At 54.2% G+C, this 46,423-nt stretch carries 37 protein-coding genes and 2 pseudogenes (1 of these 39 running past the window's edge); 21 read left to right on the top strand and 18 right to left on the bottom strand.

Going from position 1 to position 46,423, the window contains the following annotated elements; all coding sequences use genetic code 11:
• The 3 genes and pseudogenes from HMPREF0178_RS16495 to HMPREF0178_RS23115 all read left to right on the top strand — a co-directional run.
• On the top strand, nt 1-62 hold the 3' end of the coding sequence (locus HMPREF0178_RS16495) for an AbrB/MazE/SpoVT family DNA-binding domain-containing protein (RefSeq protein WP_009368929.1). 136 nt of this gene lie to the left of the window's left edge; the window shows 62 of its 198 coding nt (coding positions 137-198); its start codon lies beyond the left edge, outside the window; its stop codon occupies nt 60-62.
• A gap of 2,777 nt (nt 63-2,839) precedes the next feature.
• Nucleotides 2,840-3,517: pseudogene (locus HMPREF0178_RS23110) on the top strand (DEAD/DEAH box helicase family protein); the annotation flags it as partial.
• Between the two features lie 927 nt (nt 3,518-4,444).
• Nucleotides 4,445-5,713, top strand: a pseudogene (locus HMPREF0178_RS23115) (helicase-related protein); the annotation flags it as partial.
• A 59-nt stretch (nt 5,714-5,772) separates the two neighbouring features.
• Here the strand turns inward: HMPREF0178_RS23115 and HMPREF0178_RS16505 are convergent.
• The 5 genes from HMPREF0178_RS16505 to HMPREF0178_RS16525 form a co-directional block, all read right to left on the bottom strand.
• Nucleotides 5,773-6,945: a DUF4268 domain-containing protein gene (locus HMPREF0178_RS16505; RefSeq protein ID WP_009368932.1), complete on the bottom strand. Its 1,173-nt coding sequence runs from the start codon at nt 6,943-6,945 to the stop codon at nt 5,773-5,775.
• Nucleotides 6,946-7,015: 70 nt separating this feature from the next.
• Nucleotides 7,016-7,330 carry a DNA-binding transcriptional regulator gene (locus HMPREF0178_RS16510; RefSeq protein ID WP_009368933.1) on the bottom strand — a complete coding sequence of 105 codons (315 nt, stop codon included), beginning with the start codon at nt 7,328-7,330 and terminating at the stop codon, nt 7,016-7,018.
• A complete protein-coding gene (locus HMPREF0178_RS16515) occupies nt 7,317-7,697 on the bottom strand; it encodes a type II toxin-antitoxin system RelE/ParE family toxin (protein ID WP_009368934.1) in 381 nt (126 codons plus the stop codon). Before HMPREF0178_RS16515 ends, HMPREF0178_RS16510 begins: the two co-directional genes overlap by 14 nt.
• A gap of 62 nt (nt 7,698-7,759) precedes the next feature.
• On the bottom strand, nt 7,760-10,030 hold the full coding sequence (locus tag HMPREF0178_RS16520) for a DNA-primase RepB domain-containing protein (protein WP_009368935.1): 2,271 nt from the start codon (nt 10,028-10,030) through the stop codon (nt 7,760-7,762).
• Nucleotides 10,027-10,350: a hypothetical protein gene (locus tag HMPREF0178_RS16525; RefSeq protein ID WP_009368936.1), complete on the bottom strand. Its 324-nt coding sequence runs from the start codon at nt 10,348-10,350 to the stop codon at nt 10,027-10,029. The genes HMPREF0178_RS16520 and HMPREF0178_RS16525 overlap by 4 nt, the downstream gene beginning before the upstream one ends.
• A gap of 176 nt (nt 10,351-10,526) precedes the next feature.
• On the opposite strand from HMPREF0178_RS16525, the gene HMPREF0178_RS16530 reads away from it, so the two are divergent.
• Nucleotides 10,527-10,808, top strand: coding sequence for a hypothetical protein (locus HMPREF0178_RS16530; protein ID WP_157134964.1), 282 nt, complete (start codon nt 10,527-10,529; stop codon nt 10,806-10,808).
• A gap of 236 nt (nt 10,809-11,044) precedes the next feature.
• Here the strand turns inward: HMPREF0178_RS16530 and HMPREF0178_RS16535 are convergent, their stop codons facing one another.
• Genes HMPREF0178_RS16535 through HMPREF0178_RS16575 form a run of 10 tightly spaced genes read right to left on the bottom strand, consistent with a single transcriptional unit; the run spans nt 11,045 to nt 29,930 of the window.
• Nucleotides 11,045-14,164, bottom strand: a complete 3,120-nt coding sequence (locus HMPREF0178_RS16535) for a DEAD/DEAH box helicase (protein ID WP_009368938.1) — start codon at nt 14,162-14,164, stop codon at nt 11,045-11,047.
• Nucleotides 14,154-15,002 carry a Hachiman antiphage defense system protein HamA gene (locus HMPREF0178_RS16540; protein WP_009368939.1) on the bottom strand — a complete coding sequence of 283 codons (849 nt, stop codon included), beginning with the start codon at nt 15,000-15,002 and terminating at the stop codon, nt 14,154-14,156. Before HMPREF0178_RS16540 ends, HMPREF0178_RS16535 begins: the two co-directional genes overlap by 11 nt.
• A gap of 17 nt (nt 15,003-15,019) precedes the next feature.
• Entirely contained in the window at nt 15,020-15,775 is a 756-nt protein-coding gene (locus HMPREF0178_RS16545) for a hypothetical protein (RefSeq protein ID WP_009368940.1), read from the bottom strand.
• Nucleotides 15,775-17,769, bottom strand: a complete 1,995-nt coding sequence (pglZ, locus tag HMPREF0178_RS16550; protein ID WP_009368941.1) for a BREX-3 system phosphatase PglZ — start codon at nt 17,767-17,769, stop codon at nt 15,775-15,777. Before pglZ ends, HMPREF0178_RS16545 begins: the two co-directional genes overlap by 1 nt.
• Nucleotides 17,766-20,666 carry a DEAD/DEAH box helicase gene (locus HMPREF0178_RS16555; protein WP_009368942.1) on the bottom strand — a complete coding sequence of 967 codons (2,901 nt, stop codon included), beginning with the start codon at nt 20,664-20,666 and terminating at the stop codon, nt 17,766-17,768. The genes pglZ and HMPREF0178_RS16555 overlap by 4 nt, the downstream gene beginning before the upstream one ends.
• Nucleotides 20,666-22,504 carry an ATP-binding protein gene (locus HMPREF0178_RS16560; RefSeq protein WP_009368943.1) on the bottom strand — a complete coding sequence of 613 codons (1,839 nt, stop codon included), beginning with the start codon at nt 22,502-22,504 and terminating at the stop codon, nt 20,666-20,668. Before HMPREF0178_RS16560 ends, HMPREF0178_RS16555 begins: the two co-directional genes overlap by 1 nt.
• On the bottom strand, nt 22,504-25,419 hold the full coding sequence (locus tag HMPREF0178_RS16565) for a DNA methyltransferase (RefSeq protein ID WP_009368944.1): 2,916 nt from the start codon (nt 25,417-25,419) through the stop codon (nt 22,504-22,506). The genes HMPREF0178_RS16560 and HMPREF0178_RS16565 overlap by 1 nt, the downstream gene beginning before the upstream one ends.
• A 46-nt stretch (nt 25,420-25,465) precedes the next feature.
• Entirely contained in the window at nt 25,466-29,197 is a 3,732-nt protein-coding gene (locus tag HMPREF0178_RS16570; RefSeq protein WP_009368945.1) for a DUF6079 family protein, read from the bottom strand.
• A 44-nt stretch (nt 29,198-29,241) separates the two neighbouring features.
• Complete coding sequence (brxF, locus tag HMPREF0178_RS21165) at nt 29,242-29,709, bottom strand: BREX-3 system P-loop-containing protein BrxF (protein WP_083832537.1); 468 nt, start codon at nt 29,707-29,709, stop codon at nt 29,242-29,244.
• A gap of 2 nt (nt 29,710-29,711) precedes the next feature.
• Nucleotides 29,712-29,930: a helix-turn-helix domain-containing protein gene (locus HMPREF0178_RS16575; RefSeq protein WP_009368946.1), complete on the bottom strand. Its 219-nt coding sequence runs from the start codon at nt 29,928-29,930 to the stop codon at nt 29,712-29,714.
• A gap of 487 nt (nt 29,931-30,417) precedes the next feature.
• Here HMPREF0178_RS16575 and HMPREF0178_RS21645 point away from each other — a divergent pair, with 487 nt between their 5' ends.
• Nucleotides 30,418-30,720 (top strand): sigma factor-like helix-turn-helix DNA-binding protein, encoded by a 303-nt coding sequence (locus HMPREF0178_RS21645; protein WP_157134965.1) that lies wholly within the window; start codon nt 30,418-30,420, stop codon nt 30,718-30,720.
• 10 nt (nt 30,721-30,730) lie between these two features.
• Nucleotides 30,731-31,000, top strand: coding sequence for a hypothetical protein (locus HMPREF0178_RS21650; protein WP_157134966.1), 270 nt, complete (start codon nt 30,731-30,733; stop codon nt 30,998-31,000).
• Here the strand turns inward: HMPREF0178_RS21650 and HMPREF0178_RS16580 are convergent.
• Nucleotides 30,987-32,213 carry a site-specific integrase gene (locus HMPREF0178_RS16580; RefSeq protein WP_157134967.1) on the bottom strand — a complete coding sequence of 409 codons (1,227 nt, stop codon included), beginning with the start codon at nt 32,211-32,213 and terminating at the stop codon, nt 30,987-30,989. The genes HMPREF0178_RS21650 and HMPREF0178_RS16580 overlap by 14 nt on opposite strands.
• A 332-nt stretch (nt 32,214-32,545) precedes the next feature.
• Nucleotides 32,546-32,878, bottom strand: coding sequence for a helix-turn-helix domain-containing protein (locus HMPREF0178_RS20625; RefSeq protein WP_009380925.1), 333 nt, complete (start codon nt 32,876-32,878; stop codon nt 32,546-32,548).
• 232 nt (nt 32,879-33,110) lie between these two features.
• Between HMPREF0178_RS20625 and HMPREF0178_RS16590 the strand changes: the two genes are divergently transcribed.
• From HMPREF0178_RS16590 to phnN, 15 genes are all read left to right on the top strand, one after another.
• Nucleotides 33,111-33,554, top strand: a complete 444-nt coding sequence (locus HMPREF0178_RS16590; RefSeq protein ID WP_009380927.1) for a MarR family winged helix-turn-helix transcriptional regulator — start codon at nt 33,111-33,113, stop codon at nt 33,552-33,554.
• 52 nt (nt 33,555-33,606) lie between these two features.
• Nucleotides 33,607-34,227 carry a flavodoxin family protein gene (locus HMPREF0178_RS16595; RefSeq protein WP_009380929.1) on the top strand — a complete coding sequence of 207 codons (621 nt, stop codon included), beginning with the start codon at nt 33,607-33,609 and terminating at the stop codon, nt 34,225-34,227.
• Nucleotides 34,228-34,561: 334 nt separating this feature from the next.
• A complete protein-coding gene (locus tag HMPREF0178_RS16600; RefSeq protein WP_009380931.1) occupies nt 34,562-35,794 on the top strand; it encodes an MFS transporter in 1,233 nt (410 codons plus the stop codon).
• A gap of 320 nt (nt 35,795-36,114) precedes the next feature.
• A complete protein-coding gene (gene phnC, locus HMPREF0178_RS16605; protein WP_009380932.1) occupies nt 36,115-36,933 on the top strand; it encodes a phosphonate ABC transporter ATP-binding protein in 819 nt (272 codons plus the stop codon).
• A 22-nt stretch (nt 36,934-36,955) separates the two neighbouring features.
• On the top strand, nt 36,956-37,921 hold the full coding sequence (gene phnD, locus HMPREF0178_RS16610; protein WP_009380933.1) for a phosphonate ABC transporter substrate-binding protein: 966 nt from the start codon (nt 36,956-36,958) through the stop codon (nt 37,919-37,921).
• 78 nt (nt 37,922-37,999) lie between these two features.
• Nucleotides 38,000-38,791 carry a phosphonate ABC transporter, permease protein PhnE gene (gene phnE, locus HMPREF0178_RS16615; RefSeq protein ID WP_009380934.1) on the top strand — a complete coding sequence of 264 codons (792 nt, stop codon included), beginning with the start codon at nt 38,000-38,002 and terminating at the stop codon, nt 38,789-38,791.
• Nucleotides 38,791-39,516 carry a DUF1045 domain-containing protein gene (locus tag HMPREF0178_RS16620; protein WP_009380935.1) on the top strand — a complete coding sequence of 242 codons (726 nt, stop codon included), beginning with the start codon at nt 38,791-38,793 and terminating at the stop codon, nt 39,514-39,516. The genes phnE and HMPREF0178_RS16620 overlap by 1 nt, the downstream gene beginning before the upstream one ends.
• Entirely contained in the window at nt 39,513-39,956 is a 444-nt protein-coding gene (gene phnG / locus HMPREF0178_RS16625; RefSeq protein ID WP_009380936.1) for a phosphonate C-P lyase system protein PhnG, read from the top strand. The genes HMPREF0178_RS16620 and phnG overlap by 4 nt, the downstream gene beginning before the upstream one ends.
• Nucleotides 39,956-40,558 carry a phosphonate C-P lyase system protein PhnH gene (gene phnH, locus HMPREF0178_RS16630; RefSeq protein ID WP_009380937.1) on the top strand — a complete coding sequence of 201 codons (603 nt, stop codon included), beginning with the start codon at nt 39,956-39,958 and terminating at the stop codon, nt 40,556-40,558. The genes phnG and phnH overlap by 1 nt, the downstream gene beginning before the upstream one ends.
• A complete protein-coding gene (locus HMPREF0178_RS16635) occupies nt 40,549-41,658 on the top strand; it encodes a carbon-phosphorus lyase complex subunit PhnI (protein WP_009380938.1) in 1,110 nt (369 codons plus the stop codon). The genes phnH and HMPREF0178_RS16635 overlap by 10 nt, the downstream gene beginning before the upstream one ends.
• Nucleotides 41,659-42,543: an alpha-D-ribose 1-methylphosphonate 5-phosphate C-P-lyase PhnJ gene (locus HMPREF0178_RS16640; RefSeq protein WP_009380939.1), complete on the top strand. Its 885-nt coding sequence runs from the start codon at nt 41,659-41,661 to the stop codon at nt 42,541-42,543.
• Complete coding sequence (gene phnK / locus HMPREF0178_RS16645) at nt 42,540-43,325, top strand: phosphonate C-P lyase system protein PhnK (RefSeq protein ID WP_009380940.1); 786 nt, start codon at nt 42,540-42,542, stop codon at nt 43,323-43,325. Before HMPREF0178_RS16640 ends, phnK begins: the two co-directional genes overlap by 4 nt.
• Nucleotides 43,326-43,328: 3 nt before the next feature.
• Nucleotides 43,329-44,018 carry a phosphonate C-P lyase system protein PhnL gene (gene phnL / locus HMPREF0178_RS16650; RefSeq protein WP_009380941.1) on the top strand — a complete coding sequence of 230 codons (690 nt, stop codon included), beginning with the start codon at nt 43,329-43,331 and terminating at the stop codon, nt 44,016-44,018.
• A 25-nt stretch (nt 44,019-44,043) separates the two neighbouring features.
• On the top strand, nt 44,044-45,183 hold the full coding sequence (locus tag HMPREF0178_RS16655; RefSeq protein ID WP_009380942.1) for an alpha-D-ribose 1-methylphosphonate 5-triphosphate diphosphatase: 1,140 nt from the start codon (nt 44,044-44,046) through the stop codon (nt 45,181-45,183).
• Nucleotides 45,183-45,752 (top strand): phosphonate metabolism protein/1,5-bisphosphokinase (PRPP-forming) PhnN, encoded by a 570-nt coding sequence (gene phnN, locus HMPREF0178_RS16660; protein WP_009380943.1) that lies wholly within the window; start codon nt 45,183-45,185, stop codon nt 45,750-45,752. The genes HMPREF0178_RS16655 and phnN overlap by 1 nt, the downstream gene beginning before the upstream one ends.
• Nucleotides 45,753-45,939: 187 nt before the next feature.
• On the opposite strand, the gene HMPREF0178_RS16665 is transcribed toward phnN, so the two are convergent.
• The coding region (locus HMPREF0178_RS16665) for a methyltransferase (protein ID WP_039959272.1) at nt 45,940-46,423 on the bottom strand (484 nt) is incomplete at its 5' end.

The following is a 46,423-nucleotide window of genomic DNA, read 5'->3' on the forward strand; positions in this document are numbered from 1 at the left end:
TCCTGAACGCTGCGGCTTTGACCTTGAATCAAGGAGGTGTGGCTGTAGCCGATAAAAGGTAACACTCATGGCCCGTTCGCGCAAAAAGACCTATGACCCCAGACAGTTAACATTTAATTTTGACGTGACGGCAGATCAGATAGAACAACTGCGGCGTGAAAACACGCACGCTGACGCACAGGAGGCGCACAATGCTCGACAGACAAACAGCTCCGCTGGAAATAGCCCGCACAGTGCTGCGACCGGAAACCATTCGCGAGGTATGCAACGCGGGGTTCACCAATTCAGCTTATTTGATTTTGGACAGGTGGGCGCTGAATCAGCCGGACGAGCTGCGCCGCCTGGAAACGCTGAGCACCTTGGGATTAATAGTGACCCTGAGCCAGCAACAAACACGGGAAGCGAACGTGCTGAACAGCGATTCAGCGTGGGAAGCGAGTCGGCAAGGGATGAGCGACTGGGATATTTTGCAGAACGCCGGCATAGATACCAGCCTGAAAATTACCATATAGTTCCTGAAGACCGGCTCGGCCACGGCGGCGCAAAAAGCAAGTTTGCCGACAATATTGCCGCTATCCGCCTGCTTAAAGATTTGCAGGAACGCAAGGTGGATGTGGCCGGGCCGGATGAGAAAAAAATCTTAGTTCGCTATGTGGGCTGGGGCGGTCTGCCTCAAGCCTTTGACGCCCGCAACGAAAAATGGGCCGCAGAGTACCAGGAACTCCAAAACCTGCTTGCGCCAGACGAATATGCCAAAGCCCGCCGTTCAACGCAGGATGCCCATTTCACTTCTGAAACGGTCATTCGTGGCATTTATCAAGGGCTGAACACGCTGGGTTTGCGCGAAGGTGGGCCGCTGCGTGTTCTGGAACCCTCAGCAGGTATCGGCAATTTTATGGGCTTAATGCCAGAAGGCTATAACGCCCAATTTCTTGCGGTGGAACTTGATCCCACCACAGCGGCCATAGGCCGATACCTCTATCCGCATTCATGGCATATCAATAATGCCTTTCAGAACGCCGAACTCAAAGACGCATGTTTCGACCTTGTTGTCGGCAACCCGCCCTTTGGCAAGCAAACCCTCTACGATCCCAATTTCCCAGAACTGCGCAATTTTTCCATCCATAACTATTTTTTAGCAAAATCTTTGAGCCTGTTGCGCCCTGGCGGCATTGGGGCTTTCGTGGTCAGCCGCTTTTTTATGGATGCGGCAGACCCCACCGCGAGGGCGCACATTGCTGGATATGCCGACCTGTTAGGGGCCGTGCGTCTGCCAGAAACAGCTTTTCGGCAAAACGCCCTCACGGATGTGACCACCGACATTCTTTTCTTCCGCAGGCATGATGGGCCAGCACCCAGCCCCGAAGACGGACAACGTGCTATTGACTGGGTGCAGACCACCACGGTGGAAGCCGAAGACAAAAAGGAAGGCGGCACACGTCCGGCTGTCATTAACAACTATTTTGCGGAGCGGCCCGGCCAAATCATCGGAAGCATGGTGTATTCCGGCGGGATGTTTCAGGACTCGCTCAACTGCGTGGCCCCGTCATCTCCTGATTTCGACCTTGGGCAGGAAATTGGGAAGCGTCTGCGTGTGCTCCCGCCCATGCAGTATACGCCGCGCACTGAAATAGTAGAAAATTTGACCAGCGAAAAGCGTGATGAAGACTTCATTGCCTCTGAGTATTTCCAATCCCTGAAAATGGGCGCGTATTGCGTGGAGCCACAGAGCCGCAAAATCGTCTTCAAGGTGGCTGGGAGTTTTGGTGATGCCAGCTATACCGCGTTGCCGGTTAAAAATGACGGGGCGCGGCAACGGCTGACCTCCATGATTCAGATTCGGGACAGCTTGCGCGAACTGCTGAACGCCGAAAAAAATGATGCTGAAGAGCCGCGTATTGAGGCTGTCCGCAGGCAGCTCAACGTGCAGTATGATGCCTTTGTGCGGCGACACGGGCATCTCAATTCCCAGACGAATCGCTCACTCATGCGTGACGATCCAGAGCATTCCTTGCTGGAATCGTTGGAATTGGAATACGACAAGGGCCTTTCTAAAGAACTGGCCAAGCGCCAATGCCGGGAGTTCCGGCCAGCTTCAGCGCGGAAGGCGGCAATTTTTCGCCAGCGGGTGCTCAAGCCGACACAGACGGCGGAAAAGGCCGAAACTACCAAGGACGCTCTGGTCATCTCGCTACGCGAATCGGGCAAGGTGGATTTTGCCCGCATGATGGGTTTGCTACATCGGCCAGCGGAGGCCATCCAGAAAGAATTGCAGGATGAGGGCCTGATTTTTCGGAATCCAGCCAGTGAGGACTGGGAAATTCGTGATAAATATCTTACCGGCAATGTGCGTGAAAAACACCGTGCAGCGTTGGCGGCGGCTGCGGAAGACCCGCAGTACCGCGCCAATGTGGAAGCGCTTGCCGCTGCTATTCCGCCGGACATTGAAGCTGTGGATATTGGCGTCAAATTCGGCTCCACCTGGGTTCCCGGCAACGTGTTTTCAGATTTCATTGAAGAGCGCATTCATGGAGGCCGTGGCTACCAGACGATTAACTATGTCCCCATTTTGGGGCGTTGGGAAGCCAAGGTCAGTGTGTACGACCACGCGGTCAATACGGAAGTATGGGGCATTCCCGAATATCCGGCTGCCAAGATTTTGGAATCTTTGCTCACCAACCGGCCTATCAAAGTGGAAAAAGAAAGCGGCCAGTACGATGACCATGACCGGCCCATTATGGTGGTGGATCAAGAACTGACTGCCGCCGCCATGCAGAAGGCCGATGAGCTGAAGCAGGCTTTTCTTGACTGGGTATGGACAGACGATGAGCGCCGCACCATGCTCACTACCTTGTACAACGAGCGTTTCAATACCCATGTGCCGCCGCGTTATGATGGCTCCCATATTCAGCTTGTGGGGGCGTCTTCAGATATCTCGCTACGTCCACATCAAAAGGATGCCGTCTGGCGCAGTATTCAGGAAGGCACTGCATTGTTTGACCATGTGGTGGGCGCGGGCAAGACAATGGCCTGCATCGCCACCATCATGGAATCCAAGCGCATGGGCTTTTTGAACAAGCCAATGGTCGTTGTCCCCAACCATCTGCTGTACCAGTGGCGTGACGAGTTTTATAAACTTTATCCGGGGGCCAATATTCTTGTGGCCGACAAAAATGATTTTACCAAGCAAAACCGTGAACGCCTGTTCAGCCGTGTGGCCACCGGCGATTGGGATGCCGTGGTGGTGGCGCATTCCAGTTTCAAAAAAATAGATATGCCCCACGATATGCAGGCGGAAATCCTGCAAGAGCAGATCGATGCGGTAATCACGGCCATTGAGGAATCCCAACAGAATGACGGAGGCCGAGCCACCATCAAGCAACTCGAAAAGCAGCGGGAAAAAATGGAAACCCGCTACGAAAAGCTCATGGCCGGAAACGGAATCAAGGATCGCGCTGTGGATTTTGCAGATTTGGGCGTGGACGCGCTCTTTGTGGACGAGAGCCATGAATTTAAAAATTTGAGCTATACCACCACCATGAATGTATCGGGCCTCGGTAATATCACAGGTTCAGCCAAGGCACTGGATATGTTCATCAAGTGCCGCTATCTGCAAAAGCAGCATGAAGGGCGCGGAGTGTATTTCATGACCGGAACGCCCATCAGCAACACCATTGCTGAAGTCTATACCCTGCAACGCTATTTGCAGATGGATGAGCTGAAAGCCAAAAATATTGAGTATTTTGATGCTTGGGCTTCCACCTTTGGCCAAATCACCAATGGCTGGGAACTTGATGCCACGGGTGTGAATTACAAATTGAAGTCGCGCTTTGCCAGCTTCCAAAACGTGCCTGAACTGCTCTCCATGTATCGCTCATTCGCGGACGTGGTGACGAAAAACGATTTAGACGAACAGGCGCAAAAGGCAGGCATGCGCCCGCTCACTCCGCCCGTGGACGGCGGTAAGCCTTCCAATCATGTGGTGGAGCGGTCTTCTAGTCAGGCAGCCTACATGGAACAGATCATCAAACGCATGGAGCATCTGCCCAAAGACCCGCGCCTTGATAACCCGCTGAAAATCACCAATGATGCCCGTAAGGCTGGTCTTGACTACCGCCTTATCAACCCCGAATCCGGCGACTATGACGGTTCCAAAAGCAATGGGGCGGTGGAGCGCATCTTCCAGATTTGGCAAAACACGGCGGCTGACCGAGGTACGCAGCTCGTGTTCTGTGATTTGTCCACACCCAAGGGCGGTGCTGGAGCAGCAGCGCCTGTTCCTTCCCCTCGGCTGGAATTTGAAGAAGATTTTGCCGTACAGTCTGACGCAGAGCCAGGCACGGATGAACAGACCGGCGAGGATGCTGTGGAAACAGGTGACAGCGAAGGTGCTGACGATTCTGTCGCTGCGGATATGGATGCCTGCGTGGCGGCTGGTTCCCGTTTCTCTGTATATGATGATATACGCCAAAAGCTCATGGAACGCGGCATTCCCGCCGATGAAATTGCTTTCATTCATGACGCCAATACTGACATACGCAAGGGCAAACTCTTTTCGGATATGCAGGCAGGCCGAGTACGCATCCTGCTTGGTTCCACGGCCAAAATGGGCGCGGGCATGAATGTGCAAAAGCGGCTGGTGGCCGCGCATCATCTGGATGCTCCGTGGAGGCCCAGCGATCTGGAACAGCGCAACGGGCGCATCATCCGCCAGGGGAATATGCTTTACGAACGCAACCCAGATAAATTCGCCGTAGGCGTCTATTATTACGCCACAAAACAAACATATGATGCCCGCATGTGGCAAACCATAGAGTATAAAGCAGCGGCTATTGAGCAATTCCGCACAGGGGATTTGCTTCAGCGCGTCATTGACGATGTGCAGTCCGAAGCCGCCAATGCGGCAGATATGAAGGCTGCGGCCTCTGGCAATCCGCTCATTCTCATGCAGGTGAAGCTGGCCAGCGACTTGCGCAAGCTGGAAGCCCTGCACTCTCAACATCAGCGCTCACAGCACCGGCTGCGGGATCGGTTGAAGTGGCTTGGCGCGGCTGAAGGGCGTTTGGCCAAGGCGCAAGCTGGCTATGCCGCCAACTGCTCACTGCGAGATGGAAATACCCGTACCGTTACGGAGAAAGGGAAAACGCGCATTCGCCTAGAATGGCTGAAAGACGGCAAGCTGCTTACTGAAAAAAATGGTGAGCAAATTCAGAATATTCTACGCGATGGCGTGAAAGACATCACGCGGGAATCACGGGCAAAGCCCGTTTTAGGCAAATACCGAGGTTTTGAGGTATCCATGCGGCGCACAGCACAAGCACCAGGCGGTGACGGCTTCCGCCTGACCCTCAAGGGCATGAATGAGCAGGAATTTCAGCCGGAGAACCTTGTATACGGCTTTGACGAAAAATTCAGCCTGTCCGGCATGTTTCAGCGATTGGACAATTTTCTCGAAAAAGGTCTTGAGCAATCCTTCCAGAACTACCAGACCTCTGCCCGCCAAGAAATGGCCGAAATGAATACTGTTAAAGCCGCTTTGGGGCAAGAATTCCCGCAACAGGGGGAATTGGCCCTGGTGCGGGAAAACTATAGCGCCGTCATGCGAGAGCTGAAGCGTATGCAGGATGAGCCGGGCTATGTGAGTGCGTGGGAACCAAAAATTTTAGCTCCTAATATAGAAAAATCGAACACGTTAAGGATGTTGCCTTCATAACTACCTAAAAGTACCTGGGAAAAATCTTTACTAGAATTAGTTTTACCAATATTTTAGAGTTAATTGTCCTCTTCAATTTCATGACGCTGCGATTGAAGAGCATTTTTTAAGCCTGCAATATGGGGATGTATAGCTTTTTCTAATTTTATAATATGTTCACAAAGCCAGTTTTGCATTTCTTGCCAGTTTTCTTCTGAAAATCCTTGCGTGATAGCTTTTTCGCACTGTATACGGCAGGCTTTTTTCCCTTCAAGGGGTTGCCACTCCAGGGACTGCCCGAAGGCCTGCTCAATTGTATCTTTTCTTTCGAGCATCCATTGAAAGGCAAATGAATTTATAAGCGCGTTGACGCGTGTAAAATAAAATTCTACACGAATTAATTTATTCCCAAAAATTAACGAATAATGCATCCCGCTTATACCTGATCCTGCCGCCAGCCAGTGATCTATGGACGGACTGACGTTCGAGTACAGGGGAAAATTTTTTTCCTGTAGTTTTTGTAATAACTCTGTCCAAAATTTTTTACGTATGGCATGTCGTTTTATATTTTCTCCAGTACTAGTTTGTTCTTCCTTTTCTTTTTCTGAAATATTTATCATATACTCCTCAGCTTCTGGCGGAGGAATGATTTGGCGAATATCTAATAGAATTTCTGTTTCCATCTTGTAAGGGGTGATACAAAAACATTGTATCCGCAGACCAAATCCCATGAGCCATAGTGCCGTGTTGGTCACCTCTTTACGGAATCTTGCTGCCACCAGAATAACACGTTGACTCTGTGCAGCGTTGAGGACTACTTCGTCAAGGCTGTCTCGTTCAAGGAAATCAGCCAGGACTTCGGCAGCATCCCTTTTTTGTTCGCATTGCTGTTTATTGAGAAAGTCTTGATAAATAGAGACTATTTGTGCTTTATTCAAGCTAGAACAATATCCTGTATATTTTATGGCTTGCCATACAACATCTCGTCCAGAATCATCCAATTTATTTTCAATAATGACAAGATTTCCTTTTTTATCAATAGCCAATAAGTCAAGCCGTTCATTAGTATCAGAAAATCCTGAAAATTCTTTTTGAATAATAAGCAATTCATCATCAACATTGTCATCGGTAAGTGCATTGGGATGTTTGGCCAACCATTCCTGTAAATGACATCGTTCACGAAGATTTAATTCACTAAATGATACTTTTTGTACTGGTTGAAGGCAATTTTCATGAAGATCAAGGCGAAACATGGGGTATCCTCACATTATAGATATTGGCAGGCCTATCGATCCCCCCTTCACGGGAGTATATACTCTGAAGTTAGAGCAAAGCCTCCAGCCCCTTCCTATCCAGCATTTCCAGCAGCTTGCAGGAAGGCCCGCCGGGATTTTTTGTACCGGCTTCCCAAGCGCGGACAGTGGCGGCACTGGTGTTGATGATGATGGCCAGTGCCGCCTGGCTGACATTCAGGCGCGAACGCAACGCCTTCACGCTGTCCGCAGTAAACTTGGGCACTTGGTTGGCTCGGTACAGAGTTTCAAATTCACGCATACGCCGCTCGTCAATCAGGCCGCCAGCGTGTAAGCCTTGCACAGTTTCATGCATTTCTTCAATAATACGGCTAGGCTTCGTCATGATGCACCTTAAAAAATTCCCCTTTGGCTATAGCTAACTGTAATTCATCGCTGGAATAGGTAAGAAAAATCTGAGCAACGCCTTGCAAATAGGCCAATTCAGCCTGTGTAATATTTTCTCTCTCATTCTTTTCAAACCCGTACATAAAAATCCAACGGTCTTCACGAATTGTGGCAATGAGTGTTCTGGTACTTCCGCTTTTACCCCGCCCTGGCAAGGCCACCCGCTTTTTATAGACATTGCCGCCCAAGTCAGCATCCACAAGCCCCCGTTCCATTTCGGCAATGGCCTTGAGCAGTGCGGTGTTGCTCAAAAGAGTTTTGCGTAACCAGCAGTTGAATGTACGCGTTTTCAAGATCCGTTTCACAAAGAATCCTTTCTGGTGTAAATATACTACCTAGTCTCATAGCAATCAAGAAATAACCTTGATTACAGCAATCTTACACGCGGCACTTCTTGCCGTATGTAGTGCGCTCCTTCAATTCCTCGCCAGTGTTCCATATATCGCTTATGCTTCGCTAAGGCCACGTCCCCGGCCACGCTGAAGGCATAGGCCGCAGTGCGTTCCGCATAGCGTTGCCAATCACGGCCTTCCTTTTTCTCTCTGATAGTAGGGGCGCATTGGCACAGGGCTTCGGTCACGGCCTGCTGGCTATGGCCTATAGCCCGCAGACGCAAAGCGATCATGGCATCTACACGCGAAAAATCTTCCACGGTGAGATGCTGGCGGATATTTTCATAGTGCGCGTAGTAGGCTGTTACGGTATCAGTGCTATGTGGAAACGTGGGGACAACGCGCGGATGCTGCCGCCTGCGGGCTTCCATCGCTGCATATTCACGCTCAATCTGTCTGGCCAATTCTTGCGCTTTTGAGCATTCGCATTTTTCAGCCTTGAGCAGTTTAACCCTGGGGAAGGAGCCATCTTCGCGCCGGTGTTTGGGCTTGAAGTTGCCGAAGCCTGGCGCTCTGTGCGGGTGGATGCAGCCGGACAGTTTTTTGTCACCGTACAAACGGTTGAGACGCTCGGTAATTCGGTTGCCCACATCTTTATTATGGGGACTTTGCAATTTCGGAATGGTGAGTACACATTGATAATTTTGTGGTGAGCTTTCCAGCACCACCGCAGGCCGGAAACCATCCGCATAGAATTTTTCCAAGCTCTCCCGCGTCATGTCGTCTATGAGAATATGATGCCGACTTTCTGAAAGAGGCGTGTAGTAAATGTTCTCACCACGCTGCTGAAGCCGAAGCATGGCGGGCAGGTGCATGATCAGCTCTTCCAGCGAAAAACCTCTGCTCGCGCCGTCTTTTTTATCCAGAATGAACGTTTTTTTATCGCCGTCCGGCTCCATGCGAATGCAGGTTACACGCACGCGATCCGCATTTATGGCGGTAATATACTGCCGGAACAACGCCTCTTCTATTGTCGAAGCTGGCTTGTTCGGCTGCTGTACCGGTGACTCTGTGCGTAAATTTTCGATGTGCAAGCGATGTCTCCAGCGGTCAGCCTGTGCATGCAGACCGCGTCCTCGCAGCCAGCTCTCAAAGCGCGTTTTACCTTTTGGGGGATGCTGTCTGCGTCCCACTTGCTGCCGTACATGCTGCCGGAGCTGGCCCAGCTCGTCACGCTGGTGCATTTTTAGTCGATGCCGTTCGGCGTTGAGCACGGATAATCCGAGCCTTCCCAGACCACTCAAGATGAGCTTTCGCTCGGCGCTCTGACGGGCTTTGAGGGCGTCAATTTGGCGCTGTTTATTGATTGCGGGTTGTTCCGAAATGTGTTCCGAACAGGCAGTCTGATACGCCTGCCATTCTTCCAAGTTGACCACACTCACAGGTTCCGGCTGTATTTTTTCACAAGGTGGCGCGGCTTCGGCAGGTACAAAATCCCCCAGTTTTTTGCACAATTTTTTCATGCTGAAATTCCGATCCACTGACGATGCCTTGACCGCAATGTCTCCCACAAAAATGATAGCGCCTGAACCTTTCTGCTCAAAACGCAACCCTTTTTCAGTCAATTTTTGATGCAATTCTGTCCATGACATGGCATTTTTGATGATGGCATACCCTCGCTCTTGGGCAATACGCTGTGCGGATTTTTCGCCGCTGGCCTGTTCCACAGCCAAGGCTTCCTGTCGGGGCTGAACGCGCTTTGGCCTCCGGTTGCGAGCCAATTCACCATTTTCCAGCACGGTATAACGGGGATTTTGTTCGCTGGCCCATCCTTGCTTTTGTTCCACCACTGCCACAATTTTGTGTGCTTCTTCGATGTCAAAGCCCTTGTGAGGCTGTGCCACTTTCAATGTCAGCGGGTGCATTCGGTTGACGGCAATATGGACATGATAATTTTCCGTGTTGCAGTGCAGACCATACACGGTCTGGTGCTCGTTCAGCCCCATGCGCTCCAGAAATACGTCCACCAGCTCATCCACCTGGGCGCGTGTTGGCTGCTCGTTTTCCTGCCATGAAAATATCCAATGGCTCACCGGCATGTTGCTGTGGATGCTCTCCTCAGCAAGCGCGATCATTTCCACTTTTTGCCCAGTGTATGTGGTGGTAAAGAAGTTCCGGCTTCCGGCATGGGCGATTTTTTCCTGCGCGTTGGTGTTGTGCGGATAGCGGATGTAGTCCACCAGATCGCCAATTTGCCAGACCTTGGGCTTGTCTGTATTGGTGTACTTTACCTTCTTCACAATCACGACTTTTCGCTCCCCAATCTTTCGATGGCGCGGCTCAAAATTCGCAAGGTTTCCTCCTGTTGCTCGAGGAGTTCACGACTGGCCCCGGCTTCGCGTAGCGTCTCAAAATGATGTTTGAGCAGGCCCCCAATACGGCGCAATTCACGGATTGTGTTCATGTCCGTTTGTGCCACCACGGGCCTGCCGCCGAAGCCGCGCCGCCTGAGACATTCGGAAACAGAAAGCCCGGCCACGCTGGCTTGTTCCTCAATCTGTTTTGCCTCGCCTTCCGACACCCAGAGGGTGTACCGTTTGTGGAATTTACGCTCCAGCTTTGCCATGCCTTTTCCCCTTTCTTTTGTTTAAAGCGCGTGAGAAGCCTGCGCCGAATGCGCTGCCTTTAGGAGTCCAGAGGGCGTGAGCCCTTTGGCAGGATAGTAGTTGGCGTCAGACAACTACCATCCTGCCACGAAGAACCCGGTACGGGGAGTAGCCTATTGATAGGGATTGAATATTTGTGTTATACTGCCAGAAAATTCCCCAAATGGAGGCAACACCAATGGCAGTGAAGACAAAAATTCCGATGGAAAAGATTATGGCGGTCAAAAAAAAGCTCCAGAAGCTCCCCGTAAAAGAGACGGGGAAAACCCGTGAGGAAGCTCTGGAGATGCTGGCGGAAGATTTTCAGGAAGCTTTGAAGAAGGGCTATTCCGTGAAGGAAATACGCGAGATTTTAAGCGCGGAAGGCGTTACGCTGGCGTTGAAAAAAATCTCAGGAAAAATATTTCAGCGCCAGTGATTTTTTTATTTATGAAACAGAAGTGCTCCTCAAAAATCGAACAGATGGATATTCAATCAGACGGGAAAAATACATATATCCAAGCAAAAAAATTCTCCTAGGTTTTTAAGACCAGAGTGCCCTGGCTGCTTTTTTCAGTGACAAGGCGGGGCTAAACTTAATGGAGCTTAGCGAGGGCGGTTTGGCAATTTAAAATCGTATTACATAGAATCAAAACACATTGGTTGCGTTTCCCACTACAGGAGTTCATTCATTCTCTTTTGGAAATAGCTTGGGTATTTCTTTATTATCGCCCTAGCTCCGTCCTGATCTTTTTTCAGAGCCTTCACGAGATCCTTCTTCTGTGTCGCATCCAGGCTCAAGGATGATGCAAGGTCCTGAGCAATGACGCGGTCCGAAAAGCCAAGTTCGTAAAGGGCAATGGTGGTTTCGGTCGGCAGACCATATTTCAGGCGTTTTTGAAAAAGCTGCAAACGATTGAGCAGGTCTCCAGTGCCATCTTGGTCGATGGTTTCAATGAATTCACACACAGCGCCTACAACAAGCGCTCCGTCATAAGCGAGCGCCCCTTCGCAGACATCGACGACATGATCAATTTTGAACTCCCTCCGGCGGGTACCCCATATCATCTTGGCTTTTCGCTTACGGATAATTTTCAGGAGTTCGCTGAAGGGTTTTCCACTGATCCACCCATGCGCGGTTTCTTTTAGCATCTCCGGCTTATCGAACTTGGTGAATACGCCACTGTTGATATGCCGAATAAGTAATGGCCATGTAAGATCGAGTGCGTCAGTTTCATCAACAATCGAAAGCAGACTGTCGGCGTTGGTTTGGACCCATCCCTCGATGGCTTGGGCATCTTGAATGCCGTAAAGCGTCCGGCCATAGATTTTACGGCGAGCCGGATCTGTGATGTTTGCAGAGATATTCCCAGCGAGAAGCTGAAACAACGCGCGGAGATACTCCTTTTTCTGATCATCAGCCAGGAAGAAAGCTAGCGTTCCATCGGCCAGGCTGGTCACATCAGCTTCCGAAAGACCATCTTCAGATTCATCCCAATGAGATAGCAGAAAGCTCTCGACTGCACAGATTAAGCTGATTCTCCAGGCGATTTGCCGCTCGACACCGTCTCGAGAGAAACCTTTGTCTCCATGTCGTGCGGCTATCCTCGCAGCCAGATCGGCAATTTGATCAGGCGCGTCGATATAGGCATTGGCAAAATCCAGTGCCTCCATGGTGATGGTGTATTTTTCGTCATCGCTCTTAATGGGATCGAAGATCGATAGAAGATTGCTGATACATGGCTCAGAATTGCGCGGTTCCAGAAGCTCTTTCACCTGGTCCCAGCGCCATTTGTCGTTTCGGGCCTTCCGCTTGTCAAAGATCACCGGATCGGCAAACAGGATACTACCTTCGGTATGCATCCCGGCTCGGCCCGCTCGGCCAATGAGATTATGGAAATCACGAACCTTTATGCGCTTCGTGCCCTGGTAGATACTGGTCACGATGAGGTATCGAATTGGAAGATTTACGCCCTGCGCCAAAGTGGATGTACAAACAACAAATCGTACAAGGTCGTCACGCATGGCATGCTCCACCGCCAGTCGAATACCATGCGGTGTATTGCCATGATGGGAAAAAATTCCTTGTGCTGCACTCTTGGACGCTGGGGCGCCAGCGCCAAGATTTTTGACATGCAAATGTGTCAGCCGCGCAACTTCCTGGGCGTCTGAAAAATCTGACGGCAGGGCTAGGGGTGCGCCACGCTCAATAATGTCGACGGCCTTCTCGCAGACGCTGGCCGCTGTGGACTTTTTTCCGCAGAAAACAGCGATACTGCCATTCGGAACCAATTTCAGACCGAGGTAAAGTGCGATAGCCTGCCCGTCCGTCTTTTCAGGGAAAAAACGGTCAGTCCTTTCCCGCTTCTTCTTTCCGAGATTAAATCTTTCAATCACCCTCGGAACGAAAAACTCACCTTGTTCGGCGTCACGGCTGTCGACGTACTCGATCCTTCCCAATTGATCAAGCCAGCTCGCGAACCCGACCGACCTGAAAGTCGGAATCAGGGTAGTTCCTTCGACGACATTGGGCTCACCGTTCAGCCATTCTCCAACAGCCTCGGCGTTGCTGATGACCGCTGAAATTAACACCTTCTGGGTTCCTTCGGGAATCATGGAGCGCAGCGATGTCAGGAGCAGCTCGTATGTGATGCCCCGTGTGCCACTGTCGAATTGGTGGCCTTCATCAAAGACCAGCAGGCCAACGTGGGCAGCCAGTTCTGGAGTGTGCCGAAGGACGTAAAGCAGCTTCTCGGGGGTTACGACCAGGATTTGTTGGTGCTCCACGAGTTCGGCAATCTCGAAGTCGGTCTGTAGGGCATCGGATAACTCATCCACCTTGATGGGTTCGTTGTGGAATGCCTCGACGAGACTGTTCTTGATCTCATGGCACAGAGCCCTAAACGGGGCGATGATGATGGCGAGTGACACTCGCTCAGCCAGGAACGCGCTTCGAAGGATCAGCTCCGTTGCCTTCGTTTTACCCGCGCTGGTGGGCATTTGAACGATGGCAGACTCGCCTTTGAGAACATTCGCCTGGCCTAAAAGGTGTTGTGCAGGCCAGAGTTCCTTGATGAACGAATCCTTTTGCAGCGCGTGGAGCCATTTGTCTCGGGGTAGTCCAGAGTATGATGGCAAGGCCTTCCATGTGGAGTTTTCCAGCTTTTTCCTCAGAACGGCCGCGATCACATCACCAAACAGAAGCTGCCTGGGCGTACCGAATTCATAGACGGCGTTCCGCAGCTTCGTGGTCAAATCGAGAAGATTTTTTTCGCCATTCCCATCCTTAAAAAACTGGAGAAGCCAATTTGAAATCCCATCAATAAATCCGCCGAATGGCCCCTCAGATCCATCAAAAGAGGCTCCCAGATTGGCCTGCAGCAACCAGAGTAACAAGTTTTCCAAACCATTGCCACCCAAATCCCTGCAGTCGCCATCGATACGTTTCGCCAATACCGAAGCGCTACCAGGAAGATCGCAAAGGTAATAGGAGGCGGAGCCTAGAAGTACGAGGTATGGATCAAGTATTTCGTTCAGCTTTGACTGGAGATAGGAGTCGAAAAAGCGAGCGGAAAACAGCAGACTGGTTCTCATCTCCGAGAGGGAATCGGGATCTGGCTCGTTCCGGTTGATAGCAGCGGCAAGGTCGCCCAGCAAAGCAATCGAGATAGTGAACAGTTTGGCCGGATCTTGGGTGATTTTGATGTGATAGTCTCGAGGGACGCTGTACTCAAGCATCTTGGACTTTGCCCGTGTGACGCCCAGCAGGAGTTGAGATTTCTGTTCAGGCCTCATCTGCAGCCCTCCTGTAGAGTTCGTGGACGAGTGCCATCATGCTGGGTCCCTTGATAACCAAGAGAACAAGACTATCGCCATTAGGATGAGGGAAAATTTCCTGTGATGTTGAAGAATTGGTGATTTTGCGGCAGTCTGCCGAAGCCAATTCTTCGGCGTCGAAACATTCGTCTGAAATGATAGCTGCAGCACCATAGATCTCCTTGTAGGGAATATCTACAGGACTTTGAAATCTCTCGATCCTTTGAGCCTGTTCGATTTCCTTTTTTTCAAAGAGCTTTTGCTTGATGAAGTTCAGCGATTCATCGATTCGAATATGATCTTTGGCAGAGTCGTTAATTGCATCTTGCAGGCGATTGATCTTAGAGCCGGAGAATTTTGTCTTTGCCTCAAAGACAACTAACACGTCCTTGGTGGAGACTTCACCGTCTTTTTTGTGAAATCTGAATCCAATGACATCGCTACCCTTGGGGGATTCATCTCGAACAACCTTTGATGACCATCGTATTCTAGGTACCCAGTAACCGAGAATCCATTGCAGATAATCGGAAACTAGAATTTCTCCAAAATCTCCAGCTCTGATTCCAGGACCAAGTTTGGATGTTCTGCAAGGGAACTTGATATTGGTCAGATAATCCGATCGCGGACGTTTGCCTCGGAGGAAATCAATTTCGGTATCCAGGCAGTAATGATTCCGGAAGTGCTTAGCCCAGGCCGAGAGCACTGCCTCGTCATTCTTATGATGGAACTCCCAGACCTCGACCTCCTTGCCGTCGGCGGTCTTCATTCGTTCGCCGGTGTCGACTAGCCATTTAGTATGTTCCGAAGTCCAAGGCATTTACGTTCCCTCCCTGGTTAGTTGCCCTTTAATCTCAACAACTCATCGTCCAGTCCATAGCGAACCACGTCGATCCGGTCGCTACGCAGGGATACAGAGTCACCGGTCATCACGGGGAGCTGGAATGGGAAAAATGCCGGGTTGTTTAGGAGCAGCCCCAATGTACCCTTGGCCTCCGGGGTGGCTAGGATAGCGGATTCGAACATCAGGACGGCTAGGTTTGGCTCAGTAATGCTCATCGGAACAGCTTTTTCATAGCAGCCTTTGGCCTGGGAATCCTTTAGGACTTCCCAGGCGACAAAGGAACGGATGACGAACCGGGCATAGCGGCTGACGGTTTGCCGGTCGCCATACTGTTCCTTTAGGCGGTTGATGATCTGCGTCTGGCTAACTTGGTGCTGTAAGGCCAGCAGGCGGCCGGTCTGCCGGGCCACATTGAACCAGAATGGATAGACCGCCGAGATCATCCCCCAGTGGACCGCCAAGGCCATGGATGGATTTTCCCTCAGAAACGCCAGTGAAGCATCTCGAAATGGAATCAACTCAGAGTCAGGAGAGCCCCAGATTTTCATCAGATTGTTGACGACAAATGTCCGGGTCTGATCGCTTCGTTCACCTTCGGAACCATTGCCTTTTCTGTCCACGAGGAATTCATGCAACTCTTGACGGATGGTTTTGGCATCAAGTCCTGCCAGCAGCAGACTAGCTGTCTTCTGCATCCATTCGAAGCGGATCGCCTGCTTGATGCCGATGGTTTCATGTCGTTTACCCATCACCGCGTTCTCCTTTCAAACTTCACTAAAGGCACGATGACTTCTTCGATTGCTACACCTCCGTGACCTACAATGACCTCTCCCGGATTCACGAATGCGTCACGGCCACTGGCCACTAAGGGAAAATAATTTGCGGGCAATCCGACCGGCTGCCAATTGTAGGCAAACGGGAAGTATTCAGCCACCTGATCGCGGAGTTCCGGCGTTGGATAGACACGAACCCGTTCGCCGCGAGTTTCGGCAATCACACCTTCAGACGGACGCCCTTTGCCTTCGCATTGAATATTGCCGTGATCGGCCGTCAGCCAGATCTCATAGCCGTAATCCAGCAGTTGGCCAACCATTGCGGAAAGAAATCCTGCATGGCACCACTGCTTGATCTGGTTGTGCATCCCAGCCGATCCCAGTTGCATGCCGTGCATGATTTTGTCTATCTTGTCCACAACCAGCCCAACCACCTTGGTCTTCCCGAGGTGGATTACTGAATTAAGGACGCCCCTAGCATCCCCGTCGCCAAGGCCGCGTTGGTAGGCAACATCGAGTCTGGACAGGCCATGGTCATCCCAGAACTGCCTCCAGAGTTTTTCTTCGCTGTTGGTCGAGTTAATGGATGACGGAAAATAGAGCGGTGGCTTACCCGAAAAGATTGATTGCCGTGATACCGAGGTCAGTGTCGGAATCCAGGCGAAGGTCGCGGATTCGCGCATGACCAGATCGGCATCCTGCTTTTGTAGAAGCTGGCGGATGGTCACCCATTGATCCAAGGCCAGGCCGTCAACGACAATCAACGCAGCCCGGCTGCAACCGGAGTCCTCGATACCCCGAGCCAAGCAGCGTGGCACATGGTGGAGCATGGCCGGATTGGTCGGTGGCAAGTTGATTAGGCTGGAGTAGTGGTCCGTCAGCCAACCGGCGAAGGTCGAGTTCAGTGCATCACCGATTTTCCTGAGCCGGACCTGATATTCGGTGCTGTTGCCGCAATACACCAGCGAAGAGAGTTCTGCCCATTTCAGTGCAAAGGCGACCCAGTCCGAATAACGTGCTTCCGCTGTAGGCAGATTTTTTTCGATTATGTCAAACATACGGGAAATCCGCAGTGCTTCATTGTCCGTGCCGGAGGTGGTGATGCCGTTACGAATCCAAGACCCGGCATCCACTTCAATATCTGTGGCCTCGACGGGAGTGAGTTTCCCCTCCAGAAACAGGTTGTCGATGTAGACCTTGATGTCCGGATGGTCGAATGGCAGACAGTCAGGTCCGGGATACTTGAGGCCGTATTCCGACGAATCTTCCTGGAGCTGATTGACGCTACCGAGCCTTGATAGAAAAAACGGCCAGCGTTCCTGCAAAAAGGCGAAGAAGGCCTCATCATCTGGAACAATCTCGGAAAGCGGCCATGCATTGAAAACATCATGAGTTTTGAGAACCTGGATGAGCCGCTCAGCCAACATCAGCGGAATTTGGAGTTTGCCGTAGTGCAGACGAAGCAATGCTCGAAGTAGCTCCACCTCGCTGGCGATTAGTTCTGCTGCAATACCGAACACATGACGGAGAATAAAATCCTTGGTGGCGTTGTCACCCATACGATCTGGCGACGACTTGCACCGGGCCTCGAATAGTGCGTCCAGCAGGCTCCGGTCGATCTGTTCAATGACCGGGTAGCTCAGATTGGGGAAGATATCCCCCAGGTTGAATGACAGCTTCCGGCCAGCCTGGAGCAGATCGTATGGCAGGGACTCCATCTTCGCATCCTGCAAGCGGAGAACCACCACCAGATCGGTGTGTTCGTCCCGGTCCCAGATTGAACGGTACTTGGACTCATAGGCGTATCTGAATTCGATAGGGTCACTGAATTCGATCAGATCGAAGCCGCGCCCGCGTAATTCGAGCGCCATCTTCTCCTCGGTCAGCAAACAATCTGGATCGGCGACTAGAGTCAGCTTGCTGACGTTCGGTACAAAATTATTCAGGATAGAGTCTCGCCAACTACTCATTGAGCGCTTCCCTTAATAATCCGCAGCATCAGCAACGGCCGGATTTCCGGCACGATCTGCCTTGCTGATTGCAGTTCGCTCCGCCACTCGGATTCGTCCGCATCGCAACTGGACAATCTGAATTGCCGCACCTCTGGTAATCCAACCCGCTCGATGGCCTTGCGGCGCGAGGCAAAGGAAACGATGCCGCGTTCCTCCTCGCGAGCCACAGAGGCGAGATGCGCCTGCTGTAATGCATCGAACATATCCTGTCCGGCATGTTCGGCCGCTTCCTGCAACCGTTCATAGACGATGATGGAGTCGTTCTGGCCGATGGTGGTCTGCACCTGAACTTCCGCTGTCTGTAGCATATCCCAGATATGTCGGGCCGTGGGTAGGAACAGTTTGCCTTCCTCGCTCAGAAACACACTGACATATCCCCGCCGCACCATGGGAATGTGCAGGAGTTGTGTCTTCTGGTACATTCCGGCCTGAAGGCGGATTTCAAAAAGACCCCAGAGCCCGGAGATGCTAGCTGGCAATCCGCCTACGCTTACGCAAGGCAAAGGTTGGCCAGCCGCGATTTGCGGCAGGTTCAGGGCCAGTCCTCGAACACGGTTGTTTTCAAGATTGAGCAGAGTTGCGTTGGTTAGACGATCCGCTTCCCGGGCATTGAACACAGCCTTGCGATACTCTTGGCCGTCCGGCCAATTCAGCTCCCACCAGGAGCGCTTGCGGCTGGCCGCGCCGCCATGAGAATTAAGATAGCCCACCGTCATCCGTTCCACCCAATGGGGTAGAGGATGGGAGCGTAGCCGCTCAGCCGCCTGCACATCCGGTTCGTCTGAAATTCCATAGATGGCGGAGGTCTCACGCACCTGCTGAATCTCATTGCGAAGCCGAGCTACCGTGTGATTCACAGACGTTTCAATGCCGTCAGGATTAAGGATTGCCGAGGCGAACATATCCTCGAACATCTCACCGGCCTGAGTGGAGTCGAGCACATCGCCAGTCTTGTCAATGCCGAACTCGTTGAATATTACCGCAAGCTTCTGCTCCAGCACTTCGCGGACGCGGAACTCGACCGAGTCTTTAAATACGAAGTTGATTGCCCGTACAGTCTTGGGTTGGCCAATACGATCCACACGGCCGATTCGCTGTTCCAGCCGCATCGGGTTCCAAGGGAGGTCGTAGTTGATAATGACGTGGGCGAACTGCAAATTCAGACCTTCACCACCTGCATCGGTGGAGACCAGCACGCGGTGCGATTTGCAAAAGGCATCCTGAGCCTGCTTGCGTTCCTCCATATCCATGGAGCCGTTCAGAGTGACGACCGAGATGCCACGGGCTTCCAGAAACCCTTTCAGCATTTGCTGGGTTGGCACGAACTCGGTAAAAATTAACACCTTAAGGTCCGGCTCGTCTTCCTCGGCCTGTAGCTCATAAATCCAATCGATCAGCGCCTCGGCCTTGGCATCCGGTCCACCCTGTTCGCAGCGAACCGCTGCATCGAGCAGGGTCTCTACTTGGCTGCCTTCACACTGTAGAGCCGACACATGGGATTTCAGCAGCTCATCGAGCAGCTCCTGACCGTCCATGTCGTAGAGTTCGGCCATTTCAGCGTCTAAACTTTCCGATTCCTCCTCGCTGTTTTCCAGCTCCGCCATGCGCAGGCTGGCCTGCTGTTCGCCCTCCTTGAGTGCCGCGAGCCGACGCTCCAAGGTGGTACGGATAGCCCGCGTACTGGAGACAACCAGACGCTGCATCAGAATCATCAAAAAGCCGATGTGACGCTTCTTCTCGCGCAGGGCCTGGTTGTAGCCCTCACGCACATAGTCGGTCACCGCTTCATAGAGAAGCTGCTGCAGGTGATGACGGCTTTCCCAAGCCACCGGGACCATTTGTGTCCGCCGAGGTTTAAAGAGCGGCTTGCCATCGGCATCAATGGCCTTGCGCTTTTCGGTGCGAATAACATACTGGGCCACCCGCTCGCGGGAGACACTGTCCAAGTCTGGGAAGGCGTCGGCATCCAGCAGATTCATCAGGCGATGAAAGGCATCGGTCTTGCCTTGGTGAGGAGTAGCCGAAAGGAGCAGCACATAGGGTGCGGCCTCCGCCAACCCCTTGCCGAGTTTGTAACGGGCGACCTGATTAGTGCTGCCACCCAGGCGATGCGCTTCATCCACCACTACCAGGTCCCAACCGGCGGTAATCAGATCCTCGAACCGGCTGCGGTTGTAGTCGGCAACGCGCTCGGCGGTCCAACCTCGCCGCTTATCCATAGGCTTGACTGAATCCAAAGAGACGATGACCTGATCGAACATCGACCAGGCTGAGTTGCGCTGATCCACCCCTGGAGCCAGGCGCTGCAGAGTGCCGATATCTTCGCCTAGCACAAGCTGGAATTGCTCGTTGAAGTGGGTCTGCATTTCCGCCACCCACTGGGTAGCAATGCCTTTAGGAGAGACGACCAGAATTCGCCGAACCAGCCCGCGCAACTTGAGTTCGCGCATAACCAAACCGGCCTCGATAGTCTTACCAAGGCCTACCTCGTCGGCCAACAGATAGCGCACACGGTCGCCGGAGATGGCTCGGGATAATGCGTGGATCTGGTGCGGTAGCGGAATCACGTTGGACTCCATGGGAGCCAACAATACATGGCCGTCGGTGGTGCTGGCGGAACCTTCCAGTACTTCGGCCACCTTGGCTGCGGCTGCCACATAGGCTATGCGCTCGGCCTCGATCCCTGGCTGTAGGTCGGCGCTCATTGGACGCAAGACGGAGCGAGGCACGCGCACCACCGCGTCCTGGTTTGGCAACCAGATGCGGCACACAGTCTGCCCCCACAAGGTCTGTTCTTCGATGACCTTACAGGGGCTGTTATGGACGGTGCTGTATTGCCAAAGCGGTCGATTCATCAAATGACCCTTTTTGCGATCTCAGTAAACCAGCTTTTGATCTCGTCATATCCGTTTCGCTCTTTCAAGCGATCTAGGGTCATACAATTTGCGGCATCTTCGTTAAGCCAATATTTAATCGAACGCCTCTGGATTTTCCCTTGACCATTCAACTGTGTTTTGATTTCCGTTTCAACATCGCAGTCGTCTGAAAGCGTAAAGGTGAACTTAACGTCAACAACAGGTTGCAATGCTTCACGTATTGCATCGATGTGGAGGTAATTTTCCATCTCCCGTTTTCTAGTCAGGAACCCAATGGACCCGTCTTTTCTGGCGTTTACCGTATCTCTATCGTCCTGATATTTGTATTTCCCATTTTTCAGCTCATCACGGTCATAAATGTGGACCTCTGGAAGCCCTATATTTTTTAAGTAATGCTGATTTACCCATTCCTTCAAAGTACTTCCGCCCAAGACGACCAGAGCCACTCTTGTGTCTGTAAACATATCAATAACGGAGTCGTCTTCAGCCCGGAGAAGGTCACCAATATGGCGCAAAAATTGCAGGTCATGCGGGCCTTCTACACACACCAAAACCTTTGCCCGATTGTCAGGAATAATTCCCAGATCAGCGACCACTGTCTTGATTACATCATCAGCAGCAGCGATACAGACTTCTCTGCCATTGAGGTCGTGGGGACATACATATCGGACGGAATTGGTTGGTAATAATGACGCCAAAGCAGGGACGTGCGTGGTAAGCATAACTTGGCAGCCGTCGGTTTCGGCGATAGCCTGCAATGCTTCGATGACCTTTCGCTGGTTGTCTGGATGCTGCGCAGTCTCCGGTTCTTCCACTGCGTAAATAATATTTCCTTTTTTGCGCTCTTCCCTAAGACGTTCCGCTTCAGCACGGAAAAAACTGAAGAGAACCAATCTCCGGACACCGCTGCCCCTCTTGTTGATTGGTATTTCATCGTCTCCTGTTAGAGATAGTTTGAAAAGGCTGTCCCATTTTGGATCGGATTTGAAATTCGGGTTGAGCTGTGATGAAAGCGTATTATCGAAATCAGCAAGCTTTGTAATGGTACGATTGGCTACAGCCAGCGTGCGTGCTTTGACCTTTTCCTTCACCGCGTCCAGTTCAGCTTGCACTTCTTCTATTGCCTGTTTTATGGCGACCTTGAGGGGATCCTGGACTTCTGAGTCTTCATCGGTTGACGGTCGGTCTGCTCGAAAAAGGGCATATTCAGGCAGATATTTGGAGAGCTGTTCCCAGATGGCTTTAGCATCTTCTTTATCCAGTTGGATTTCGGAAGGACACAATTTCAAATCGCTTGCGCTTCCCCAAATAGCCTTTCTGAGGGCTACATTAGAGCGTTTATCGACGCCGGCATCTATATTCGCTTCCTCTCCGATTTTCTTCAACTCAGCGTTCTTTTTTGATAACAGACCATTGAAACCGTTGGCTGTTGGATGGTTGGCAATTGCAAATACTTTTGGCTTCTTTAGCGTTCCATCCGCAAACTCGTAGACTTTATGGATCTCAAGCATATCATCGCCATTCAGAAGGTATTCGCCTGCAAGTGTTGTGACGGAAGACGCGTCAATGGTGATAGACTCAGGAAAATCCGAAAAAACGCAGCCGATTCTTAATTCTCCATTTCTCCCGGCATGAACACATATATCTGAAGAGTCGATTTTTCCCAATGGATGGTCGAAAAATGCGGCCAAGGCATCAAAGATGGAAGACTTTCCGGCATCATTTTTCCCAATAAACGCCGTGAGCTGGTCTATCTGAATTTGATGCTGATTCTTGTAGCCACGAAAATTTTTGAGGATGATTTGCCTAAGAAACATTATTCCCCTCCCCTTCGTGTTACTGCCTGGTCGTACCACATGAGCAGCTTGGGATCTTCTTCCAAGACGTTGTTGGGGATTTTGTCGGCCACGGCAACGATAACGGCGTAGTCGTGTTCCTGCCAGGCTTTCTTGAAGCCAGCGCGGACAGCCTCCAGACGAAATACCTTGAGTTTCTTTTTGGCCTCTTTATATTCCTGAAACTCCCTGAGTAGTGCCTTCTCGCGCAGCTTCTCCAGGTCGCCCGCTTTGCGGGGATCGGGCACATACCAGCGGTCTTTGGCTTTGTCTACCAGCGCCAGGTCATCCTTGGGCAGGTTACGCAGTTCTTTCCAGTTGGTGGAAAGGTAAGCGTGGATCTGTTCAGGAACGGAGTCTTTGCCGTCGTAGCAGAGAAAATTCTGGTTCAGCAGTTCGCGCAGATCGAGCTGGGCTTCGTTCTTATTCCAACCGCCCAGTTGCTGCATGAACTGGGGATTGATATCTGCAAATGTTTGAGGTTTTGCCTTCAAAAGCAGACGCAGCCAGTCGATGGCTGAGGCTTCATCTTTGACGAACAGAGACGCCTGTTCCATGGTTCCGTCAAAGAGAAGCTTTTTGCGGTCGTATTCCGCCACCTGGTCCGCTAAAAAATACATACCATCCCGCTCTGCAAAACGCTGTACAAGACCTGACTGAAAATCTTGGCTGGAAATGGGCACCATATAGCCCTTGCGGACGTAGTATGCTACCAGTTGGTCAAAGAGAATGCGCGGGTCACGTTCTGGAACGACTTGGAGCTGTTTGTCGTGAATTTTGACCACCGGCAAATACTTCAAGTGCGTGCGAACAAAGTCCCATACGCCTTCTTCGGTTTGCGCTTCTCCGCTGAAGCGTTCCTCAAAGCCACCATTGGGTTTGTAGGCCGAGATGACGAGGTCTTGTTTAACGGATGTCGGATTTGTTACTGCATTAAAACTGCCTTGTCTTTTGTCTAATGCTGCAACGTTGGCCACAATAAAGCCTGCGTCCGTTAGCGCGGTTTGAATGCTGTTCCATACAGCGGACTGGGTATTGGAAAATTCCACAGTCATCCAGCGTCCAGGTTTGAGAAGTCGATAGGCTTCTCTGAAACAGATTGTCATCAGTTGGCGGTATTGTGTAGGCCCTTTACCCTGCGTTTTATTTTCTATGGCTTCGGTTTTGTTGTTGGTAATTACCTTGAGCCATGATTCCCAGAGAACATTAAGTTCAGAGTAATTCAGGTTGGCACCAAATGGTGGATCAAAGAAAAAATAATCCAGAGAATTGTCGGGCATAAGCATCTTCTCTGAAGATGACGTAAAAACAATCTGCCTAGTTTTTTTATCTCTTTTACTCAAGTATGATGAGACATCTTTGATCCTGTATCCGATCATTGCGATCAGGCAGTACTCAATTTGGTTTGAAGGTATATAAAGAGTACCGGCAAGTACGCCAGCAGTTTTGGATAGATTAGTATTAAGGCGGCTGATTGCTATTTTGTGCATTTTGCTTGCTCGCGGGAGTTGGTCTCCCACAAGGCAAAGCAACTGACTTTCCATATCCGATCTGGAAAGTATGTGGCGAAGCGTTGCGAGTACCCATAAATTCCGCTTCGTATAAAAATGATGTACATGCGTAATCCCAATTCGAATAGGTTCACCTGTTTTTACACCTTTAGGAAGTTCGTCAGTCGGGAACCAATACGGAATTTCCATCGCTTCGATTTTCTGGATTAAGGCAATATCATCGGCATCGGGTACTTTTTCAAAGCGTTTGTTTTTGCCGGTGTTCTTGTTAAACACAGAATAATTGATAAGCACAGGGACTTGTTTGGCCTGTCGGATAGTTTGCTTGATGGCGCTATCATATTTGGCTACCCAAGCGCGTTCCATACCGCGTTTGGTCAGCGCCGCACCACAGTGCGGACAAGGAAAAGTGTCACGGACTTCGCCGGCCACGCTGTCCACAGCGGCATCCCAAAACACAAGTTCTCGTGAGCATTCCGGGCAAACGAATACATCAGACCATACGGTATAATTGATAGTTCCAATTTTTTTGACAGTTTTGGCAATGCCATTGACAGTTTTTGTTTCATAGTGTGCAGTCTGGTACATCCAACCGCATTCGGCTTCGACTTCCTTTAAGATGCGTTTTGCTTCGTGTTCAAATGCCTTTACGTCCACGGGGGTATTGTAGTTATACGCAATGAACGTCGCCGCTGGCGATAGATCATTAAGCACGGCCCGCCGTGCACCCAGTTTGGAAAAGCGTTTCCAAACTGGTTTGCCAGTATCATCCGTTTCTTCACGCAAAATGCTGCCGTCCGGCATTACCTGATAACCAAGCGACATGACGGTATCTCGGTCGCCACACATCTGCGCCGCTACACCGGTCATACCTGTTCCACAGAAGCCGTCGAACACAATATCCCCCGGTTCTGTGTAATGGAGGATATAACGCATGATGGCTTTGTGCGGTACCTTGGTGTGATAGGAGTGCGCATTATAAATGGGGTCATTCTTGCCTTCAGATACATCCGCAGCAAAAGGCTCACGGGCATATTTCCAGCCTTCGGGCTTGGCAGGCTTTTGTGCTTCCCACTCAGCAATAAAATCAGCAATCCAGGGATTGGGGCAGGCGCAATAATACGGCGGATCGCTTAGATTGAGGATGTCCTCATCGTTGCCGATAGGAAAACCCTCGATTTTGCGAAATTCTGGATCTTTAAGTTTTTCGCGCAACAGTGCGGTGAAATGTTCCCGTCGTGCCGCGTCGGACGGAAATGTTTGACCAAGACAGGTTACAGGGAGAGAGGGAACAACATATTCTTTTTCCACAAGACTTCCTCCCGTCATACTGGCAACGTATTCCTGCTGCAGCAATGCCCCCTGCCTGTTCTGCATGTCCGTCATATAAGTTTTCCTTAATTTTTCTATAGTGAAACACGATACCGTGATGTTATTCTATCACAATGCGAACTTTCGCCGGGTCATTGCCCTTGGTGCGCTGCTCAATATATTCCTCAAAACGCTTCTTCATCTCCGCCGGAGTAGCAGGGCCGTCATCCACTTGCAGTGCCCGTTGTAGATCCTGCGCTTTGACGGTGACCTTGACCAGACCGGAGAGCACTTCCTTCAGCGCGTGGACAAAGTTGCTGTCCAGAGGCACGGGCAGTTCCTTGGATTTGATGAAGGCTTCCAGCGGTTCGCGGTCATCGACCTTCAGCAATTCCATGTTGGCCTTGGTGATCGGGTCCTCCAGATTGTTAAGAATGGTGGAGGTCCAGCCTGCTACCATGGCGTCAAGCTGGGCGTCCATCTGCTCAATCATCTGAAAGCCTGCCACCGCACTGGTTTCCACCGAAGGACGGAATCCGCAATGCGGGCAGATGGGCGAGGCATCAAGGTTTTGCTCGGTCAGGGCAAAGCAACTCTTCAGCCCGGCCAGCCGGTTCTGATAATCGGTGAGCTGCTGCCGGGGCATCAGGTCGATACCGGCCAGCTTGAGTAAAGTTTGCAGCCGCTGATCGTTGAGCAGACTCGCCTTACGCTTGTCGTCGTTTACCCCCAGCCGGGCCTTGGTGTGCAGGCCAATGTAGACGACGGTGTAATCCTTCTTTAACTTTTGCAGCTTGGCTCCGATGCTCTGAGACTGGTTAGCCAGCTCGGTCAGGTCGGCCTGTTTGAGGGCATCCATTACGTCCTGCCGGGTGGTTTTCATGCGATCCACCCATTCATGGTTGGCAGGCAGTACCGCCTCGGCGGTGGAGAGCCATGACGCCGTCGGGCTGTGACCCATGCTAAACTCGCGCAAGGCATCCAGTTTGTCCAGCACCTTTACGGCATTTTCGTGGGCCAGCACTTCGGGTGCGCTGTAGCGGAAATTTTTTAGTTTACCCGGTGAAGAGTATGCTTGGAGGGATTCAAAGAAGTCCTTGGCTTCGTCCAGTCCACTGGCCTGACTGGCCAGGTCGGTGCCCGCAAGCAAATCTAGCCCCCAGAAACAAAGCCCTTCGCGCAGGGTTTGCTGGGTCATGACGATGCGCTTGACGATCTTGCCCACCGCCTGCTGCAGGTTCTGCACTGGCTCATCCTTGCCTTGGGTGACAAGCTGAGCCATGCCCGGCGTCATGCCGAGCAGTTCGAACAGGGCCTTCATCGCGGGTAGATTCCAATCCTTGGGTTGCTCCAAATGTTTAAAGCAGGTCAACTCGTCCATACCGGTTGCGGCCAATTGCGGCAAGCCGGTGGCGTCGAATTTCTTGCCTGGGATGGCGAGCACGATGTCGCCGGAGTAGACCAACGTCGCCACCAGCACGATCACCCATTCGGGTTCCAGACGTGAGCCGCCCAGGTTCATGTATTCCAGCCCGTGGTCATCCTGAATGAGCTCGCTGCGGTTGACTACCTGCCCGTGCCCCTTGGACTTGACGGCATCAAGGATAAATGTAGTGTACTTCGATTTGTAGGGGGTAATCTTCTCGCCGTCGAGCAGCTCCAGGGCGTCCAGCACGGCGGTGGCCTGCTTGGTACGGTTTGGCCCGGCGATGGCCCGCAGAGCGTCCTGCGCAGCCTGTGCGCGGTTGTTGCCGGTGATCAAGACCGAGAAAAATGGATAGTCCGGGGCCTGGTTCTCGAAGTTCGGAGCCAAGCAGACACCGGCGATAGTGTTGACCAGGTCGCGGAAGTTGATGGTCTCGTGGGGCGACAGGCCGGACAGATCACGGATGGATTTGCCCTTGGCCCATTCGGTCATCGACTTGGTGCGTCCCTGATATGTGACCTCGAAGGCATCCCTCATGTGCATCTGCAGCCACTGAACCAACTTTTTCAAAAAACCATTGGCCTTTGATTCATAGGTGCCCTTGGCATGGCCCGAGGATGTGGCTGCAAGATCCAGAGCTGCCGCGTAGCTCTTCAGTGTGGTCTGAAATTCCTCATCAGTGCCTTTCAGGCGGAAAAAGACCTCGTCGTTGACCTTGTCGTCCTTGAAGCGCGGCGGATCGTTGGGCTGAATAAAATAGAGGTAAAAGTCCCGCTGCGGCACAGCAGTGGAGCGCTCGTTGGGGGCGCCGAAAAAGAGGTAGCCTGTACGAGAAACCTTATGCTCTTGCCAGATCAGTTCGTGCTGCCAGATCTTGTAGCCGGTGACGTAGGTGGCGTCCTGGCATTCCATGACCCGCTTGAGTGCCTCGTAATAGAAGCGGTCGAGTTGAGCCTGGCCCAGGCTTTCAGCCCGTTTGTCGATTAGTGCGTCGAAATCGTCGGTCTTCTTCAGGTCGAGATAGTACTGGTGGTTGTCGGCGTTGAAGGAGATGAACTGGCCGCTGACCGTTTTATGTATCTCACGCAGAACCGTTTCCACATAGGTCTGGAGATCCTTGTCGGGCTCGTCGCTGCCCATCTCGGCGATCAGCGGATCGAACAGGCAGAGGCGATCTCGCAGTTCCTCGGCAGACGCGCCCATAGGGGCATAGATGTCGCCGGTGGTGAGACGGTGAACGGACAGCGCATGGATCAGCCGCAACGCCATTGGCTTGTACTGCTTGCGGGTAATGGCATTTTCAATCCGGGATTCCAGCACTTGGCTGCAATCGATGACCTCCCGGATTTCGGGAATGGCGCGGAAGGAGGCGTTCTGCTTGAGCGTGTTCCAGTAGCTGTCGAAGGCGATCAGGCCGGGTTCGTCCTGCGGTACGTCCTTGCCGAGAATGCCTTTCATGCCCATGGACAGGGTCTTGAGTATCTCGCGCTTTTCCACCACGGTGACCCGTTCGAAGGTGTCGATGTAATCGGGATGTACCGGGAAGAGCCGAACGAACTCGTCCATGCGCTCGTTGAGACCGCCGTAGTATTTGGCAAAAGGCATCAGGTAGTCGCGGATTTTGGCCTGTTGCTCGGCAGTCTTCTTGAGCAGGCGCTCGGCTACGACGAACTTCACGTCGCTGCGAGCAATGAGGATTTGCTCAAAGCGGTCCTTCACGCGGCGGATGCTGTCGGCGACAAAGGCAAAACGCTGGCTGTCGAAAATGGCTTCCTGAATACCGGCCATGAAACGAAAGCGCAGATCCTTACAGACCTCGCCAATCTCACGGAGGAAGTTCAGATCAAGAATCAGTTCTTGGTCCTTGCGAGTGCGTAGGTAGTCGAGCAGTTCGTCGACCACCAGTAGTAGGCCCTGTTCTGGATAGACCTCGGCGAACTTGGTCATCATGTCTTCGAAGGCTCGTTTATGACTTGTAATGGTCCCAGCTTCGGGGAACACATAGGCCACACCGAGCTTTTCGAGATGCTCTTCCAATTCGGCCACCAGGATGTCGCGTAGAGACATAGTGGTGGCACCGATTTCAGTACGGATGACCTTGAACCGACCGGCAATCTGAGTGGCTGCATTGCGAACACCGATGTGGTTCAGCCCCTCCAGCAGGGAGGCGTCTGCGGCAAGACTGGAGACCACCGACATCAAGTGCGACTTACCTGTGCCGTAGTTCCCGACGACCAGCAATCCTTTGTTGTCGACCGGCTGGTCGAACTGCATCTGAGGAATGACAAGCTGAATGAGCCGGTCGGCCATTTCTTCGGAAATGACATAGGTGTTCACGAGTGTATGCGCGGCGTTCGATTTGTCCGCGTCACGCAACTGAACGACCGACTCAATCGGGTCGAACTGAATAAGGTCTCCGTATTTCATGCTTGTCCTGCCTTAAAATTTTTTGTTCTATTTCGATAAATATCTTACCTGTTTATGTCTATAATTAACGCATCGACATTTTCATATAATTTAAATTCGTGATGCCACGATTCAGCATATAAAAGTTTATTTTTCAAAAATGTACCATTCCATGAAGATAAAACAATGCGATTTCTAGAAATTGATTGAAGAAGCCTTAATGGATCTTGCATAAGAGTATTATCAAAAAGAACTTCAATATTATCTAAAATTGCAGGAGATTTTTTAGATGAGCACATTCCATCTAGCATTGAAGGTAATCGCAATATTCTTTGCTTTGAAGTTAATTCCAAAAGCTTACTAGAGATTGTCAAATTAATATTTATTACTGATACGCCTAATTCTTTGGCTATTTTATAAAGAATAGTACTTTTACCTGTTCCAGATTGTCCAACAAGAAGTATCAATCGGTAATATAAGCTTTCAGCAGAACATAACGATTTCTTTACATCAGTGTAAATCTGCTCAAGCATAGTTACCCTTCATCCAAGACATCTTGTTTGTCTATTTTTTCAACAGCCTCACCTGCCTTCACCCATTCGTCAACCTCGCCTTTTTTGAACTTCCAAAAACGACCCATACGGTGGGCAGGCATTGAGCGTGTGCTGATCCAGCGGTAAACAGTGTCACTGCTAACGCCTAGATACTCACCAATTTCGCTTACAGACAACCAGCGATCTTTTATTTCAGGCATTTAGGAGGCTCCTCTTGGGCAAAGTCATGTCAACCCGTATAAGAAAAGCAAGTATATCATCTTTAATATTTTGGCTTCAGTATATTCTTGCCATGCTTGGCTGTCAAACGTATACAGCCGTATAGATACGGATTAGGCTGGATAAGCATCTTCAGCTTAAAACAAGCTAACACATAACGTGGAATGTGTAACTATTTGATTTTAAAGTAAAAATATAGTTGCTAATTTCATTAGCTGCCCACATATTCGTTCCCCCCTATCAAAAGGCCACTGTTTGAGCTGTCCCTATCGTGCTACTGCCTATAACGAGTATTCCTTATAGACACTATTGCATGGAGGGGAAAAATGCGAAAACTAACTCAAACGGAAAAACGAATTGTGGGGCTTCTGGCTGAGGGGATGCGCCCTAAAAGAAATTGCCCGTATCTTATCAATTTCATACGGAACAGTGCGTTGGCATCTTGTTAACCTCAGGAGTGCTTGTGCCGTGCGAACCACTCGTGAGATATTACTTCATATAAAAGCTATTCCTAATTTGTTGGGTACACCCCCAGAAAAAATAAAACTTTCTCCCCGTGGAAAAGAAGTATTGGAGTTGTTTATGCATAGCTTTACATATACGCAAATTGCACAACAGCTTGGGATGAGTGTTAGCGGCGTGCGCAGGCATTGTGAAAAAATGTTATGGAAGAATGATTGCAAATCAATGGCTGGGTTGATTGCAAAATACAAATTATATAAAATACACAAATCAATTCAGATTGATCTACCCTCAAAATCTGATAAATAATGAGGTAGTCATGCCAAAGACTGTTTTGCGACCAGAAGAAGAATTTCGCCAATTGCTGTTGTCAAAACTTCCACCAATCATAGCCCGCAAAGATGTAGAACGTCAGCTGGGCGGCATAATAAAGTCGAAAACACTTGCTAATGCTGACGCCTCTGGTGAAGGCCCTATTGGAGCTTTCCAGGTAGGGCGAAGCGTCGTCTACCCCACAGAATCATTACTAACCTGGTTAATCAACACTATGGGCATATCAAGACTTAAAAATAATATCACAGAGCTTTAGGAGGCTTTAGGTTGTGAACAGCGGCTCGTGTGGCGTCCGGTATCAAATGAGCATAGCGCATGGTCATCGTAATACTTTTATGCCGCATCAATCGTTGAATGCGGTATATATCTTCGCCATTACACGCCAACCAACTTGCGAAGGTATGCCGAAGACTATGGAATACAATTCGCCGTGCTCGGTCATCAGGCTTGATACCGTCATTGAGCCCAATAGAATCTGCAAGAGCCTTAAATGCGTGAGAAAAATTAGTACGAGCTGTACAGCCCTCAATCGGTGGGAAAACCATATTCATAGATGGAACTATTTGTCTAGCATCATGACGTTTTTTAAAAATTTTCAACGCAGTATTGTTCAATGGTACTTTGCCGCCCGGCTTGCGGTGTGCTTCATCGCGCACCGTGAGCATGGCATACGTCAAATCCACGTCCGGCCATTCAAGGCGTTGAAGCTCCCCAAGCCGCAATCCGGTATTCAGCGAGAGAACAATACAGTCATGCAAGTCCTGGTTCGGCAGTTTCTTGGCTGCATTTATCAAGGCTTTTGCCTCGTTGGCAGTCAAAAAACGCTCACGAGCATTTGTGATAGGGGGAACCTTGACGCCAATAGCAGGGTTTTGACCTTTGAAAATGATTGTTCCCTCCAGCTTCATAAGACTGGCCTGAGTAAAGGTATAGCTGATAATACTGCGATACTGCTTTATCGTGGCTGGAGCCGCTCCAGCCGCGACCAGGCCATCAATAATAGCTTGAACATCTTCCCGCATGATGGCAGAAAGGGGCTTCATGCCGATAGCTGGTTTAATAACCTTGTTGAAGCGCTGCTCGTCAGTCAGCCAGCTCCGCTTGGTTCGTTTGGCTTCAGGCATATAAAATCGTTCAAAGAAGTCCTGGAAGGACATACTGGAGGCGCTCTCTTCGGAGGCTTCCTGTTCAGCGGCGGCTCGTTCGGCGACAATTTTTTGCCGCATTTCAGAAAGACTCTGAGGTCCACTACCGATTTTTCTGTTTTCTTTGAGTTTGTTCAGTATGTTATGGGCTTTTTCTGCGTTCCATTGTTCGGTCGCCCATCCCATGCCTTCTTCGATAGTGCGACCGTCTTTTTTATAGCGGATGGAGTAATAACGATCTGGTTGCCCGTTACGTTGTTTACGGGTAGGGTGCTCGTAGTAACGCACTCCAGGATACTGAGTTTTGACTTTAAGTTTTTTCATGCCCCCACTATGCCCCCACTTTTGGGGGAAGACAAGGGCTACCCAGGGAACATTACCATGCTCTATCATATTGAAATTACTATCCCTAGGAAATTGAGGGAACTTTTGAATCAGATTCAGGGTCTAGTGAAGGTTCCTTCATGGGAGTTCGAGTCTCCCCTTCGGCACCATAAGAAAGCAAGCGGGCTGACAGAGCAATCTGTCGGCCCGTTTTTTTGTATTCTCCGTAAGTTCTCTTCAGGAAGAATGGCTCGACGCAGCCTCTTGGGTAGGGGCTATTGCTCAAGGCGAGCAAGAGATGTGCAACGAATCGGTTTTGATTGGAAAGTATCTTACTCGTACTTGGACAAAAGAATCTTGTTGCAAGCATAGAATCGAAGTAGATCGCTATCGTTACAGTTTTCCAACTGTGCAAGCAGAACTTTCCTGATGCCTTTCGGAGAGCGTCTAATCTCCTCAAGCGCGAACAATTCTTTCACACGAAGAGACAATGCAGAAGCTATTTTTTTCAAGGTTGATAAAGTCGGATCGCTGAGTCCTCGTTCGATAGATTTGATGTGCCGCAAGGACAAACCGGATTTTTCCGCTAATTGTTCTTGTTTCAATTTTCGTGAGAGGCGCAGCAAACGAATCGTTATCCCAAAAGATTTTTGACAGTTACCCATAGGCTCCTCCAATGGAGGAGAATAGCCTTGACCTGATAAGATTGTTAGCAACTATACTAGATTTAACAGTCAAAAATAGAAAATATACATTTTATTCTCTCATTCATGCTATACCGTTCTTGAGTTTTGTCTTGCCGGGAAAGTCAGTTTCAATTCTTCTCCTGAGAAGCTTCTCAAAGGATTGACGGCTTTTCAGGATCGGGCTATTTTCATGCATATACATGGAGTTTCTATGGAGTCCCTCACGAAGGAATACGCTTCTCCTGTCTGCGTCTGTATGCAGCTCCGCAAAGCCGGGCGTGTTGTTACGCAGATTTACGATCGCTGCCTGCGTCCCGTGGGTATCCGGGGAACACAGTTTGCGCTGCTGAAACGGATCGCCTGTATGCGTCGGCCGTTCATCACGGATATCGGCAAGGTGCTGTGCATGGATCAGACCACGGCGACCCGGAATATCGGGCTGTTGGAGCGGGCGGGGTTTGTTGCCGTTGGCGTGCATCCTGACGATGCCCGGAAGAAGGTGGTGGAACTGACGCCAGAAGGGCAGGCCAAGCTGGAGGAAGCCTTTCCCCTGTGGGAAGAGGCGCAACGGGAAATCAGGGAATACCTCGGCGACGACAGACTGGGCAATCTGTGCTCCCTGCTTCAGGTTCTGAGCGATTTCTCCAGCGAATGAAGGTTTTTCCTGCTCCATGTACATCCTCAATAAAGGATAAAGGAGGCTTTTTATGAACGTACTGCTTATCAACGGCAGCCCGCACAAGAAGGGCTGCACCTACACCGCTCTCAGCGAAGTGGCAGGACAGCTTGAGAAAAACGGCATCGGATCGAATATCGTGCACATCGGCTCGAAGCCCATTCGGGGCTGTATCGCGTGCGGCGCTTGCCGGGAAACCGGGCTGTGCGTGTTTGACGACGATCCGGTCAACGAATGCTCAGGGCTCTTGAAGGCGGCGGATGGCCTTGTCGTGGGCTCGCCCGTCTACTATGCGGCTCCCAACGGCGCGCTGTGCGCTTTCTTGGACCGCCTGTTCTATATGAAAAGCGGAGCCTATGCCTACAAGCCCGCTGCCGCCGTGGTCAGCTGCCGCCGTGGCGGGGCCAGCGCGGCTTTTGATCGCCTGAACAAATATTTTACCATTTCCTGTATGCCCATCGTGTCCTCGCAGTACTGGAACTCCGTGCACGGCAACACACCGGAGGAAGTGAGGCAGGACAAGGAGGGGTTGCAGATCATGCGGACGCTGGGCGACAACATGGCGTGGCTGCTCAAGTGCATTGAGGCCGCCAAGGGGACCGTGCCCTATCCGGTGCGGGAGCCGTGGACACCCACGAATTTCATCCGTTAGGCTTAACCGCAAACACGACGACGGGTTCGCGCAAGCGGATCTTTGATACGGGCCCGCATTCCTCGGAGTGCGGGCTCTGCCGTCATGAAAACGAAACAGAGATATGCTTTTGTGGCTCCCGGCTGGAATAGAATTCTCTGTGGGATGATGATTTTTCGGGAGTAGAGCGGACAAATGGCGAGGCGGATTGGATCGCTTCTCAAGATATCGTTTGCCGTCTGGGAAAAAGAGCGCTACTGGATTCTAACACGTCAACGTTACGATTCTGTGACAATGCCGGTATGATAGGTTCCCCAAGGGGAACCGCCCGGGACAAGAGGGAAAGGGGCGGCACATGGCGGAGAAAGAACGCGCTTCTCGGCAGGTCATCGTTATTTCATTGATCACGGCGGCCTGTTTGATCGGCGACTCGATGCTGTACATCGTGCTGCCCATCTGTTTCGCCCAGGCCGGGCTGTCCTCCTTATGGGAAGTGGGGATTATCCTGTCGGTCAACCGGCTGGTGCGGCTCCCGCTCAATCCGATAGTGGGCTGGCTGTACCGCCATATCAGTGATCGGACCGGCATTTTCATCGCCACGGTACTCGCCACCATCACCACCTTCAGTTACGCCTTTGCGGACGGCTTTGCCGTCTGGCTTCTTCTGCGCTGCCTGTGGGGTATCGCATGGACACTGTTGCGGCTTGGCGGCTTCTATTGCATCCTGAATGTATCGTCCGACGATAATCGCGGCTATTTCATGGGGTTGTATAACGGCCTGTACCGGATCGGCAGTCTGGCGGGGATGCTCCTCGGCGGGATTTTCGCGGACTGGCTCGGTTTTTCCGTGACGTGCATGTTGTTCGGCGCGTGTACCGCCGTGACCATTGTTCTCGGGCTCATCTATGTGCCGCGCGGAAACAGCGGCGTCCCGGCCGGAACGCAAGCCGAGGAGCGGCCTTTGACGTGGCTGTGGAAAGACGGCACGGTCCTGTGGGTCATGGCGACGGGGCTTGTCGTGGCGCTTATCTATCAAGGCCTGTACGCCTCCACGCTCAGCGAGCTCATCCGTATCCATTTCGGGAGCAGCGTTACCCTGCTCGGCGGGGTGGCCGTGGGCGCGGCAACGCTCGGGGGTGTCCTGCAAGCCATCCGCTGGGGGTGGGAGCCGTGGCTGGCTCCGGGGATCGGCGTATTGTCCGATCGCCGCTTCGGTCGGCAATCCATGATGGTTGTCTCGCTGGCGTTCGGGGTGGTCGTGTTCGGGATCGTCGCCTTGAGCCTGCCCCTGCCTTTGTGGCTCCTTGCGTTGATCGGCATCCAGCTTACGGGGACGTCACTGACCACGATAGCCGATTCCGTGGCTTCGGATACGGCTTCCGTACGGGGAGGGCGGGTATTCATGATGTGGTACTCGTTCGCCGTGGATCTCGGTGCGGCGATCGGGCCGATCCTCGCCTACATGCTCAATGACATGTGGGGGATGGATACGGCTTATGCGGGCACGGCGGTCCTTCTGCTGATCCTTGCCGTGAAGTGGTACTGGTCGGCTCCGCTGCTCAGACCCTTTGTCCGGCGCTCCGCCTGACGGGAAATACGCCTTCCGGCGCGCGGCCGTTTTCATTGTCTTGGGGCTCGGTGCTTCCCGTGAAATCCCTTTCTTGCCTATAGCTCCCACTGCCTATCAATAATCTACAATCCCGCTTCCGGTTTGTCCGGAGCGGGATTTTTTTGTATGTATTTGGGACTCGTACATTGTTATTATTTGGGATTTATTATCTTTTTTCTGCTTTGTAGCATAATCTCCGCACAACCGCCTCTTCTTTTCTCCACGATCGACAAAAAGCGGACACGCCCGCGTCACACGGCTCCTCCACTATGCGCCCAACGACAAGTGAGGAGTTCAACATGATCCACATAGATACTCTCAGCAAAACATTTTCAGGCGGAAAGGGGCTTGACCGGGTCAGCCTGCACATCAAGCCCGGCGAAATGGTCGCGCTCATCGGCTCGTCCGGTTCCGGAAAATCGACCCTGATGCGCCATATCGCGGGGCTCATGCCCGGCGACGCCGACGGCGGGCGGATCGAGGTCGCGCAGCACCTCATTCAGGACAGGGGCGTGATCAGCCGCGACATCCGAACCATGCGGGCGGAAATCGGCATGGTCTTCCAGCAGTTCAATCTGGTGGATCGCATGTCCGTGTTGCGCAACGTCATGCTCGGCGCGCTGTCGCGCACGGCGCTGTGGCGCAGCCTGCTGGGCTTCTTCCATGAAGAGGACGCCCGGCTTGCCTACAAGGCGCTGGCCCGCGTCGGCATCATGGAAAAGGCGCATCAGCGCACTTCCAACCTCTCCGGCGGGCAGCAGCAGCGCGCCGCCATTGCCCGCGCCCTTGTGCAGCGCGCCCGCGTCCTGCTGGCGGACGAGCCCATTGCCTCGCTTGATCCGGAATCGTCCCGCAACGTTATGGAAACGCTGCGCGATCTGAACCAGAAGGACGGGCTCACCGTGCTCGTGACCCTGCATCAGGTCGACTACGCGCTGTCCTTCTGCCCCCGCACCATCGCCTTGAAGCATGGCCGGGTCGTGTACGACGGGCCGAGTGCGGAACTGACCCCCGCCTTCCTCAAGCGCCTCTACGGTACGGAATGCGACTCCCTGTTCGCCCGCCCGGAAAGCGACATCCGGCGGAATCCGCCCCTGACGCAGGTTCGAGTGGCCTAACCCTCAACTACAAGGATTTGCCATGTTTTCACGTTTCCTCATCGCCGTTGCGGCGGCGGCCGTCGTCCTTGGCGGTTCCGTTTGTGCCAACGCTGCGGAAGTCCTGAACTTCGGCATCATCTCCACGGAATCCTCCCAGAACCTCAAGCAATTGTGGGACCCCTTCCTCGCCGACATGGAAAAGGCCACCGGCTTCAAGGTCAAGGCGTTCTTCGCTTCGGACTACGCCGGGATTATTGAGGGGATGCGCTTCAAAAAGGTCGATCTCTGCTGGATCGGCAACAAGGGCGCCATCCAGATGGTGGACCGTTCGGACGGTTCCGTTTTCGCCCAGACTACGGCGGCGGACGGTACGGACGGCTACTACTCCCTGCTTGTGGTGAACAAGGAGAGTCCGCTCAAGAGCGTGGACGACGTGCTCAAGAACGCGGCTGAGCTTCGTTTCAGCAACGGCGATCCCAACTCCACCTCCGGGTTCCTCGTGCCCGGCTACTACGTGTTCGCCAAGAACAACGTCGACCCGAAGAAAATTTTCAAGAACGTGGTTGCCGCCAACCATGAATCCAACGCGCTCGCCGTCGCCAACAGGCAGGTGGACGTGGCGACCTGCAACAACGAAGCCATCGGCCGTCTCGAAATCGCCCACCCTGAAAAGGCCGCGCAGATCCGCGAAATCTGGCGCTCGCCGCTCATCCCGAGCGATCCGCTGGTGTGGCGCAACAGCCTTCCCGAAAGCACGAAAAAGAAGATCGCCGATTTCATCTTCGGGTACGGCGTGAAGGGTGATGTGGCCCACGCCAAGGCCATCCTCGAAAAGCTCCAGTGGGGGCCGTTCAAGCCCTCGACCAACGCCCAGCTGGTTCCTCTCCGTCAGCTCGAACTGTTCCGCGAAAAGAGCAGGCTGGAGGCCAATGCCGAGATGCCTGCGGCGGAAAAGGCCGAGCGCATCAAGAAGATTGACGAAGCCCTCGACAAGCTGTCCCTGTAATACGCTTCGGCGGCGCGGAGGTTCCCGCGCCGCTTTTTCCCGGCGGGCCCGTACCGCCGGTTTTCCGAAAGGATTGCCATGAGTTCCGAATTTGTTCTGTCCCCTCCGCGCAAGCGCCCTATGGAACTGCTGCGCCTCGTGGGTTGGGCCGTCGCGCTGGCGTTTCTCGTCTGGTCGTGGCGGGGGGCGGAAATGCGCCCCATGACCCTGATTACCGAGTCGGGCAATATCCTCACGCTGATCAAGGATTTCTTCCCGCCCGACTTCACGGACTGGCGGCTGTACGCCACGGAAATGGTCGTCACCCTGCAAGTCGCCATCTGGGGCACGCTGCTCGCCGTGGTCTGCGCCGTGCCGCTCGGCATCCTGTCTTCCGACAACATCGTGCCGTGGTGGGTCTACCATCCCGTGCGCCGCCTCATGGACGCCGCCCGTGCCATCAATGAAATGGTGTTTGCCATGCTGTTCGTGGTCGCCGTGGGCCTTGGCCCCTTCGCGGGCGTGCTGGCTCTGTGGGTACACACCACGGGCGTCCTCGCCAAGCTGTTCTCCGAGGCCGTGGAAGCCATAGAGCCGAGCCCGGTCGAAGGCGTGCGCTCCACGGGGGCCTCCTTCCTTGAGGAAGTCGTATACGGCGTCATCCCGCAGGTTTTCCCACTGTGGATCTCCTATTCGCTGTACCGCTTCGAGTCCAACGTGCGCTCCGCCACCGTCGTGGGCATGGTCGGCGCGGGCGGCATCGGCATGGTGCTGTGGGAGCTGATCCGCAGCTTCGCTTTCGAGCAGACCTGCGCCGTCATGGCCCTCATCGTGCTGGTCGTGGTGGTCTTCGACATGCTCTCGCAGCAGCTGCGGAAGAGGGTGCTGTAATGCCCGCCCGCTATGCCGTGTACTACGCGCCTTCGGCGGGCGATGCCCTGCATCAGGCGGTGACCCCGCTGCTGGGGCGTGATGCCCTCGGGGGCCTGAATGTGCCGCAGGCGACGCCTCCGGGTGTGAATCCCGTTTTCTGGAAGGGGATCACCCGCGTTCCCGCCCATTACGGATTGCACGCGACGCTCAAGGCCCCCTTCGAACTCCGCCATTCGGGGATGGACAGCCAGCTGTTGCGCTCCACGGGTGAAGTGGCGTCCCGCTTCCTTCCCTTTGAAATTCCGTCTCTGTCCCTCGCCTATCTGGGCAAGGAGGAAAAAGGCTTTTACGCGCTCGTTCCCTCGACGAAATGCTCTCTGCTGTCCTTTCTGGAGCGCGCCTGTGTGATGGATCTGGATGCTTTCCGGGCTCCCCTGAAAACCGAGGATGTGGCCCGGCGCGGCCATCTGTCCCTTGAGGAACGCAGCAACCTGTATATGTGGGGCTACCACCGCGTCCTTGATTCGTTCCAGTTCCACATCACGCTGACCGACGGCATTGCTGACGCGGGATTGCGTGCGCTTGTGGGCGCGGGCCTGCGCAAGGCGCTGGAAGGCGTGCTGGACGCTCCGCTTCGTATTGATGCCCTGACCCTTTTCAAACAGGAAAACCGCAACCGGCCCTTTTCCGCCGTGGCGCGGCTTCTGTTCGCCAACGTACAGACTGCACGGGAAAAAGCATGATGTCTCTCACCGTTCGACAAGAAAGGATGCGGCTGTTGGCCCTCGCATCCGTGGAGCGTCTCGAAGCGGGGCTCTCCGCCATTACGCCGCCGGATTACGAGGTAGTCCGCGGGCCGGAAACCGGGCTGGTCATGATCCGGGGCCGCGTGGGCAACACCGGCGATGCCTTCAATGTGAGCGAAGCGCTTGCGACGCGCTGCGTGGTCTCGTTGAAGGACGGCTGCCTCGGGTATGCGTGGGTTCTGGGCGAGGATGCCCGCCGCGCCGAACTTGCCGCCCTGTACGATGCCCTCTGGCAGCGGGAGGGTTATGCGGAAGCCCTTGATCGGGAACTGCTCCCCGAGCTGGAAGCGGAACGCGCCCGCCGGGTGCGGGAGGATGCCGCCGCCGTCGAGCCTACCCGTGTTGATTTCTTTACGCTTGTCCGAGGAGAAGACTGATGTCGGCCTTTTCTCAGCCCGTATTCGATATGCAGCGGGTGTTCCGCGTTGTGCTCGACGCCATGTCCCGTCCCGCGCGGCTTTGCCGCCTGCCCGTATTCCCGCAGTCCGTGCCGGACGGCCTTTCGCCCGTACTGGCGGATCTTGCCCTGACCCTGTGCGACGGCGAATCTCCGCTCTGGCTCTCTCCGGGCCTGCGGAAGGATGGAACGACAACGTGGCTCCGTTTCCACTGCGGTTGTCCGATCGTCGAAGAGGCGGACAAGGCGGCCTTCGCGCTGGTGGCGGACGTTGCCGAACTGCCGCCCCTGTCCGCTTTCGCGCAGGGCGTTCCCGCCTATCCCGACCGTTCCGCAACCGTCCTGCTTGCCGGTCTGGCCTTTGATGCGGGAACCCGTTTCCGTGGTTCCGGCCCCGGCATCTGCGGGGAACGTACCTTCACCTGCACGTTGCCCGAAGATTTTGCGGAACGGTGGCGCGAGAACACGTCGGGCTTCCCGCTCGGCGTGGACATGCTGCTGTGCGGCACCGACGGCGTGGCCGGTCTGCCGCGCACCACGCACCTTGAACGTCTGCCTCAGGAGAGTGCGTCATGTATGTAGCGGTCAAAGGTGGGGAAAAGGCCATTTCCGCCGCCCACGAACTCCTTCGCCGGGAAGGGCGGGGCGACCCCTCCGTCCCCGATTTGGGGATCGAACAGCTGATCGGGCAGTTGCGGCTTGCCGTGGACCGGGTCATGGCCGAAGGCTCCCTGTACGACCGGGATCTCGCCGCGCTGGCCATCAAGCAGGCGCAGGGCGATTTGCTCGAAGCCGTATTCCTCGTCCGCGCCTACCGGACCACGCTTCCCCGGTTCGGCAGTTCGCTTGCCGTGGACACGTCAGCCATGCGCGTGCTGCGGCGCATTTCCGCCACGTGGAAGGATCTCCCCGGCGGGCAGATCCTTGGTGCGACGTTCGACTATACGCACCGCCTGCTGGATCGCACCCTCTCCCGCGCTGAAGCCGGAGCCGCCGAATCTTCTCCTCTTCCAGTAGAACCTGATACGGATTCCCCGCTCGGCGGGCCGTTGCCGCGTGCGCTCGACGCGCTGGTTGCGGAAGGGCTGCTCGAACGGCCCGCGCCGTCGGATGACGATGCCTGCCGCGACATCACCCGCCAGCCTCTGGAACTGCCCGCCGATGCCCCGGAGGATCGCGGCGTGCGCCTTCAGGCGCTGGCCCGCGCCGACGAAGGGTTTCTGCTCGGCATGGCCTACTCCACGCAGCGCGGCTTCGGTGCGGTACATCCCTTTACCGGAGAACTGCGCCGGGGATGGGTGGAAGTGTCCTTTTTCTCCGAAGAGCTCGGCTTCGATGTCGTTATTGGCGAAATCGAGCTGACCGAATGCGAAACAGTGAGCCGCTACACCGGGACGGCCCGCCCGCCGTGCTTCACGCGGGGCTACGGGCTGGTTTTCGGCAACAACGAGCGCAAGGCGCTGTCCATGTCCATCACGGATCGCGCCCTCCGCGCCAAGGAACTAGACGAACCCGTCGTCGGCCCGGCGCAGAACTCCGAATTCGTGCTCCTGCACGGCGACAACGTGGACGCCTCGGGCTTTGTCCAGCACATCAAGCTGCCGCACTACGTGGACTTTCAGGCCGATCTTTCCCTTATCCGCGGCTTGCGCGCCAAGCGGCAGAACGACAAGGATATCTAGATGTCACAGACCGACGTTTGCGCGGACGCGCCGCTTGAGGGCTATGCGTTCGCCTATCTTGACGAAACGACCAAACGCATGATCCGGCGGGGGCTCCTCAAGGCCGTGGCCATCCCCGGCTATCAGGTGCCGTTCGCCAGCCGCGAGATGCCCATGCCCTGCGGGTGGGGGACCGGCGGGATTCAGGTTACCGCGAGCATCCTCGGCAGGGACGACGTGCTCAAGGTCATCGATCAGGGCTCCGACGACACCACCAACGCCGTGTCCATCCGGGATTTCTTCCGTAAGACCACCGGCGTCGCCACCACGACCCATACGGACGAGGCCACCATTATCCAGACCCGCCACCGCATCCCCGAACAGCCGCTCACCGAGTCGCAGATCATGGTGTATCAGGTGCCGCTGCCGGAGCCGCTGCGCTGGCTTGAACCGAGCGAACAGGAAACCCGCACCCTCCACGCGCTGGAGGAATACGGGATCATGAACGTCAAGCTGTACGAGGACATTGTGCGCCACGGGACCATCGCCACGGGCTTCGATTACCCCGTGCGCGTGGCCGGGCGGTACATCATGAGCCCTTCGCCCATCCCGCGTTTCGACAACCCCAAGATGCACCAGTGCCCGGCGTTGCAGCTCTTCGGGGCTGGGCGCGAAAAGCGGCTGTACGCCATTCCGCCGTATACCGACGTGGAAAGCCTCGATTTCGAGGATTACCCCTTCACCGTGCAGTCGTGGAACGAGGCCTGCGCCATCTGCGGCTCCACGGACACTTATTTGGACGAAGTCATCCTCGACGATCAGGGAAACCGCATGTTCGTATGTTCCGATACCGACTGTTGCGCCCGCCGCGCCGCCGTGCGGGACGGGCAGGGAGGAGCACAATGAAAGACTGGAACGCCGCCCCCATCCTGTCGGCCCGGAACCTGACCCGCCGTTACGGGGAGCATATCGGCTGCCGTGGCGTCTCCTTCGACCTCTGGCCCGGCGAAGTGCTTGGCATCGTGGGCGAATCCGGGTCGGGCAAAAGCACGCTCCTGAACATGCTTTCGGGACGCATGGAACCGACCTCCGGGACGATCGCCTACCGCGACGCCGCCGGGCGTGAGCGGAACATCCACGCGCTGCCGGAAGGCGAAAAGCGCCGCCTCCTGCGCTCCGAACTCGGATTCGTGCACCAGCGACCCTCGGACGGCCTGCGTATGCAGGTCAGCGCCGGGGCGAACATCGGCGAACGGCTGATGGCCGAAGGCGCGCGACATTACGGTATGCTGCGCGGCAGGGCCCTGCAATGGCTGGAGCGTGTGGAGATCGACGCCGGGCGCATCGACGACAAGCCCGCCCTCTATTCCGGGGGAATGCAGCAGCGCCTGCAAATCGCCCGGAACCTCGTCACGTCGCCGCGTCTGGTGTTCATGGACGAGCCCACCGGCGGCCTCGACGTCTCCGTGCAGGCCCGCCTGCTCGACCTGTTGCGCCATCTCGTGCTGGACATGGATCTGGCGGTCATCCTCGTCACCCACGATCTCGCCGTGGCCCGCCTGCTCTCGCACCGGCTCATAGTCATGTACCGGGGGGAGGTCGTGGAAACGGGGCTCACCGATCAGGTGCTCGACGATCCGCATCACGCCTACACGCAACTCCTCGTCTCTTCCATCCTGCAAGGGTAAGCCATGAACACTCCCATCATCGAAGTCCGAAACCTGAGCAAGACCTTTGTGCTGCACCAGCAGGGCGGGGTGGCGATCGAGGCCCTTTCCGGGATCAGCTTTTCCGTGGATGCGGGCGAGTGCGTCGCCCTGCACGGGCCGTCCGGCGCGGGCAAGTCCACGCTCCTGCGCGCCCTTTACGGCAACTACCTCCCCACGGGCGGCTCCATCCGGGTCCGCTGCGGCGGGGAGGATGTGGACATCACCAGCGCCGATCCCCGGACCGTCATCCGTCTGCGGCGGGGCTGCATCAGCTACGTCAGCCAGTTCCTGCGGGTCATCCCCCGCGTGAGCACGCTGGATCTGGTCGCGGAACCCCTGCTTGAGGCGGGCGAAGGGCAGGCCGCCGCCCGCCGCCGCGCCGAAGGGCTGCTTGCCCGGCTGAACCTGCCCGAACGCCTGTGGCATATCGCGCCCGCTACGTTTTCCGGCGGCGAGCAACAGCGGGTGAACATCGCGCGCGGCTTTATCCGCCCGTCCCCCATTCTCCTGCTCGACGAGCCCACGGCCTCGCTGGACGGCGCGAACCGGCAGGTGGTCATCGACCTGATCCGCGAGGCGCGCGGAGACGGGGCCGCCATCGTGGGCATTTTCCACGACGACGTGGCCCGCGAAGCCGTGGCCGACCGCACTATTCCCGTCAGACGCCCGTAACCTTTTTCATCAAGAGCATACAGCCATGAACGAAACCGTATTCACCAACGCTAGGCTGATCACGCCCGACGCGGTCGTCGAAGGCACTCTCGTCGTCCGCGACGGGCACATCGTTTCTCTCGACAACGGCGCGAGTTCGCTCGCGGAGCGCATCGATCTGGAAGGCGACTATTTGATGCCCGGCCTTGTGGAGCTCCATACCGACAACCTTGAAAAGCATTTCATCCCGCGCCCCAAAGTGCTCTGGCCTCAGGGCGTGCCCGCCTTCTTCGCCCACGACGCCCAGATCGTCGCGTCCGGGATTACGACCGTTTTTGATGCCCTTTCCGTGGGCGAGTACCACGACAAGGGCCGTATCGCCATGCTCGGCAAGGCCGTGGGCGCGCTGAACAGCTGCCGCTCCACCGGGAAGCTCCGGTCCGAACACCTGCTGCACCTGCGCTGCGAAGTGGCCGATCCCCGGATGCAGGATCTTTTCTTCCCGCTGTCCGATACGCCCGCGCTCAGCCTCGTTTCGCTCATGGACCACACGCCGGGGCAGCGGCAGTGGCGCGATACCTCTTCCTACCGTACCTATTACAGCAACATCGCCTCGTGGACGGATGAGGAATTCGAGCAGGTCGTCGAGCGCCTTCAGACCGCGCGCGACGGCTGCGCGGAGGACAATGCCGCGTCCATCATGGCTTTCTGCAGGGAACGGGGCCTGCCGATGGCGAGCCACGACGACACGCTTGTGGAACACGTCGAAGAAGCCCTCGATAACGGCATCGCCATCAGCGAGTTCCCCACCACGATGGAAGCGGCGCGCCATGCCTCCGAAAACGGTATGCTCGTGCTCATGGGAGCGCCCAACGTGGTGCGCGGCGGGTCGCACTCGGGGAATATCTCCGCGCTGGAGATCGCGCAGGCCGGGTATCTGGGGAGCCTCTCCTCGGACTATATGCCTGTCAGCCTTCTTGAAGCGGCTTTTGCCTTGAGCGAGGGCGGGTATATGTCCCTTCCGGCTGCGGTGGGGCTCGTGACCGCCAATCCCGCCGAAGCCGTGGGCCTCACGGATCGCGGTAGCCTCGAAGTGGGGCGGCGGGCGGATCTTGTGCGCGTGGGCATGGTTGAGGGGCAGCCCGTGGTTCGGAATGTCTGGCGGGAAGGCGCGGAGGTTTTCTGATGCGGCAGGGCCAGCTTGTTTACGTCATGGGCGCTTCAGGCTCGGGCAAGGACAGCCTGCTGCAGGCCTTGCGTCCCCGTTTGCGGGGGCTCCCTGTGGCCTTCGCCCGGCGATACATCACGCGGCCTCTCTCTGCTAAGGGCGAACGCCATATCGCCGTTTCCCCGGAACGGTTCGCGGCTATGGCGGCGTCCGGGGAGTTCGTGATGGACTGGCAAAGCCACGGCCTCCGGTACGGCATCGGCAAAGGCATCGAAACAACGCTTGCTCACGGGCATGTGGTGCTCATGAACGGCTCACGGGGGTACCTGCCCGAAGCGCTCCGCCGTTTCCCCAGCCTTGTCCCCGTGCTCGTGGAAGTGGACGCTTCCGTACTTCGGGCGCGTCTGCTGGCGCGGGGCCGGGAGCAGGGCGCGGATATTGAAGAGCGCATCGCCCGGGCTTCGATGCCTGCCGAATATCCGGACGGGGTACGCCGTATCGACAACTCTGGCCCGCTGGTGGAGTCGACGGAGGTTTTCTACCGGATGGTTGCGCGGTTGATTGAAGAAAAAGCGGCTTTTCGTTAGTAAAACGGATCGGGAATCTTATCCCGGCAATTCATATTGTTATCGGACGGAAAAGGAAGCGGCAGCTTCCTTTTTTTTGATGCAACGGAACTCCCTTCGTGCAACCTCCCCACCAGTCGAAGTTTTCGCGGGTGGGGGCGTGGGGGAGGGGCCTTTTTCAAAAGGCCTCCTCCCCCACATTCTTAATTTATACGCCCACAGGCACTGTCCCGGCCATAATGCCGCACCCCTGAGGAAGATCCAGCGGGAGGCGGCGGATGTCTTCAAGCCCCGCGTTCCGCATGAATCCGGCAAGCTCCTGCCTTGTATAGGATTGTCCGTCAGGTGTTCCGACAAGCATGTTGAGATCGAACAGCGCCGGATGCTGGGGGCCGCTGCGGTTGTCATCGAGAATAAATTCCTGAATGAGCAGAAGACCGCCCGGAACGAGCGACTGTGCGGCCTTCCGCACAATATTGGCGGACTCGTCAAAGCCCGCGCCGTGCAGGATCTGGGAGAGCCACGCCACGTCGAATCCGCCGGGAAGGTCTTCGGTGGTGAAATCCCCGCCTACGAAGGATATCCGGTCGGCCATGCCGGAGTCGGCGATGACGCGTTCCGCAAAGGGGCGGGTGGTGGGAAGATCAAAGACTGTGGCGCTCAGGCCGGGATTGTGGCGGCAGAAATGGATG

This window comes from Bilophila sp. 4_1_30 (assembly GCF_000224655.1).
Lineage (GTDB): Bacteria > Desulfobacterota > Desulfovibrionia > Desulfovibrionales > Desulfovibrionaceae > Bilophila > Bilophila wadsworthia.

Bases quoted from the DNA above. Each gene is read 5' to 3' on its own strand.
- HMPREF0178_RS16565 (WP_009368944.1), bottom strand. From the start codon at position 25,419: ATGACGGACATGCAGAACAGGCAGGGGGCATTGCTGCAGCAGGAATAC.
- HMPREF0178_RS16560 (WP_009368943.1), bottom strand. From the start codon at position 22,504: ATGTTTCTTAGGCAAATCATCCTCAAAAATTTTCGTGGCTACAAGAAT.
- phnG (WP_009380936.1), top strand. From the start codon at position 39,513: ATGATGTCTCTCACCGTTCGACAAGAAAGGATGCGGCTGTTGGCCCTC.
- phnK (WP_009380940.1), top strand. From the start codon at position 42,540: ATGAAAGACTGGAACGCCGCCCCCATCCTGTCGGCCCGGAACCTGACC.
- HMPREF0178_RS16640 (WP_009380939.1), top strand. From the start codon at position 41,659: ATGTCACAGACCGACGTTTGCGCGGACGCGCCGCTTGAGGGCTATGCG.
- phnL (WP_009380941.1), top strand. From the start codon at position 43,329: ATGAACACTCCCATCATCGAAGTCCGAAACCTGAGCAAGACCTTTGTG.
- phnN (WP_009380943.1), top strand. From the start codon at position 45,183: ATGCGGCAGGGCCAGCTTGTTTACGTCATGGGCGCTTCAGGCTCGGGC.
- HMPREF0178_RS16655 (WP_009380942.1), top strand. From the start codon at position 44,044: ATGAACGAAACCGTATTCACCAACGCTAGGCTGATCACGCCCGACGCG.
- phnC (WP_009380932.1), top strand. From the start codon at position 36,115: ATGATCCACATAGATACTCTCAGCAAAACATTTTCAGGCGGAAAGGGG.
- HMPREF0178_RS20625 (WP_009380925.1), bottom strand. From the start codon at position 32,878: ATGGGTAACTGTCAAAAATCTTTTGGGATAACGATTCGTTTGCTGCGC.
- HMPREF0178_RS16535 (WP_009368938.1), bottom strand. From the start codon at position 14,164: ATGAGGCCTGAACAGAAATCTCAACTCCTGCTGGGCGTCACACGGGCA.
- HMPREF0178_RS16580 (WP_157134967.1), bottom strand. From the start codon at position 32,213: ATGAAAAAACTTAAAGTCAAAACTCAGTATCCTGGAGTGCGTTACTAC.
- HMPREF0178_RS16510 (WP_009368933.1), bottom strand. From the start codon at position 7,330: ATGACGAAGCCTAGCCGTATTATTGAAGAAATGCATGAAACTGTGCAA.
- HMPREF0178_RS16570 (WP_009368945.1), bottom strand. From the start codon at position 29,197: ATGAAATACGGAGACCTTATTCAGTTCGACCCGATTGAGTCGGTCGTT.
- HMPREF0178_RS16545 (WP_009368940.1), bottom strand. From the start codon at position 15,775: ATGGGTAAACGACATGAAACCATCGGCATCAAGCAGGCGATCCGCTTC.
- HMPREF0178_RS16600 (WP_009380931.1), top strand. From the start codon at position 34,562: ATGGCGGAGAAAGAACGCGCTTCTCGGCAGGTCATCGTTATTTCATTG.
- HMPREF0178_RS16555 (WP_009368942.1), bottom strand. From the start codon at position 20,666: ATGAATCGACCGCTTTGGCAATACAGCACCGTCCATAACAGCCCCTGT.
- HMPREF0178_RS16595 (WP_009380929.1), top strand. From the start codon at position 33,607: ATGAACGTACTGCTTATCAACGGCAGCCCGCACAAGAAGGGCTGCACC.
- phnE (WP_009380934.1), top strand. From the start codon at position 38,000: ATGAGTTCCGAATTTGTTCTGTCCCCTCCGCGCAAGCGCCCTATGGAA.
- HMPREF0178_RS16525 (WP_009368936.1), bottom strand. From the start codon at position 10,350: ATGGCAAAGCTGGAGCGTAAATTCCACAAACGGTACACCCTCTGGGTG.
- HMPREF0178_RS16620 (WP_009380935.1), top strand. From the start codon at position 38,791: ATGCCCGCCCGCTATGCCGTGTACTACGCGCCTTCGGCGGGCGATGCC.
- phnD (WP_009380933.1), top strand. From the start codon at position 36,956: ATGTTTTCACGTTTCCTCATCGCCGTTGCGGCGGCGGCCGTCGTCCTT.
- HMPREF0178_RS21650 (WP_157134966.1), top strand. From the start codon at position 30,731: ATGCCAAAGACTGTTTTGCGACCAGAAGAAGAATTTCGCCAATTGCTG.
- HMPREF0178_RS16590 (WP_009380927.1), top strand. From the start codon at position 33,111: ATGGAGTCCCTCACGAAGGAATACGCTTCTCCTGTCTGCGTCTGTATG.
- pglZ (WP_009368941.1), bottom strand. From the start codon at position 17,769: ATGAGTAGTTGGCGAGACTCTATCCTGAATAATTTTGTACCGAACGTC.
- HMPREF0178_RS16635 (WP_009380938.1), top strand. From the start codon at position 40,549: ATGTATGTAGCGGTCAAAGGTGGGGAAAAGGCCATTTCCGCCGCCCAC.
- HMPREF0178_RS16540 (WP_009368939.1), bottom strand. From the start codon at position 15,002: ATGCCTTGGACTTCGGAACATACTAAATGGCTAGTCGACACCGGCGAA.
- HMPREF0178_RS16505 (WP_009368932.1), bottom strand. From the start codon at position 6,945: ATGTTTCGCCTTGATCTTCATGAAAATTGCCTTCAACCAGTACAAAAA.
- phnH (WP_009380937.1), top strand. From the start codon at position 39,956: ATGTCGGCCTTTTCTCAGCCCGTATTCGATATGCAGCGGGTGTTCCGC.
- HMPREF0178_RS16575 (WP_009368946.1), bottom strand. From the start codon at position 29,930: ATGCCTGAAATAAAAGATCGCTGGTTGTCTGTAAGCGAAATTGGTGAG.
- brxF (WP_083832537.1), bottom strand. From the start codon at position 29,709: ATGCTTGAGCAGATTTACACTGATGTAAAGAAATCGTTATGTTCTGCT.